The 57,410-nt window shown below is 56.8% G+C and carries 54 protein-coding genes (1 of these 54 running past the window's edge); 19 read left to right on the top strand and 35 right to left on the bottom strand.

The annotated features are described in order from the left end of the window. Nucleotides 1-1,239: the 5' portion of a SpoIIE family protein phosphatase gene (locus tag Q0859_RS15405; protein ID WP_299152697.1), read on the bottom strand. 57 nt of this gene lie to the left of the window's left edge; only the first 1,239 of its 1,296 coding nucleotides appear in the window; it begins with the start codon at nt 1,237-1,239; its stop codon lies beyond the left edge, outside the window. A gap of 152 nt (nt 1,240-1,391) precedes the next feature. On the opposite strand from Q0859_RS15405, the gene Q0859_RS15400 reads away from it, so the two are divergent. Continuing rightward, nucleotides 1,392-1,724 (top strand): Hpt domain-containing protein, encoded by a 333-nt coding sequence (locus Q0859_RS15400; protein WP_299152694.1) that lies wholly within the window; start codon nt 1,392-1,394, stop codon nt 1,722-1,724. On the opposite strand, the gene ilvA is transcribed toward Q0859_RS15400, so the two are convergent. Beyond that, nucleotides 1,721-2,947, bottom strand: coding sequence for a threonine ammonia-lyase IlvA (gene ilvA, locus Q0859_RS15395; protein WP_299152692.1), 1,227 nt, complete (start codon nt 2,945-2,947; stop codon nt 1,721-1,723). The genes Q0859_RS15400 and ilvA overlap by 4 nt on opposite strands. A gap of 117 nt (nt 2,948-3,064) precedes the next feature. Between ilvA and Q0859_RS15390 the strand changes: the two genes are divergently transcribed. After that, nucleotides 3,065-4,282, top strand: a complete 1,218-nt coding sequence (locus tag Q0859_RS15390) for an argininosuccinate synthase (protein ID WP_299152689.1) — start codon at nt 3,065-3,067, stop codon at nt 4,280-4,282. On the opposite strand, the gene Q0859_RS15385 is transcribed toward Q0859_RS15390, so the two are convergent. Further along, complete coding sequence (locus Q0859_RS15385; RefSeq protein ID WP_299152998.1) at nt 4,275-4,961, bottom strand: HAD family hydrolase; 687 nt, start codon at nt 4,959-4,961, stop codon at nt 4,275-4,277. The genes Q0859_RS15390 and Q0859_RS15385 overlap by 8 nt on opposite strands. A gap of 141 nt (nt 4,962-5,102) precedes the next feature. Between Q0859_RS15385 and msrA the strand changes: the two genes are divergently transcribed. Further along, a complete protein-coding gene (gene msrA, locus Q0859_RS15380) occupies nt 5,103-5,762 on the top strand; it encodes a peptide-methionine (S)-S-oxide reductase MsrA (protein ID WP_299152686.1) in 660 nt (219 codons plus the stop codon). On the opposite strand, the gene Q0859_RS15375 is transcribed toward msrA, so the two are convergent. Further along, nucleotides 5,759-6,637: a ribokinase gene (locus Q0859_RS15375; protein ID WP_299152683.1), complete on the bottom strand. Its 879-nt coding sequence runs from the start codon at nt 6,635-6,637 to the stop codon at nt 5,759-5,761. The two genes, msrA and Q0859_RS15375, sit on opposite strands and share 4 nt — an antisense overlap. Next, nucleotides 6,637-8,892, bottom strand: coding sequence for an NADP-dependent malic enzyme (locus Q0859_RS15370; RefSeq protein WP_299152680.1), 2,256 nt, complete (start codon nt 8,890-8,892; stop codon nt 6,637-6,639). Before Q0859_RS15370 ends, Q0859_RS15375 begins: the two co-directional genes overlap by 1 nt. A 123-nt stretch (nt 8,893-9,015) precedes the next feature. On the opposite strand from Q0859_RS15370, the gene mutS reads away from it, so the two are divergent. Then, complete coding sequence (mutS, locus tag Q0859_RS15365) at nt 9,016-11,646, top strand: DNA mismatch repair protein MutS (RefSeq protein ID WP_299152679.1); 2,631 nt, start codon at nt 9,016-9,018, stop codon at nt 11,644-11,646. Between the two features lie 36 nt (nt 11,647-11,682). Here mutS and Q0859_RS15360 read toward each other — a convergent pair whose 3' ends face one another. Beyond that, nucleotides 11,683-12,246 carry a nucleotide exchange factor GrpE gene (locus tag Q0859_RS15360; protein WP_299152676.1) on the bottom strand — a complete coding sequence of 188 codons (564 nt, stop codon included), beginning with the start codon at nt 12,244-12,246 and terminating at the stop codon, nt 11,683-11,685. 3 nt (nt 12,247-12,249) lie between these two features. Next, on the bottom strand, nt 12,250-13,320 hold the full coding sequence (gene hrcA / locus Q0859_RS15355; protein WP_299152674.1) for a heat-inducible transcriptional repressor HrcA: 1,071 nt from the start codon (nt 13,318-13,320) through the stop codon (nt 12,250-12,252). 96 nt (nt 13,321-13,416) lie between these two features. Here hrcA and rph point away from each other — a divergent pair, with 96 nt between their 5' ends. From rph to hemW, 3 genes are read left to right on the top strand one after another with little or no spacing between them, the layout of a single operon-like run. Beyond that, nucleotides 13,417-14,130: a ribonuclease PH gene (gene rph / locus Q0859_RS15350; RefSeq protein WP_299152672.1), complete on the top strand. Its 714-nt coding sequence runs from the start codon at nt 13,417-13,419 to the stop codon at nt 14,128-14,130. After that, nucleotides 14,127-14,738: an RdgB/HAM1 family non-canonical purine NTP pyrophosphatase gene (gene rdgB, locus Q0859_RS15345; protein ID WP_299152669.1), complete on the top strand. Its 612-nt coding sequence runs from the start codon at nt 14,127-14,129 to the stop codon at nt 14,736-14,738. Before rph ends, rdgB begins: the two co-directional genes overlap by 4 nt. Further along, a complete protein-coding gene (gene hemW, locus Q0859_RS15340) occupies nt 14,731-15,876 on the top strand; it encodes a radical SAM family heme chaperone HemW (RefSeq protein WP_299152664.1) in 1,146 nt (381 codons plus the stop codon). The genes rdgB and hemW overlap by 8 nt, the downstream gene beginning before the upstream one ends. Here hemW and Q0859_RS15335 read toward each other — a convergent pair. The 7 genes from Q0859_RS15335 to Q0859_RS15305 all read right to left on the bottom strand — a co-directional run bounded on the left by Q0859_RS15335 (nt 15,873) and on the right by Q0859_RS15305 (nt 23,199). Continuing rightward, nucleotides 15,873-16,763 carry a ParB/RepB/Spo0J family partition protein gene (locus tag Q0859_RS15335; RefSeq protein ID WP_299152661.1) on the bottom strand — a complete coding sequence of 297 codons (891 nt, stop codon included), beginning with the start codon at nt 16,761-16,763 and terminating at the stop codon, nt 15,873-15,875. The genes hemW and Q0859_RS15335 overlap by 4 nt on opposite strands. 2 nt (nt 16,764-16,765) lie before the next feature. Then, entirely contained in the window at nt 16,766-17,575 is an 810-nt protein-coding gene (locus Q0859_RS15330) for an AAA family ATPase (RefSeq protein ID WP_299152657.1), read from the bottom strand. Then, a complete protein-coding gene (gene rsmG, locus Q0859_RS15325) occupies nt 17,568-18,176 on the bottom strand; it encodes a 16S rRNA (guanine(527)-N(7))-methyltransferase RsmG (RefSeq protein ID WP_299152656.1) in 609 nt (202 codons plus the stop codon). The genes Q0859_RS15330 and rsmG overlap by 8 nt, the downstream gene beginning before the upstream one ends. Beyond that, nucleotides 18,173-20,044, bottom strand: a complete 1,872-nt coding sequence (gene mnmG, locus Q0859_RS15320) for a tRNA uridine-5-carboxymethylaminomethyl(34) synthesis enzyme MnmG (RefSeq protein WP_299152655.1) — start codon at nt 20,042-20,044, stop codon at nt 18,173-18,175. Before mnmG ends, rsmG begins: the two co-directional genes overlap by 4 nt. Before the next feature lie 4 nt (nt 20,045-20,048). Next, the gene (mnmE, locus tag Q0859_RS15315; protein ID WP_299152654.1) at nt 20,049-21,332 is read right to left on the bottom strand and encodes a tRNA uridine-5-carboxymethylaminomethyl(34) synthesis GTPase MnmE; all 1,284 of its coding nucleotides are present in this window, start codon (nt 21,330-21,332) and stop codon (nt 20,049-20,051) included. A 22-nt stretch (nt 21,333-21,354) separates the two neighbouring features. After that, entirely contained in the window at nt 21,355-22,626 is a 1,272-nt protein-coding gene (gene rho / locus Q0859_RS15310) for a transcription termination factor Rho (RefSeq protein ID WP_299152653.1), read from the bottom strand. 123 nt (nt 22,627-22,749) lie between these two features. Further along, nucleotides 22,750-23,199, bottom strand: coding sequence for a CopD family protein (locus tag Q0859_RS15305; protein WP_299152652.1), 450 nt, complete (start codon nt 23,197-23,199; stop codon nt 22,750-22,752). 407 nt (nt 23,200-23,606) lie between these two features. Here Q0859_RS15305 and Q0859_RS15300 point away from each other — a divergent pair, with 407 nt between their 5' ends. From Q0859_RS15300 to dnaQ, 4 genes are read left to right on the top strand one after another with little or no spacing between them, the layout of a single operon-like run. After that, nucleotides 23,607-24,206 (top strand): Maf family nucleotide pyrophosphatase, encoded by a 600-nt coding sequence (locus Q0859_RS15300; RefSeq protein WP_299152651.1) that lies wholly within the window; start codon nt 23,607-23,609, stop codon nt 24,204-24,206. Nucleotides 24,207-24,216: 10 nt separating this feature from the next. After that, the gene (locus tag Q0859_RS15295; protein ID WP_299152650.1) at nt 24,217-25,047 is read left to right on the top strand and encodes a shikimate dehydrogenase; all 831 of its coding nucleotides are present in this window, start codon (nt 24,217-24,219) and stop codon (nt 25,045-25,047) included. Beyond that, complete coding sequence (coaE, locus tag Q0859_RS15290) at nt 25,044-25,637, top strand: dephospho-CoA kinase (RefSeq protein WP_299152648.1); 594 nt, start codon at nt 25,044-25,046, stop codon at nt 25,635-25,637. Before Q0859_RS15295 ends, coaE begins: the two co-directional genes overlap by 4 nt. Continuing rightward, nucleotides 25,630-26,310 (top strand): DNA polymerase III subunit epsilon, encoded by a 681-nt coding sequence (dnaQ, locus tag Q0859_RS15285; RefSeq protein WP_299152647.1) that lies wholly within the window; start codon nt 25,630-25,632, stop codon nt 26,308-26,310. Before coaE ends, dnaQ begins: the two co-directional genes overlap by 8 nt. A gap of 58 nt (nt 26,311-26,368) precedes the next feature. Here the strand turns inward: dnaQ and secB are convergent, their stop codons facing one another. After that, nucleotides 26,369-26,845 carry a protein-export chaperone SecB gene (secB, locus tag Q0859_RS15280; RefSeq protein ID WP_299152646.1) on the bottom strand — a complete coding sequence of 159 codons (477 nt, stop codon included), beginning with the start codon at nt 26,843-26,845 and terminating at the stop codon, nt 26,369-26,371. Nucleotides 26,846-26,903: 58 nt separating this feature from the next. Then, entirely contained in the window at nt 26,904-27,371 is a 468-nt protein-coding gene (locus tag Q0859_RS15275) for an FxsA family protein (protein ID WP_299152644.1), read from the bottom strand. A gap of 115 nt (nt 27,372-27,486) precedes the next feature. Between Q0859_RS15275 and Q0859_RS15270 the strand changes: the two genes are divergently transcribed. The 3 genes from Q0859_RS15270 to Q0859_RS15260 are packed head-to-tail and all read left to right on the top strand — an operon-like array spanning nt 27,487 to nt 29,761. Continuing rightward, nucleotides 27,487-28,143 carry a Tim44/TimA family putative adaptor protein gene (locus Q0859_RS15270; protein ID WP_299152642.1) on the top strand — a complete coding sequence of 219 codons (657 nt, stop codon included), beginning with the start codon at nt 27,487-27,489 and terminating at the stop codon, nt 28,141-28,143. 41 nt (nt 28,144-28,184) lie between these two features. Continuing rightward, nucleotides 28,185-29,171 carry a murein transglycosylase A gene (locus tag Q0859_RS15265; RefSeq protein WP_299152640.1) on the top strand — a complete coding sequence of 329 codons (987 nt, stop codon included), beginning with the start codon at nt 28,185-28,187 and terminating at the stop codon, nt 29,169-29,171. Continuing rightward, nucleotides 29,168-29,761, top strand: coding sequence for a Smr/MutS family protein (locus Q0859_RS15260; protein WP_299152637.1), 594 nt, complete (start codon nt 29,168-29,170; stop codon nt 29,759-29,761). The genes Q0859_RS15265 and Q0859_RS15260 overlap by 4 nt, the downstream gene beginning before the upstream one ends. Here Q0859_RS15260 and Q0859_RS15255 read toward each other — a convergent pair. The 3 genes from Q0859_RS15255 to hslU all read right to left on the bottom strand — a co-directional run bounded on the left by Q0859_RS15255 (nt 29,744) and on the right by hslU (nt 33,438). After that, nucleotides 29,744-30,961, bottom strand: a complete 1,218-nt coding sequence (locus Q0859_RS15255; protein ID WP_299152634.1) for an MFS transporter — start codon at nt 30,959-30,961, stop codon at nt 29,744-29,746. The genes Q0859_RS15260 and Q0859_RS15255 overlap by 18 nt on opposite strands. A 20-nt stretch (nt 30,962-30,981) precedes the next feature. Continuing rightward, nucleotides 30,982-32,067, bottom strand: coding sequence for an alpha/beta fold hydrolase (locus Q0859_RS15250; RefSeq protein ID WP_299152631.1), 1,086 nt, complete (start codon nt 32,065-32,067; stop codon nt 30,982-30,984). Nucleotides 32,068-32,130: 63 nt separating this feature from the next. Beyond that, nucleotides 32,131-33,438 carry an ATP-dependent protease ATPase subunit HslU gene (gene hslU, locus Q0859_RS15245; protein ID WP_299152628.1) on the bottom strand — a complete coding sequence of 436 codons (1,308 nt, stop codon included), beginning with the start codon at nt 33,436-33,438 and terminating at the stop codon, nt 32,131-32,133. 131 nt (nt 33,439-33,569) lie between these two features. Here hslU and Q0859_RS15240 point away from each other — a divergent pair, with 131 nt between their 5' ends. Beyond that, on the top strand, nt 33,570-33,944 hold the full coding sequence (locus Q0859_RS15240) for a DM13 domain-containing protein (protein WP_299152625.1): 375 nt from the start codon (nt 33,570-33,572) through the stop codon (nt 33,942-33,944). A 55-nt stretch (nt 33,945-33,999) separates the two neighbouring features. On the opposite strand, the gene Q0859_RS15235 is transcribed toward Q0859_RS15240, so the two are convergent. Both Q0859_RS15235 and hslV read right to left on the bottom strand, forming a co-directional pair. Then, nucleotides 34,000-35,037, bottom strand: coding sequence for an aldo/keto reductase (locus tag Q0859_RS15235; protein WP_299152623.1), 1,038 nt, complete (start codon nt 35,035-35,037; stop codon nt 34,000-34,002). Continuing rightward, entirely contained in the window at nt 35,034-35,591 is a 558-nt protein-coding gene (gene hslV, locus Q0859_RS15230; RefSeq protein ID WP_299152620.1) for an ATP-dependent protease subunit HslV, read from the bottom strand. The genes Q0859_RS15235 and hslV overlap by 4 nt, the downstream gene beginning before the upstream one ends. A 115-nt stretch (nt 35,592-35,706) precedes the next feature. Here hslV and Q0859_RS15225 point away from each other — a divergent pair, with 115 nt between their 5' ends. After that, nucleotides 35,707-36,651 (top strand): aminoglycoside phosphotransferase family protein, encoded by a 945-nt coding sequence (locus Q0859_RS15225; RefSeq protein WP_299152618.1) that lies wholly within the window; start codon nt 35,707-35,709, stop codon nt 36,649-36,651. Between the two features lie 40 nt (nt 36,652-36,691). On the opposite strand, the gene trxA is transcribed toward Q0859_RS15225, so the two are convergent. The 8 genes from trxA to regB all read right to left on the bottom strand — a co-directional run bounded on the left by trxA (nt 36,692) and on the right by regB (nt 48,569). Beyond that, nucleotides 36,692-37,012: a thioredoxin gene (gene trxA, locus Q0859_RS15220; RefSeq protein ID WP_299152616.1), complete on the bottom strand. Its 321-nt coding sequence runs from the start codon at nt 37,010-37,012 to the stop codon at nt 36,692-36,694. A 39-nt stretch (nt 37,013-37,051) separates the two neighbouring features. Then, nucleotides 37,052-40,417: a double-strand break repair helicase AddA gene (gene addA, locus Q0859_RS15215; RefSeq protein WP_299152614.1), complete on the bottom strand. Its 3,366-nt coding sequence runs from the start codon at nt 40,415-40,417 to the stop codon at nt 37,052-37,054. Then, nucleotides 40,414-43,365: a double-strand break repair protein AddB gene (addB, locus tag Q0859_RS15210; RefSeq protein ID WP_299152612.1), complete on the bottom strand. Its 2,952-nt coding sequence runs from the start codon at nt 43,363-43,365 to the stop codon at nt 40,414-40,416. Before addB ends, addA begins: the two co-directional genes overlap by 4 nt. Further along, nucleotides 43,358-44,050, bottom strand: coding sequence for a nucleotidyltransferase family protein (locus Q0859_RS15205; RefSeq protein WP_299152608.1), 693 nt, complete (start codon nt 44,048-44,050; stop codon nt 43,358-43,360). The genes addB and Q0859_RS15205 overlap by 8 nt, the downstream gene beginning before the upstream one ends. Further along, nucleotides 44,026-45,048 carry a phosphotransferase gene (locus Q0859_RS15200; RefSeq protein ID WP_299152606.1) on the bottom strand — a complete coding sequence of 341 codons (1,023 nt, stop codon included), beginning with the start codon at nt 45,046-45,048 and terminating at the stop codon, nt 44,026-44,028. Before Q0859_RS15200 ends, Q0859_RS15205 begins: the two co-directional genes overlap by 25 nt. Then, nucleotides 45,041-45,514, bottom strand: coding sequence for a tRNA (adenosine(37)-N6)-threonylcarbamoyltransferase complex ATPase subunit type 1 TsaE (tsaE, locus tag Q0859_RS15195; protein WP_299152604.1), 474 nt, complete (start codon nt 45,512-45,514; stop codon nt 45,041-45,043). The genes Q0859_RS15200 and tsaE overlap by 8 nt, the downstream gene beginning before the upstream one ends. 45 nt (nt 45,515-45,559) lie before the next feature. Further along, on the bottom strand, nt 45,560-47,065 hold the full coding sequence (locus Q0859_RS15190; RefSeq protein ID WP_299152997.1) for a PAS-domain containing protein: 1,506 nt from the start codon (nt 47,063-47,065) through the stop codon (nt 45,560-45,562). 106 nt (nt 47,066-47,171) lie between these two features. Then, nucleotides 47,172-48,569 carry a sensor histidine kinase RegB gene (gene regB, locus Q0859_RS15185; RefSeq protein ID WP_299152601.1) on the bottom strand — a complete coding sequence of 466 codons (1,398 nt, stop codon included), beginning with the start codon at nt 48,567-48,569 and terminating at the stop codon, nt 47,172-47,174. A gap of 92 nt (nt 48,570-48,661) precedes the next feature. On the opposite strand from regB, the gene Q0859_RS15180 reads away from it, so the two are divergent. Together Q0859_RS15180 and Q0859_RS15175 are read left to right on the top strand one after the other, a co-directional pair. Further along, nucleotides 48,662-49,282: an SCO family protein gene (locus tag Q0859_RS15180; RefSeq protein WP_299152599.1), complete on the top strand. Its 621-nt coding sequence runs from the start codon at nt 48,662-48,664 to the stop codon at nt 49,280-49,282. 87 nt (nt 49,283-49,369) lie between these two features. Beyond that, nucleotides 49,370-49,924, top strand: coding sequence for an ActR/PrrA/RegA family redox response regulator transcription factor (locus Q0859_RS15175; protein ID WP_299152594.1), 555 nt, complete (start codon nt 49,370-49,372; stop codon nt 49,922-49,924). A 57-nt stretch (nt 49,925-49,981) separates the two neighbouring features. On the opposite strand, the gene Q0859_RS15170 is transcribed toward Q0859_RS15175, so the two are convergent. From Q0859_RS15170 to Q0859_RS15160, 3 genes are read right to left on the bottom strand one after another with little or no spacing between them, the layout of a single operon-like run. Then, complete coding sequence (locus Q0859_RS15170; protein WP_299152591.1) at nt 49,982-50,467, bottom strand: GNAT family N-acetyltransferase; 486 nt, start codon at nt 50,465-50,467, stop codon at nt 49,982-49,984. Next, complete coding sequence (locus tag Q0859_RS15165; RefSeq protein WP_299152587.1) at nt 50,464-51,060, bottom strand: HD family hydrolase; 597 nt, start codon at nt 51,058-51,060, stop codon at nt 50,464-50,466. The genes Q0859_RS15170 and Q0859_RS15165 overlap by 4 nt, the downstream gene beginning before the upstream one ends. 8 nt (nt 51,061-51,068) lie before the next feature. Then, the gene (locus Q0859_RS15160; RefSeq protein WP_299152583.1) at nt 51,069-51,770 is read right to left on the bottom strand and encodes an FkbM family methyltransferase; all 702 of its coding nucleotides are present in this window, start codon (nt 51,768-51,770) and stop codon (nt 51,069-51,071) included. A gap of 372 nt (nt 51,771-52,142) precedes the next feature. On the opposite strand from Q0859_RS15160, the gene ahcY reads away from it, so the two are divergent. Further along, nucleotides 52,143-53,534: an adenosylhomocysteinase gene (gene ahcY / locus Q0859_RS15155; protein ID WP_299152580.1), complete on the top strand. Its 1,392-nt coding sequence runs from the start codon at nt 52,143-52,145 to the stop codon at nt 53,532-53,534. A 74-nt stretch (nt 53,535-53,608) separates the two neighbouring features. On the opposite strand, the gene Q0859_RS15150 is transcribed toward ahcY, so the two are convergent. From Q0859_RS15150 to Q0859_RS15140, 3 genes are all read right to left on the bottom strand, one after another. Continuing rightward, entirely contained in the window at nt 53,609-54,721 is a 1,113-nt protein-coding gene (locus Q0859_RS15150; RefSeq protein WP_299152576.1) for a polysaccharide biosynthesis/export family protein, read from the bottom strand. A 128-nt stretch (nt 54,722-54,849) separates the two neighbouring features. Further along, nucleotides 54,850-56,325 (bottom strand): heme biosynthesis HemY N-terminal domain-containing protein, encoded by a 1,476-nt coding sequence (locus Q0859_RS15145; RefSeq protein WP_299152570.1) that lies wholly within the window; start codon nt 56,323-56,325, stop codon nt 54,850-54,852. A 12-nt stretch (nt 56,326-56,337) separates the two neighbouring features. Beyond that, a partial coding sequence (locus tag Q0859_RS15140; RefSeq protein ID WP_299152565.1) for a hypothetical protein occupies nt 56,338-57,410 on the bottom strand: 1,073 nt, incomplete at its 5' end.

Below are 57,410 nucleotides of genomic sequence, written 5' to 3'. Positions count from 1 at the left end.
AAAATCCATATCCCCCGCAAAATCTGACATCTTCCAAAGCATCGCCTCGAAAAAGGCCGGTCCCTTGACCTGTGCAAGGTCACGCAACATATCGGCCAACCCCTCTTCCTCAAGCATGTTGCCATCTGGGCCAGGACATTCGGTCACCCCATCAGACAACAACAGCATTCGGTCACCGGGGTTCAGCTGTGCTTCAAATTGCGTGAACGAAATCCCCGACATCAGGCCCACCGGAAATCCGCCCGGCCCGGTCTGTTCAATCGTGCCATCGCGCCGCTGCACGGCCGGATGCGGGTGTCCGGCTTGCGCCATGCGCACATGCCCGGTCGTCAAATCCACATCTGCCAGCAACAAGGTAAAGTAATGCTCCGTCTCCATCTCATCGAGGACGAGATCGTTGAGCGTTTCGATAACCTGTTCCGGTGGCAGGAAACTGTAGCTGCCGTCGTCCAGCCGCTGCAACGCGACGTTCTGATCGGGGGCAGCAGCAGACAGGTATCCGGCCAGTCGCGCCGTCATCAAGGCCGAACTGATCCCATGGCCAGACACATCTATCGAAAACAATCCAAGATGCCCCTCACCCGCAGGGAAAAAGCCGACCAGATCGCCGCCGACATGCCCGCTGGAGCGCAACATCAACGACACATCGCTGCAATCAAAGGATTTATGCCGCTCACGGATCAGCGATTGCTGCAACTTTTTCGCTTCAATCAAGTCGTTGTCGAGCGAATCGTAAACCCGCTGCAATTCGTCCAAGGTGTCGGTGATCAACCTGTTTTTCTCGGTCAATTCTCGCTGCATCCGCAGGATACGCTGGCCAGCCGCAATACGCGCGCGCAGTTCACTTGCGTCCACCGGTTTGGTGACAAAGTCGTCCGCGCCCGCCTCCAGACCCATGGCGACCTCGTTCTTTTCGCTCTTGGAGGTCAACAGGATGAAGTATCCATACCGATCCCCCGACATCTTGCGGAACTCATTGCAGAATTCGAGACCGTTCATCCCCGGCATCATCCAATCGCTGAGAACCAGATCAGGGTGCGCTTTGTGCGCAATCTCAAGCGCTTCCTCGGCAGAGCCCGCCTCATGCACCTCAAACCCCCAGCGCTTGATCGAGCTGCTCAGGATCTTGCGTTGCAAACGGCTGTCATCGACGATCAGGACCCGCGGAGGCACCTCCGTCACGACGGATACACTTTCAGATGCTTCGACGGCATCGATATGTTGGACGTCTGCATTCATTTGACTGCGCATTCCGAACTGCTTGACCACTCATTATCCCGGGCCACTTAACGGGCCGTAAAACAATCCCACCGAGTCCCTAAACCTTTAATGGTTACGGTTTTTTAACAGTCCGTATGTTTGATCAGGCCAGATATCGGCAGAGGCACACCATGATAGACTGGCAACGCGTCACGACATTGCGCGCAGAAATCGGGGAAGAAGATTTCGAAGAGGTCGTGCCGTTGTTCATTGAGGAGGTTTCGGAAATCACAGACGGGTTGTCCGGTGAAGTCGACCTGTCACAACTCGAAGCGAACCTGCATTGCCTGAAGGGCAGCGCAATGAACCTCGGGTTTTCCGAATTTGCATCGCTGTGCCATCGCGGCGAAGCGCTGGCAGCCGCCGGGAATGCCGAGTCCGTCGACGTTGAGGAAATCCTGACCAGCTTTGAAGCATCAAAAACCGCGTTTCTATCGGGCTTGTCGCAAGGTGCTGCGGCCTAGATCACAAACTGCGCCAGCGTTTCATCGTTTGTAATGTCGGTATAGGTGAAGCCCTGCACATCCAACGCTGATAGAAACCGATCAAAGTTTTCGGGCCGTTTGGTCTCGATCCCGATCAAGACAGACCCGAAATTTCGGGCAGACTTTTTCAAGTATTCAAAGCGGGCAATATCATCGTCCGGCCCCAGGATATTCAAAAAATCCTTTAGAGCACCAGGGCGTTGCGGCATCCGCAGGATAAAATACTTCTTCACACCAGAGTAACGCTGCGCACGCTCCTTGACCTCGGGCAAGCGTTCAAAATCGAAATTCCCCCCAGAGGCGACACACACCACCGTCTTGCCCTTGATCTGGTCAACGACGTTCGACAACGCCTCAATCGCCAAGGCACCGGCAGGCTCCAACACAACGCCTTCGACATTCAGCATATCAATGATGGTTTTGCAGATACGATCCTCTGCAATATCAACGACATCCGCCGGATCGACAGAGGACAGGCGCGCAAATGTGCGATCCCCGATCTTGGCCACTGCGGCCCCATCCACAAACGTGTTGATCGGCGAGACATCAACGGGTGCGCCCGCCTTCACGGCATCCGCAAGCGACCTCGCACCCGAGGGTTCAACAAAGGTGTAAGCGATACGGTCACCGAAGTAGCTGCGCGTGCCAGCAGACAACCCGCCCCCGCCAACAGGCAGGATAATCCGATCTGGCAGACGGCCCAATTGTGCCTCGATTTCAACCGCGACCGAGGCCTGGCCTTCGATCACGTCCTCATCATCAAACGGCGACAGGAACCGTGCGCCGACCTCCGCGCTGAACGCCTGGGCAGAGGCAAGTGTGTCATCAAAATAATCGCCGGTCAGTCGCACCTCGACATGATCACCGCCAAACATCTGCGTCTTCATAATTTTCTGCTGCGGCGTCGTAACGGGCATGAAGATCACGCCCCGTGCCCCAAAATGCTTGCACATATAGGCCACGCCCTGCGCGTGATTGCCCGCACTCGCGCAAACAAACGTCGCATCCCCCGCGTCCACCTTGCGCATGGCATTGAATGCACCGCGCAGTTTGTAGGATCGCACCGGGCTCAGATCTTCACGTTTGAGCCAGATATCCGCACCAAACCGTGCCGACAGCATGTCATTTCGCAGCAAAGGTGTCGGGGCAAACACCGCGCGCATAGCCCTTTCACCGGCCCGCGCCCCATCCTGAAAGCTCATCCTTTGCCCCTTCCCTGCAATCACATTGACCTAGCGGGCTGACCTTGGTGGGTCAATCTTGCCCCTTGCCCGCAAAAGCGGTATCGCCAGCCAAACCTGACAGGAAAGACAAGACCGATGAGCGCACCCAAGAAAGTCGTCCTAGCCTATTCCGGTGGTCTGGACACGTCCATTATCCTCAAATGGCTGCAAACCGAATATGGCTGTGAGGTCGTGACCTTTACCGCCGACCTGGGCCAGGGCGAAGAGCTGGAACCCGCCCGCGCCAAGGCGGAATTGATGGGAGTATCGTCGATCTATATCGAGGATGTGCGCGAAGAATTCGTGCGCGATTTCGTGTTTCCGATGTTCCGAGCCAACGCGCTTTATGAGGGGCTGTACCTGCTTGGCACCTCCATCGCGCGCCCGTTAATTTCCAAACGGCTGGTCGAGATTGCGGTCATTGAGGGTGCGGATGCAGTGGCACACGGCGCGACAGGTAAGGGCAACGATCAGGTGCGGTTCGAGTTGGCCGCCTACGCACTGAACCCCGACATCAAGGTTATCGCGCCATGGCGTGAGTGGGATTTGTCAAGCCGCACCAAGCTGATCGACTTTGCCGAAAAGAATCAGATTCCAATCGCCAAGGACAAGCGTGGCGAGGCCCCGTTTTCGGTGGATGCGAACCTGTTGCACACCTCATCCGAGGGCAAGGTCCTCGAAGATCCAGCCATCGACGCACCCGACTATGTCTATCAACGCACCGTCGCCCCCGAAGACGCGCCAAACGAGCCTGAATATATCGAAATCAGCTTCGAAAAGGGCGATGCCGTATCTATCAATGGCGAGGCCATGTCGCCCGCCACAATCCTTACCAAGCTGAACGAATTGGGCGGCAAACACGGGATCGGTCGCCTTGATCTGGTCGAGGGGCGCTTTGTCGGTATGAAATCGCGCGGGATCTATGAAACGCCCGGCGGCACTGTGCTGTTGGAAGCACATCGCGGAATCGAACAGATCACGCTTGATCGCGGTGCGGCCCACCTCAAGGACGAGATGATGCCGCGCTATGCCGAGTTGATCTACAACGGGTTCTGGTTCTCGCCCGAACGCGAAATGCTGCAAGCACTGATCGACAAAAGCCAGGAACATGTGACGGGTACCGTGCGCCTCAAACTCTACAAAGGGTTGGCGCGTACGGTTGGGCGTTGGTCCGATCACAGCCTCTATTCCGAAGCGCACGTGACATTCGAGGATGATGCAGGGGCCTACGATCAGAAGGACGCCGCCGGGTTCATCCAGTTGAATGCCCTTCGGCTAAAGCTGCTTGCCGCACGGGACCGTCGGCTCAAGTAAGTTTGTATGCGGCGAGCGCCTCGTAGCTGGGCATTGCCGCATCAACCATCCGTGCATACGCTCCATCCAACGTTGGCAACGCTCCCTCGATGCTGTCAAACTTGGTGGATCGATGCACGGCACCATACCAATGGTGCGCCCAGACACCATCCGCTGAATGCCCCCCCGCGGGCCAGGTCAACATGGCCGGAGTCCATGGAATGCCCAAACAGGCGCAAAGTTTCTGCAACATCGTAGTCGGATCAGCGCGGATGTCACTGGAATCGATCACGATGGGATCGGCCACACTTTTGAAAAGCTGTACCTGTTGGAGAAAACCCAGATCGCTTAGCTGAGGCGCCTCGCGCTTTTTGGCATAGCTGGCAATCACGCGCGCAGGGTGGCGGATCAGAAACACGTTTTTGACCTGCTTGATCCATTCATCTGGCCAGTCAGACAGCATGTGATGTGTCATGTGTTTTTGATAAAAAACAGGCTCTGATAAGGGGGAAATAAGCGTTTCTGCGACCGCATGAGGGTCAATCGGCTGACTTGCCATGACCTCACCCCCCAACGGGTGCACCGCGCCCGATTGCGCAAGGTAGGCTGCATAAAACGGCTCGTCTACCACGCGGCAATCCCCGCGCGCAGCAAAGCTGTACATCATGGCCGTCGATAGATTTCGTGGCCCGGACCACATGGCGATACGTGTTGTCATGTCCGCCACGCTACGCACGGCTGAAACATTGGTAAACGTCAGATCACGCCTGCGCGACCTCGCTTTGCTGTGAATTGAGCCATCGATCCGTTTCCGCCACACTTTCACGAAAGGAGAACTGCCATGACCACCATGCGTACATTCAAAACCTTTTCGCTTGGCCTTGCGATCACCCTTGGCCTGTTTGCCCAAGCCAAGAGCGGGCAAGCCCAGCAACTTGAGACATTGACCGTCGCGGGCGGCTGTTTCTGGTGCGTTGAGGCTGATTTCGAAAAGGTGAAAGGCGTCAAAGAGGCGGTGTCAGGTTTTGCGGGTGGCACGGTCAGCGACCCCACCTACAAGCAGGTCACCAAAGGCGGCACGGGCCATTTGGAGGCCGTGCAGATCACATTCGATCCCGGTGAAGTCCAAGTTGAAACACTGCTGGCGTTGTTTTTCCGCTCGGTTGATCCCACGGACGCAGGCGGTCAGTTCTGTGATCGCGGCCAAAGCTACAGCACAGCCGTTTTCGCAACACCTGCCCAAAAGGCGGCAGCCGATACCGCCAAGGCCAATGCGCAGGCTGATTTGGGTAAGTCGGTCGTGACACCGATACTGGGCGCAGCGAAATTTTACCCCGCCGACAGCTATCATCAGGATTACTACAAGCAGACGGACGTGATTTTCACGCGCTTTGGCCCCAAATCCAAAGCAAACGCATACAAAGCCTACCGCAAAGCCTGCGGTCGTGACGCGCGTGTCAAAGAGTTGTGGGGCGCAGCTGCGCCATTTGCTGGCAGCTAAGACAACCGCGCATCTTCGATATCTTTAAGGTCAGGGATGACATCTGCGGTGCCATGACGCGTCACCATGATCGCGCCTGCCTGTGTGGCAAGCTTTAACGCCTGCTGCATGGGCATACCACGGTCCAGACCAGCCACCAGATACCCTGTGAACGTATCACCTGCCCCGGTGGTATCCACCGCCTCGACCGGGATGGCCGGAACACGCAGTTCCGACCCGGCCTGAACATCCAGCCAACGGCATCCATCCGCGCCGAGCGTGACAACGATATGGGCAACACCCAACTGATCGAGGGGTTTTCCCATTGCCTCTTGCAGCTGATCCGCTTCGATCTGGTTCAGGACAAGTAGATCCGTGAGCGACAATACATCTGACACAGCGTCCGCATCAAAGGGGGCCGCGGCATACACGACCCGCAAACCCATTTGCCGGGCTGTTTGCGCAGCCAGTTTTTGGCCGTTCGTTTCATTCTGCATTACCAGAAAATCTCCGGCAGCCGCAGCTGACAATGCGCTGTTGATCGCGTCATTCGAAATCATCAGATTGGTGCCGGGATAAAGGATAATCTGGTTTTCGCCATGATCATCAACCGAAATATTGGCATGCCCGGTCGCAGCACTGGCGATGCGGTCGATGCGGCGGGTGTCGACCCCGTACTCCATCAACCGATCCACCGTCCATCCGCCATCACCACCAACGGCACCGATATGGCTGACCCGTGCGGCGGCGCGTGCGATGGCCACCGACATATTCGCCCCTTTGCCGCCCAGTCCCTGACTGTGAGCGGACGCGCTCAGCGTCTCGCCCGGCGCGGGGAAATGCGGGACATGATATATATTGTCGATATTGATTGAGCCGAGATTCCAGACCGCCATCAGCCGACCTTGCAGGCCGCAAGCACAGCCATGTTAAGGATATCGTTCGCAGTCGACCCGGTAGAACAGATCTGGATAGAGCCATCGATACCAGCGAGGATCGGCCCAATGACCGTCGCGCTTCCCATCTCTTGCATCAGCTTGACCGAAATGCTGGCCGAATGACGGGCGGGTACCACAAGGATATTGGCCGGCCCTGTCAGCCGTGAAAACGGATATGCCGCCTGCGCTTGCGCATTCAGTGCGACATCAACCGTCATCTCGCCCTCGTATTCGAAGTCCACCCCACGTTGGTCGAGGACTTTGGGCGCTTGCAGCATTTTCTCCGCCCGTTCAGACACGGGATATCCAAACGTCGAAAAGCTGACAAATGCCACACGCGGTTCAAGGCCCATATTGCGGGCGACCATGGCGGCTTGTTCAGCGATATCGGCCAAGTTCTCTTCGTCGGGCCATTCATGCACCAGCGTGTCGGCTATGAATACGATCCGCCCTTTGTGGATCAGGGCAGTGACACCCGACGCCTTGCTGTCTGCATCGGCATCATAAACGTGGTTAATACGATCAAGGATATGGGCTGATTTGCGGGTTGCACCCGTAACAAGCCCATCGCCGTGCCCATGCGCCAGCATCAAGGCCGAGAACACATGACGGTCCCGTGCGGCGAGGCGATGAATGTCCTGATGATCAAAACCACGTCGTTGCAGACGGTCGTAAAGGTGAGTCTTATAAGTCTCTAAATGGGTGGTATTGGCCGCGTTGACCACATCCAGCTCTCGTACGGCATCGGCCAATCCGGCCTCTTCCAGCTTGGTTTTGACGTCATCTGCTCGACCCACAACCAATGCTTTACCAAAGCCTGCGCGTTGGTACATCACGGCCGCACGCAACACACGCGGGTCATCCCCCTCGGCAAAGATCATACGCGCCTGTGCGGCACGGGCCCTTGCGTTTATCCCGGTCAAAATGCTCGCTGTTGGATCCATCCGTGATTTCAGGCTCAGCTCATATGCGTCCATATCGATTATGGGACGGCGGGCCGCACCCGTGTCCATACCCGCCCGCGCCACGGCAGGCGGGATGCGGTGGATCAGGCGCGGATCGAACGGAGTGGGAATGATATAGTCACGTCCGAAACTTAGCGCCTTACCATAGGCCAACGCCACTTCGTCCGGCACATCTTCGCGCGCAAGATCGGCAAGAGCGTGCGCGCATGCGATTTTCATCTCGTCATTGATGGCACGGGCATGAATATCGAGGGCACCACGAAACAGGTAGGGAAAGCCCAATACATTATTGACCTGATTTGGGTAGTCGCTGCGACCTGTGGCAACGATTGCATCCATCCGAACCTCGCGGGCCTCTTCAGGCGTGATTTCAGGGTCAGGGTTCGCCATTGCAAAGATAACCGGGTTGTCCGCCATGCTTTCGACCATCGCGGGGGTCACGGCCCCTCTGACAGACACACCCAGAAACACATCCGCACCGTTCATTGCGTCGTCCAGGCTGCGTAAGTCGGTCTTGATGGCGTGGGCTGATTTCCATTGGTTCATGCCCTCGGTACGACCTTGATAGATCACACCCTTGGTGTCGCACACGATGCAATTGTCATGTTGCGCGCCCATGGACTTCAGCAACTCGATACAGGCGATTCCAGCGGCCCCGGCACCATTCAGAACGATCTTGACGTCCTCGATCTTCTTACCTGAGATGTGGAGCGCATTGATCAGCCCCGCAGCACAAATCACGGCCGTTCCATGCTGGTCATCATGGAACACCGGGATGTCCATTTCTTCTTTGAGGCGCTGTTCGATAATAAAGCACTCAGGCGCTTTGATATCCTCAAGGTTGATCCCACCAAAGGTGGGGCCCATCAGCTTTACGGCCTGACAGAATGCATCCGGATCCTCAGTATCGAGCTCAATATCAATGGAGTTGACATCCGCAAAGCGTTTGAACAACACCGCCTTGCCTTCCATCACCGGCTTGGACCCCAGCGCACCAAGATTGCCAAGGCCCAGCACAGCCGTACCGTTTGAAATCACGGCAACCAGATTGCCTTTGTTGGTATAATCATAAGCCAGTTCAGGGTTTTCCGCGATCGCTTCGCAAGGCACCGCAACCCCGGGTGAATACGCAAGGCTCAGGTCGCGCTGCGTTGTCATCGGCACCGTCGCTGCGATTTCGAACTTGCCTGGCGTCGGTTCCATATGGAATGCCAGCGCCTCTTCGGCTGTGACCTTGTTCTTGCTCATGTGCGGATGTCCTCCCTCGTGTCTAGTTGTCTTAGACCAGCAGGCACCATGCCTCAATCGACTTTGGCTTTCGCTCCGTGTCACCTGTTTGTAAGGTCGCGCGGCAGAACCCGGGGGTGCGCCATGTCCGTTACGCCAATGATGGCGCAATATCTCGAAATCAAAGCTGATCATGCGGGAGCATTGCTGTTCTACCGAATGGGCGACTTCTACGAGATGTTCTTTGATGATGCAGTCGCCGCGTCAGAGGCGCTGGATATTGCGCTTACCAAACGGGGCAAACATGACGGCGCGGACATTCCGATGTGTGGCGTACCGGTGCATGCGGCCGAGGGGTACTTTCTGACCCTTATCAGAAAGGGTTTTCGCGTGGCCGTCTGCGAGCAATTAGAAAGCCCGGCAGAAGCGAAAAAACGTGGGTATAAGTCTGTGGTCAAGCGCGGCGTAGTGCGGTTGGTCACACCCGGCACATTGACCGAAGACAGTTTGCTAGAGGCCCGTAAACACAATTTTCTCGCCGCCTATGCAGATGTGCGTGGATCAGGTGCGTTGGCCTGGGTCGATATTTCGACCGGGGCCTTTCACGTTATGAACGTCAGTTTGGCCTTATTAGGGCCTGAACTGGCCCGCCTGTCACCGTCTGAATTGATCGTTTCCGAAAGTATGGAAAGCGAGCTGCGCGAAACCGCCGATGATTTTGGAATCGCACTGACATCGCTTGGGCGGGCGGCATTCGACAGCAGCGCAGGTAGCGCACGGGTGTGCAGCACTTTCAAGGTATCGACTTTGGATGCCTTCGGGACATTCAGCCGCGCCGAGGTTGGCGCGATGAGTGCGTTGATCGAGTATCTTGAAGTAACACAGAAAGGCAAGTTGCCCCTCCTGCGCCCGCCGCAACAGGAAATGCGGGCCAAGACGGTTCAGATTGATGCAGCCACACGGCGCAATCTGGAACTGGCATCGGCCTTTTCAGGCGGGCGGTCAGGGTCTCTGCTGGAAGTGCTTGATCACACGGTCACGTCGGCCGGTGCCCGCCTGCTCGAACGTCGCATTTCGTCACCTTCACGTGTGTTAGAAACTATTTTGGATCGAAATGTCGCTGTTGAATATGGTGTTTCTGATGGCGCATTCACCGAAAATATTCGAGGTGTCCTGCGGCAAGTCCCGGACATGGATCGCGCGATATCGCGCCTGTCTTTGGACCGTGGTGGCCCGCGCGATCTTGCTGCGCTGCGCAATGGGCTGAAATGCGCAGCACAATTGGCCAGCGCTGCACCCTCCGACCTGCCACCATCATTGAAACAGGCCTACGACAATCTGATTGGCCACGATAACCTTGTCGGGCGGCTTGATAACGATCTTATCGCGGACCCCCCCATACTTGTAAGGGACGGAGGCTTTATCGCAACCGGATGCAACCCCGATCTGGATGAGGCGCGCACGTTGCGTGACGAAGGACGATCCGTCATTGCGCAGCTTCAGCAGGGCTATGTTCAAAGCTCTGGCGTTCAGTCACTCAAGATCAAACACAACAACGTCCTGGGTTACTTCATTGAAGTGACAGCCACCCATGCCGACAAGATGTTGTCCGCACCCCTAAGCGAGACGTTCATTCATCGGCAAACCACGGCAAACCAGGTCCGATTTACAACAGTCGAGCTATCAGAGCTCGAAACCCGTATTTTAAACGCAGGGTCGCGCGCGCTTGAGATCGAAAAGCGGCTCTATGAAGGATTGAAATCACTGGTTCTGGAGAATGCCGCCCAGATCGGACAAACAGCACGAGCCTTGGCAGAGATTGATTTGGCCACCGCCCTCGCCCATCTCGCAGTCAAGGAAAACTGGTGCAAACCTGTGCTTGATACGTCACGTGCATTCGAGATTGTCGGGGGCCGGCATCCAGTCGTGGAAAGGGCGCTGCGTAATCAAAATGGAGCCCCGTTCATTGCAAATGATTGCGACCTAAGCGCTGATCAGGAAGCTGCAATCTGGTTACTGACGGGTCCGAACATGGCCGGTAAATCAACGTTCCTGCGGCAAAACGCGTTGATCGCAATTCTTGCACAAATGGGCAGCTATGTGCCCGCCACATCGGCACATATCGGCCTTGTCAGTCAGATATTCAGCCGTGTGGGCGCATCTGATGATTTGGCACGCGGGCGGTCTACCTTCATGGTCGAAATGGTCGAGACAGCGGCCATTTTGAACCAGGCCGATGACCGCGCCTTGGTGATCCTGGATGAAATCGGCCGCGGGACTGCAACCTATGACGGGCTGTCGATCGCTTGGGCGACGCTTGAACACCTGCACGAAGTTAACAAATCACGCGCGCTTTTCGCCACGCATTACCACGAGATGACCGCCCTCGCGGCCAAGCTGGACGGGGTCGAAAATGCAACTGTAGCCGTTAAGGAATGGGAAGGCGAAGTTGTGTTTCTGCACGAGGTGCGGCGCGGTGCGGCGGATCGGTCCTACGGTGTGCAGGTCGCACAGCTCGCAGGGTTGCCGCCTGCCGTGATTTCGCGGGCACGGGTTGTTCTTGACGCGCTCGAGTCCAGTGACCGTGAAGGCGGCGCAACACAAAAGACACTGATCGACGATCTACCGCTGTTTTCGGCGACCGCTGTGGCACCCATCAGCAAACCCGAACCGTCACCCTTGATCGAAATGATGGAAGACATCCACCCGGATGAGCTTAGCCCGCGAGAGGCGCTCAACCTGATCTACAAACTGAAAGACGCAGCCAAGTCCTGACTGCGTCTTCATTGTTCCAAAGATACTCAAAAACAATCAGCCCGCGGGCATCGATGACACGCCAACCTGCGCAGGTCGCAGCAAACGGTCATGCAGCATAAATCCTTCGGCGGCCACCTGAATGATATCGCCTGCCCTGGTGCCAGGCACGGGCGCTTCGAACATCGCTTGATGATTTTGAGGATCAAACCGATCACCAACCTCGGGCGCGATCACCTCAATCCCATGCTTTTTGAAGACGTTCAGCAACTCGCGCATCGTCAACTCGACACCTTCAAGTAGCGGGCCGGACACGTCGCGCTGTTCATCCGTCGCCGCTTCAAGCGCGCGCTTCATGTTGTCATAGACCGGTAGCATGTCGCGGGCGAGTTTCGAGCCGCCATAATTCTCGGCTTCGCGGCGATCCTTGTCGGACCGTTTGCGCGCATTTTCGGCATCAGCCAAGGCGCGCATAAAGCGATCCCGCAACTCATCACGCTCAGCACGCAGCTGGTCCAACTCCAGCTCTTCCTCACCGATTTCCGCCATATCGTCGGCGTACTCTTCGCCTTCGGCAATATCGATATCATCCAGAAAATCGTCGTTCTTTGGCTCAGCCATAGTTCACCTTTCACTGCGGTCCGTCAGCATCCGCCCGACCAGCTGGGCTGTGTAGTCCACGATCGGAACGATTCGGCCATAGTTCAGCCGCGTGGGCCCAATGACCCCAATCGCACCGATAATCTTTCGATCCGCGTTCATATATGGGGAAACCACCAAAGAGGAACCCGAAAGTGAGAAAAGTTTGTTCTCTGAGCCGATAAAAATGCGCACACCGTCGCCGTCCTGGGTCAGGTCCAGAAATTCTGCGATATCGCGCTTGCGTTCAAGGTCGTCAAACAGGGACCGAATGCGTTCAAGATCACCCGCTTCGGCCGACTCACTGAGCAAGTTTGAGCGGCCACGCACAATCAGTCGTTCCGGTGTTTCGCCGTCACCCTGCCAGGTGGCAAGCCCACTTTCGACCAGCCCACGGGACAGTGCATCAATCTCTTGACGGCGTGCCGCGATCTCACGCTCAACAATTTTGTGCACTTCACTAAGGGTGTGCCCTTCAATGATCGCATTCAAAAAGTTCGCTGCTTCGCGCATGGACGACGGCGTTTGTCCACGTGGCGGCTGGAACAAACGATTTTCGACATGGCCATCCGCAAATACCAGAACGACCAGCGCCTGTTCTGGCCCGACAGGGACAAAATCCAGATGCTTGATCGGGGCTTCGTGCTTGGGTGTCAAAACCAGTGAGGCGCCGTGGGTGACACCAGACAAAGCGGACCCGACGCGATCCAGAAGGCCCGCAACGTCACGTTCGTTCGATCCCAGGGTCGCGTCGATCTTTTCCCGGTCCGAATCGTCAGGCACACCCACCTCAAGCAAGCCATCCACAAACATCCGCAGGCCCAACTGCGTCGGCACGCGCCCGGCGCTGACATGTGGGCTGCCCAACAGCCCCATGAACTCAAGGTCCTGCATCACGTTGCGAATTGTTGCAGCACTCACGCTTTCGCTAAAGTCACGGGTCAGCGTGCGCGACCCAACCGGATCGCCACTTTCCAGATACCCCTCAACCACGCGCCGAAACACCTCGCGCGAGCGCGCGTTCATTTCGTCTAGAAGGTTCTGCGCATCAGTCATCCTTGGTATTAAATGCCTCAAAAAACAAAGGTCAATCGGGGTTGCCACTGGACCCGGCACAGCGTTATCCCCACAAGGTAGCAAAAAGGACATATCATGCGCCCCTCTGGACGAGAGTTAAGCGAAATGCGGTCTGTTTCAATCGAAACAGGGTTCACCAAGCACGCCGAAGGGTCCGCCCTGATAAAAATGGGGGACACCCATGTATTGTGCACCGCCACAATCGAAGATCGGGTGCCGCCCTTTATCAAAGGGTCCGGGTTGGGCTGGGTCACTGCCGAATACGGGATGCTACCCCGCGCGACGAACACACGGATGCGACGCGAGGCGGCATCGGGCAAGCAAGGCGGTCGCACGGTCGAAATTCAGCGCTTGATCGGGCGCGCACTTCGGGCGGGCGTTGACCGCGTTGCCTTGGGCGAACGTCAAATTACCGTCGACTGCGATGTTTTGCAGGCGGATGGTGGCACGCGCTGTGCCTCAATCACCGGGGGTTGGGTCGCACTGCGCTTGGCTGTTGATAAGCTGATGAAAGCGGGGGATGTGATCAGCAACCCTCTGATCTCTCCAGTCGCGGCGGTCAGCTGTGGGATATATGCCGGGCAACCCGTGCTGGATCTCGACTATCCCGAGGACAGCGAAGCGGGCGTGGATGGCAACTTCATAATGATGGGCGACGGTCAGCTGATCGAAATCCAGATGAGTGCTGAGGGGTCAACCTTTTCCCGTGAGCAGATGAACCACCTGATGGATTTGGCGGAGAAGGGCGTGGGCGAATTGGCTGCCGCACAGTTAGAAGCGGTCAAGTGACACGCCGGTTTGATAGCGACCGAATCCTTGTCGCGACCCACAATGCTGACAAGCTCGAAGAGATGGAGCAACTCTTTGCCCCACGCGGCGTGCAGGTTGTCGGGGCAAAAGAGATGCAACTGCCCGAACCGGAAGAGACAGAGCACACATTTATCGGCAACGCCCGGATCAAGGCGCATGCAGCCACAAAGGCAACCGGCCTGCCCGCATTGGCAGATGATTCCGGTATCCAGATTGATGGGCTGAATGGAGCGCCGGGCGTCTACACTGCCGATTGGGCCGAAACACCAAACGGGCGCGATTTCATGCTGGCCATGACACGCGCGCATGACGAACTTGTGGCCTGCGATGCGCCGCTGCCATGGACGGCTCGGTTCTGTTCGACATTGGTGTTGGCATGGCCTGACGGACATGACGAAGTGTTCGCCGGAACCGTTGATGGGTCACTGGTCTGGCCTGTGCGTGGCCAACTGGGCCATGGGTATGATCCGATGTTCGTCCCTGTCGGCCATGACCGTACATTCGCAGAGATGCCCGCAGACGAAAAGAATGCGATCAGCCATCGCGCCGACAGTTTCAACAAGCTGATCGCTGGCTGTTTTGGCTGAGGATTGGGAAGCAGGCGGCTTTGGGCTGTATGTCCACTGGCCCTTTTGTGCAGCCAAATGCCCCTATTGCGACTTCAACAGCCATGTCACACGTTCTGTCGATCACGACGCGTGGCGCAGCGCATTGGTTGGCGAGGTCGAAAAGGCTGGTCGAAACACTAAGGGCCGCGTTTTGCGGTCCATTTTTTTTGGCGGCGGCACGCCCAGCCTGATGGTCCCTGCGACTGTCGATGCGATTGTGCAGGCAGCCCACCGGACATGGCCCGTCGTAAACGATCTTGAAGTCACGCTTGAAGCAAATCCGACATCTGTTGAGGCGTCGAAATTCGCAGACTTTCGTGCCGCGGGCGTAAACCGGGTGTCGATGGGTATTCAGGCGCTGAACGATACGGACCTGAAAGCCCTTGGCCGAATGCACACGGCAGACGAGGCACTGAAAGCCTTTGATATTGCCCGATCGGAATTTCGGCGCGTCAGCTTTGATCTGATGTATGGACGGCAAAAGCAGTCTCTAACCGAATGGAAATCAGAGTTGCGGCGTGCTCTTGGCCTCGGGTTGGACCATGTATCACTCTATCAACTAACAGTAGAAGCCGGAACGGCTTTTGGGGATCGTTACGCCGCCGGAGCGTTACGTGGATTGCCGGATGATGACCTATCCGCTGATATGTACGCCGTAACACAGGACATTTGTGCCGAATACAACATGCCCCGCTATGAGGTCTCCAATCATGCCAAGGATGGCGCTGAATCACGACATAATCTGATCTATTGGCGATACGGCGACTATGCAGGTATCGGTCCGGGCGCGCATGGCCGACTGACCATCGACGGTCAGCGTACCGCAACCGAACAGCAGCGCATGCCAGCCAGATGGTTAACGGGCATCGACAGGCAATCAAACGAAAAACTATCGCGAAACAATCAAGCCGTCGAATTTCTGATGATGGGGTTACGATTGGCAGAAGGCGTGGACCTAGAACGCTACCAAGCCTTGGCCGGGGTACCTTTGTCCGAAACCAAGATGGGCGAGTTGGCGCAGATGGGGCTTGTACACAGTACAAAAACTAAAATATCCGTTACAGATCAGGGGTTTACATTGTTGAACGGCGTGCTTCGTACATTGTTGGTCGATTAACCTGCGCTCAAGCGGCGACAAAGATCATCAAGCTGATCCAGGGTATCGTAGTGCAATGTAAGCTGGCCGGCCTCTCCATCTGCCTTATGCGATAACGTCACTTTCACGCCGGTCGCTGCCGAAAGATCGTTCTCCAATGCACGGGTGTCCGCATCTTTCTCGAGCGTTGAAGGCCTCTTGCTGCCCATAAAAATATTCTGGCTGTCATCAGCCGCTGACTTCTTAACCAGCGCTTCGGTCGCGCGCACGGAAAGTCCACCAGAAATCACTTTCTTCGCCAGCCCCTCCGGATCATCGGATGTGATCAAGGCACGGGCGTGTCCTGCACTTAGCGATCCATCGACGACATAGGATTGAACACTGCTTGGAAGTTGCAGCAAGCGCAGCAGGTTCGCAATATGGCTACGGCTTTTGCCAAGTGCTTCCGCCATCTTCTCCTGTGTATGTCCGAAACGGTCCATCAACTGCTTGTACCCAGCCGCCTCTTCCACCGGATTCAGGTCTGCACGTTGGATATTCTCAATGATGGCGACTTCAAGCACTTCTGAATCGGTAAAGTCGCGCACAACGACAGGCAGCTGATGCAACTGCGCCTGTTGCGCCGCGCGCCAACGCCGTTCCCCCGCGACGATCTCGAACTGACCCTCAACCTTTCGAACGATAAGAGGCTGAAGAACACCTTTTTCTTTAATCGAAGCGACGAGGTCATTCAAATCTTCGGCGTTGAAGCGTTTTCTCGGCTGATCTGGGTTTGGCCGGATTTTTTCGATAGGCACGAATTGATCCATGCTCCGCACCTCGGACGGCTGTACTTCAGCCTCGTTCACATCCGCCATCAACGCCGAAAGACCACGACCAAGACCACGCTTTTTATCTTTGTTCGCCATACTCAAGCCTTTGTTTTTGTTTTGTTTTCAACCAATTCCTTGGCCAATGCACGGTAAGCAACCGCCCCTTTTGATGTGGTATCATATGTCAGAACGGGCATGGCGAAAGACGGTGCTTCGCTGACCCGCACATTCCGTGGGATACGCGTTTGAAAGACCAGATCGCCCAGATTATCGCGTGCATCCTGCTCAACCTGCTGAGACAGATTGTTGCGCGCGTCGTGCATCGTCAACACGACACCCTCGATCCTCAATGATGGGTTTCCGGTGTGACGCACCTCACGAATGGTCAGCATCAGCTGCGACAGACCTTCAAGTGCGAAAAATTCGCTTTGCAACGGCACAAGAACCGAATGCGATGCAATCATCGCATTCACCGTCAAAAGGTTCAGCGATGGCGGGCAGTCGATCAGGATATAATCAAAGCCGAACTGATCCATATCCACCTGACGCAACGCGTCGTGTAGCAAAAAGCTGCGCTTCTCGTTCGAAATAAGCTCTATATCAGCCGAACTCAGATCAACAGTCGCAGGTACAATCATCAGTCCATCAATATCAGTGGCCAAAATCACCTCTTTCAAGCTGATTTCCTCAAGCAACAGCTCATATGTCGTGAATTCGCGGTCCTCAACATCAACGCCCAGCCCCGTCGAGGCGTTGCCTTGAGGGTCAAGATCAACCACCAACACGCGTGTGCCAATTTCAGCGAGGGCTGCGGCTAGATTGATGGTTGTTGTCGTCTTTCCAACGCCACCCTTTTGATTCACAACCGAGATAATCTTGGGACCAGGCGGTCGTGTAGGATCAGACACGTTCGATATCCCTTATCGTCAAAATAGCGGCCTCTGGGTTGGTCTTACTCGCCCTGGCTTCGTATGAAAACCGCCAGTTTACCAAGGCCGCCTGAATTTCTTCGCGCCACCGCGCCCCTTTCATAAATACGCAAACGCCATCAGACGCGAGATGGGGCGTTGAGAGGGACAACAGGCTATCAAGATCAGCGAGTGCGCGCGCCGATATGATATCCGCCGTCTGTGCAGCAGTGTTTTCAACCCGATCAGCAATGACCGCAAACTCCAGGTCAAGTTCACGCGCGCAAGTTCGCAGGAAAGCTGCCTTGCGATGATCGCTTTCTACCATTGTAATGGCGGCGCTATCGCCCTGCTGTTTAGCCAGGATCGCGACAACAACACCGGGCAAACCACCACCACTGCCAATATCAAGCCATTTTCCAGTGGCAGAACGATAGGCTTGCGCTGAATCCCAGATATGCCGCTCACTAATGTCAGACTGGGTCGATTTTGCTATCAGATTGATGTGACCCGTCCACTTCAACAGCAACGCTGAGTAAGCCTCCAGGCAATCCAATGTTTCACGTGAAACATTATGGTCGAACCAATCAGGCCTTTTCATGAGGCACGGCGTTTTTCAAGATAGCGTATCCGGCTCAGGATCAGCGCCAGGCCCGCTGGTGTCATCCCATCAATGCGGGAAGCCTGACCAAGGTCTGCCGGACGGACCCGTTGTAGCTTCCCTGTTAACTCCGCCGACAGGCCAGTTACGGAATCATAGTCAAAATCCTGTGGGATCGTATGTGTTTCATCCCTGCGCAGCTTTTCAACATCTTTCTGTTGGCGGTCTATGTAGTTGGAATACAAAGCATCTTTAGACAACTGTTCTTGCGTCACCTTATCGATATCAGCAAGCGACGACGAAAGATGAACAATATCTGAAAAGACTACATCCGGAAATGCGAGCAATTGAAAAGGGGTTCGCTTCTTGCCATCTTGATTTATGCGAATTCCCGCTTTGGCGATCTCTTTCGGCGTAAAGCTCTGTCCATCAAGCACCACACGCGCGCTGTGGATGCGTTCCATTTTCCTGCTGAACGCTTGGGCGCGTTGCGGGCCCACACAGCCAATATCGATCCCGATTGGCGTCAGGCGTTGATCCGCGTTGTCGGCACGAAGAGACAGCCGAAACTCCGCGCGAGATGTAAACATGCGATACGGCTCGGTCACACCACGTGTCGTCAGATCATCAATCATCACACCGACATAACTTTGGTCTCGCCGAAATTGTATCGGCCCCAAACCAGTCGCTGATCGCGCAGCATTCACCCCTGCAACTAATCCTTGTGCCGCCGCCTCTTCATATCCTGTTGTACCGTTGATTTGCCCCGCAAGGTACAGCCCAGGAACATGACGCACAGAAAGATCAGAATTTAAGGCACGTGGATCTACATAATCGTATTCGATCGCATATCCCGGCTGAACAATCTTTGCCGTGTTCAATCCGACGATAGAGTGCACATACCGCTCTTGCACATCTACGGGCAATGATGTCGAGATCCCGTTTGGATAAACCGTATGATCGCTCAAGCTCTCGGGTTCCAAGAAAATCTGATGTGAATCCTTGTCAGAAAATCGGACGATCTTATCCTCGATCGATGGGCAATATCGAGGACCAACACCATCAATATGTCCACCATACATCGCGGATCGGCTTAGATTTTCCCGAATTATATCATGGGTTTGACTGTTGGTATGCGTAATCCCACAAGTGATCTGACGCTGTGGTGCCTTAGTGGACGAAAAAGAAAACAATGTTGGGTCATCATCACCCTCCTGTCGTTCCAGAATATCCCAGTTAATCGTCCGCCCATCGAGGCGTGGCGGTGTTCCTGTCTTTAATCGACCGAGGGGCAAGCCAAACTCATCTATGCGATCGGCCAAGCGTGTCGATGCAGTATCTCCCATACGTCCACCAGCATATGACGTGTCGCCAATGTGGATCAGGCCCCTTAGAAACGTCCCTGTCGTCAGAATAACTGCACGTGCGCTGATGCTGGACCCGTCATGGAGCATAACGCCGGACACGCGATCTGCGATCATGCTAAAGTCGATAACCTCACCCTCGATAACGGACAGGTTTTCGGTACTCTCCATGATATCGAGCATGGTTGAGCGATAAATCTGGCGATCGGACTGGGCGCGAGGTCCCTGTACCGCTGGTCCCTTTCTCCGGTTCAGCAAGCGAAACTGGATGCCTGCATTGTCGGCGACACGACCCATTACACCGTCCATCGCATCAATCTCTCGTACCAGATGACCCTTTCCAAGGCCCCCAATCGCTGGATTACATGACATAACCCCAATGCCGGAACGCTTCATGGTCACCAAGGCCGTCTTGACGCCCATGCGTGCCGCGGCATGTGCAGCTTCGCAGCCAGCATGCCCTCCACCAATGACCAAGACATCAAATTGTTTCACGTGAAACACTCCGCTATTTTCCCAGACAGAAGCTTGAGAATATCTCGTCCAGCAAGCTTTCGACGTCCACGCGCCCCACAATCGCTTCCAGCGATCGGATCGCGATTCGAATTTCTTCTGCGGCAATATCATAATGGGCCGAACCCGCACCAACAAACCGCTCCGCTTGATCAAGCAAAGTGATCGCCTCAACCATTGCGGACCGATGCCGTTCTTGCGTGGCCAAACCAGCCCCTTGAGCCATCATTGACAAACGCTCTGTCATCTTCGAAATTAATTCCGGCACACCGTACCCGGTCAAGCCAGATATCGCGTTCGTCTTGTCGGACCTCTTATCAGCCTTGGGACTGACAACAACATCCCCGTCACGGGGCTGCAACGGCAAATCGTCGATATTGTCTGTCAAGAACACCCTCAGATCTGCTACTTCCGCCCTTTGAATCGCCCGCGAAATGCCCTCTGCTTCAACCTCATCCTCCCCATCACGTAAACCCGCCGTATCCAGCAAAGTCACTGCAAGGCCACCCAAATCCATACGCACTTCGATCACGTCTCGAGTTGTACCGGCGCGCGCCGACGTGATTGCTGCATCCCGCTTGGCCAACGCGTTAAGCAAAGTTGATTTTCCGACATTCGGCGCGCCGACAATGGCGACTTCAAACCCCGAGCGAATACGCTCGGCAGCGGCAAACCCTGAAAGCTCGGCTGCGACATCGGCTTTGACCTGTCCAAGCAGCGATTGCACTTCCGGCGTGACGTCAACGGGTACATCTTCATCAGCGAAGTCGATTGTAACTTCGATAAGCGCAGCAGCGCGTATCAGATCACCTCGCCACGTTTCGATTTTCTTACCAAACGCGCCCGACACTATGCGCAAAGCCTGTTGCCGCTGCGCCTCCGTTTCGGCCTCGATCAGATCACCCAGACCTTCGACTTGTGCGAGGTCCATTTTGTCGTTTTCCAAGGCTCGTCTGGTAAACTCACCCGGTTCGGCAATCCGCGCATCACCTGATGCCAACAGGCGCAAAACAGCTGAAACCACAGCGATACTGCCATGTAAGTGTAGCTCAACCACATCTTCGCCCGTAAAACTGGCAGGGCTCTGGAACGTCAGAACGAGCGCTTGGTCAACCGGTTGTCCGTCAGAGTCCGACAGTGTCCGCACACCGGCCTGGCGCGGAGGCGGCAATGTGCCTGCAAGTTTCGATGCGCAGGCAAAGGCCGATGGACCAGATATTCGCACAACGGAAACGCCCGCCCGACCCTGTGCCGTTGCCAAGGCAAAAATCGTGTCCATCCTACATCCCTTCGCGACAGCGTCAGGTATTCATGGAATCAAAGAAATCGCTGTTTGTTTTGGTCTGTTTCAACTTCGAAATCAGGAATTCGATCGCATCCGTGGTGCCCATTGGGTTCAGGATACGACGAAGGACAAATGTTTTCGTGAGATCTACCTTGTCTACCAACAGCTCTTCTTTCCGAGTGCCAGACTTGAGAATATCCATCGCAGGGAAAACACGCTTGTCCGCAATTTTGCGATCCAGGACAATCTCGGAGTTGCCCGTTCCTTTAAATTCTTCAAAGATGACCTCGTCCATCCGGCTGCCCGTATCGATCAGGGCAGTTGCGATGATAGTGAGCGATCCGCCTTCCTCGATGTTACGCGCAGCACCAAAGAAACGCTTGGGGCGCTGCAGAGCGTTCGCATCCACACCACCGGTCAAAACCTTACCTGACGATGGCACCACAGTATTGAATGCCCTACCAAGTCTTGTTACCGAATCCAAAAGAATAACAACATCTCGTTTGTGTTCCACAAGACGCTTGGCTTTTTCGATGACCATTTCCGACACAGCTACGTGCCGTGTCGCAGGTTCGTCAAAGGTAGAACTCACAACTTCACCTTTGACAGACCGCTGCATGTCTGTGACCTCTTCTGGTCGTTCATCGATCAACAGGACGATCAGGTAGCACTCCGGGTGGTTCTTTTCGATGCTGGCCGCGATATTCTGCAACAGAACCGTTTTACCAGTCCGCGGCGGGGCCACGATGAGTGACCGCTGACCTTTCCCGATAGGGGCAACAAGGTCGATAATCCGGGCGGATCGGTCTTTGGTCGTCGGATCATCAGTTTCCATTGTCAGACGCTCGTCCGGGTACAACGGCGTCAGGTTATCGAACGCGATCTTGTGACGTGCTTTCTCAGGCTCTTCAAAGTTGATTCGGGTCGCACTGGTCAGGGCAAAATATCGCTCGGTATCTTCGGGTGCTTTGATCAGGCCATCAATCGTGTCGCCGGTGCGCAGCGCATATTGGCGGATCATCTCAGGAGAAACATAGATATCATCAGGGCCCGGCAGATAGTTCGCCTCGGGTGAGCGCAGAAAGCCGAAACCGTCTTGCAAGACTTCAAGTACACCGTCGCCATAAACTTCCCATCCCTCATCTGCGCGTTCACGCAGAATCTGGAACATCATCTCGCCTTTGCGCATCGTGGATGCGTTTTCGATTTCCAGATCTTCGGCCATGGCCAGCAGATTTTTAGGAGATTGCGCCTTGAGGTCGGCAAGCGCGAGAACATCAGTGGTCATATCAATACTCATAGGGCGCACGAAAACGAGCACCTCAGGTCCAATCAGGGAAAATAGCTGTCGCAATCCCCGGACGGGGTGCGCCTCAGCAGATAGGGGCTGTGAGGCCCCGAGTCAACGCGTTCAGAATTTCACGACCACCGACAGCACGATCAGCACCATCAACAGCGTCGGTACTTCGTTCATCATTCGGTACTGCCGCCCGGTCTTGATCGCGCCACCAGCAGCGAAAATCTTTCGCTGCCCTGCAAGCCAACCGTGAAATCCACTCATCGCCAATATCCCGACCAGCTTGGTCCAGGGCCAAATAGCGCCCCAGTCAACAACTCCCGGGATCAGCGTCAGACAAATCCCGAATATCCATGTCGCAATCATGGCAGGGTTCATAATCACCTTGAGCAGCTTATACTCCATCGTTTGAAACAGCACGTGTGTCTCGCCGGTCAGTCCAACCTGTTCAGAGTGGTAGACGTACAGGCGAGGCAGGTAGAACAACGCTGCCATCCATGCGATCACTGACATAATATGAAACGCTTTGATCCAGGGATAAAGCCCGGCCAGTATATCACTCATTGCATGGTCCTCATTCTGTCCGCCCTACCTATAAATAAATAAAAGAAAGTAAAAAGGATGATGATTTTGTAGGGCAGAGATTTTCTGTGGATTATTGAGTTACACATCAGGTTGTCCACTCTGTTGATTGTCTTGCCCTCCGTTATTCAAAAACTGGTAGAAGTATAAATATTTCAACTTAAACAATATGTTACAGTGATTTTAATCACCGAACACCTTTGATATCCTTGGGGATGAATTTGTATGGGTCAGCTTACGCACAGCGACACACTTGTCCTTCCCCCGAGCGGATAAAACTGGCAGAACCAACCTAAGCCATGCGGATCTTCCACATGCTCCGCTGCCAACCCATTTTCCCACCATACTATCCGTCACATCCTACACGGTCTGCACACAGGGTTACCCACATGCACACATCTCTCATCCTCGCATCCGGGTCTGCCATCAGGGCGGATATGTTGCGCAATGCAGGAGTGTCCGTTGAAATCCAGACCGCCCGGATTGACGAGACGATGATCAAAGACGCGCTTGTGGCCGAGGGTGCCCCACCCCGCGATGTGGCCGATAAACTGGCTGAGGCCAAAGCGCGTAAAGTTGCCGACAAGAACCCCAATGCCATGGTCATTGGCTGCGACCAAGTGCTGTCCTTTCGTGGTGCGCTGCTGTCCAAGCCCGTCTCCCCTGATGATGCCGCAGCCCAGTTGCGCATGATGCGTGGCGAGCGTCATGCTTTGTTATCCGCTGCCGTCATCTATCACGAGGGCAAGCCGATCTGGCGTCACATCGGCCAGGTTCGTTTGCGGATGCGGGATGTGTCCGATACATATCTTGACGATTATATCGCGCGGAATTGGGATGACATTCGCCACTGTGTTGGCGCATATCAACTAGAGGCCGAGGGCGTTCGTCTGTTTCACGGTATCGAAGGGGATTATTTCAATGTCCTGGGGATGCCATTGTTGGAACTTCTGGCGTTCCTGACGCTTCGCGGGGTGATTGACGGATAGTGGTGACGACATGACGGGCAAAATTCCATTGGCGGGGGTCATTGGCTCTCCGATCTCTCATTCAAAATCACCCCAGTTGCATCGTCACTGGCTTCGGACTTACGGTCTGGCGGGTGACTATATTCCAATGGATGTTGCGGCCGCGGATTTAGAGCAGGTTCTCCGTACGCTACCCAAAGCCGGGTTCGTCGGGGTGAACATCACCATCCCGCATAAAGAGGCGGTGTTGGATCTGGCGGACCTCGTCACCGATCGCGCCACTTTGATCGGTGCCGCAAACACGCTGATCTTCCGCAAAGACGGGCAGATCCACGCGGACAACACCGATGGTTATGGCTTTCTGGAAAATCTTAAATCAGGTGCCCCAAATTGGCGACCTGCTGCTGGCCCTGCGACAGTTCTCGGGGCGGGTGGTGCTGCGCGTGCGGTTGTGGCCTCCCTTCTGGATGCGGGTGTTCCTGAGATCCTGATCTCGAACCGGACCCGCGTTCGTGCCGAAAAGCTGGCGGATGATTTTGGCAACCGCGTGACGGTCATCGATTGGGTGCAGGCGGGCAATATACTGGAAGACTCTGCGTTGGTCGTGAACACCACATCCCTTGGTATGCTTGGCAAACAGGCGATGCGTGTGCCCTTGGACGGGTTGCGGCGTGATACAGTTGTAACAGACCTCGTCTATGCGCCGTTGCGGACCGATTTGTTGGTCGCGGCGGAAACCGCCGGATGCGTCACCGTGGATGGGCTGGGCATGTTGTTGCATCAGGCGGTCCCCGCATTTGAACGCTGGTTTGGTCAACGTCCCGAAGTTGACAGCGCCACACGCGCGGCCGCTCTCAGATGACATTCACATTGGGGCTTACAGGCTCGATCGGGATGGGCAAGTCCACGACCGCGGCAATGTTTGCCGAGGCAGGGTGTGCTGTATGGGATGCGGATGTGGCTGTGCATCGCCTCTATCGTCGTGGTGGCGCAGCGGTGGTGCCGATGGAAAGGCATTTCCCCGATGCGGTACAGGGTGGTGAAGTGTCGCGCGATGCGTTACGCGCGATCATTACAAATGACCCGACAGCGTTGAAACGGATAGAATCCATTGTGCATCCCCTTGTGGCTCAGGATCGTGCCGCTTTCCTGCGGGACACCACAGCGGATATTGTCGTTTTTGACATCCCGTTGCTGTTTGAAACGGGTGGTGACGCAAACGTGGATGCGACGGCTGTCGTTCATGTATCCGACGATGTGCAAGAAGCGCGCGTGATGGCACGTGGAACTATGACCCGTGATCAGTTTCTGGCGATCAAAGCCAAACAAATGCCCTCAGAGGATAAAGTGGCTCGCGCCGATTACGTCATCAAAACCGATACCGTTGAATCCGCCCGCGCGCAGGTCCATCATATCGTTGATCAGATAAGAAATAGGATGCGACATGCGTGAGATTGTCCTTGATACAGAAACCACCGGCTTTGATCCGTCCACCGGCGACCGTATCGTTGAAATCGGTGCGATTGAGTTGATCCGCCATGTGCGTACAGATCAGGAATTTCATGTCTATATCGACCCGGAACGATCGATGCCCCAAGAAGCGTTCGAGGTGCACGGTCTTGGCGACGACTTTCTGCGGGGCAAGCCAAAATTTGCGGCCGTAGGACGGGATTTCCTGAATTTCATCGGGGATTCCAAACTGGTGATCCACAACGCGGCCTTCGACATGAAATTTCTGAATGCCGAGCTGAAACGGATGGGCCTGCCCGAAATCCCATATGATCGCGCCATCGACACGCTTGAGATCGCGCGGCGTCGTTTTCCGGGCTCGCCTGCATCACTGGATGCGTTGTGTCGCCGCTTTGGCATCGACAACGGCGCGCGGACATTGCACGGGGCTTTGCTCGACAGTGAAATTCTGGCCGAAGTCTATCTGGAACTTATCGGCGGGCGTCAGCCGGATTTTGCGCTGTCAGCCGACAGCACCAAACAAACAAGCGCCGGGGATTACGGGCATTGGTCGCCACCCCCACGTCCAAACGCACTGGGTGCGCGGATCTCCGAAGAAGAGCGTGCCGCACATACAGCCTTTGTCGAAAAGCTGGGCAACGATGCGTTGTGGTAGAAACGAAAAAACGCCCGATCTGATCGGCACCGGACGTTTTTGAAAATCAAAAAACCGATCAAGTGTCAGCAGGCGGCGCCTCGTTTTGGCGGCGTGTGATTTCATTGCGATACAGCGATATGAAGTCGATATTCTCAAGGTTCAGCGGCGGGAAGCCACCGTCGCGTGTGATGTCGCTGACGACACGGCGCAGGAACGGGAAAATCATGCGTGGGCACTCAATCAACAGGAATGGATGCATCTGATCGTCCGGGACGTTTTCGATGTGGAACATGCCAACATAGTCGATTTCCAGAACGAATAGAACGGTGTCGCCCTCTTTGGCCTTGGACGTGATGTTCAGCTTGATCGCGGTTTCGTACTGATTGTCGACAGGGCGCTTCTTGGCGTCCAGATTGACCTGTACCTGCACGTCGGGCTGCACATCGGGGGCCGCACCCTTTTGTGCAACGATATTCTCAAACGACATATCGCGGACATATTGCCCCAGAACGCGCATCTGCGGCTGCGGCGGTGTTGCTTGTTCTTCGGCCATCACATCTCTCCCAGAGGCAAACGAATTTCGCCCCTCGTATCAGCTTGGGTCAGGGGCCTCAATGCTTGGTCCAGCCCGATGGTTGATCACTTTCAGTCTGATCCTTCGTTACATCCGTATAGGTGCCATCAATGGTTCCTGATTGGTGTTGTGGGGGTGGGTGTGATGCAAAGGTCGAGACCTTGATTTTGGTCCGGGCCCAGTTGAAAACGGCGACGCGAACACCGGGCACGAGCAGGGCAAAGCCAACGGCATCTGTGAAAAACCCTGGCGTTAGCAGCAATGCGCCGGAAAACAGGATCATCGCGCCATGGGCCAATGCTTCGCTTGGGTCCTGCAATTGGTTGAACGATGATTTGACCTGTCCAAGGGCGTGAATGCCCTGTGCGCGTACCAGATATGTCCCGATCACCGCCGTAATCACCACAATCAGCAGTGTCAGGCCCAGCCCGATTGCGCCCCCGATCTGGATAAAAAGCGCAATCTCGATCAGCGGTACGAGAAGAAAAGCAACAAACAGCCACATATGCGACATCCTTTCCAACGACCATTCCGGTCACCCGGTGGACTTGGTGCCACCTTGCACCTACATAAGATGCTGACGTGGCCGTTGCCACCCAGCCCCGCTTAACGAGGTATGAATGAACTCTCCGTTGATCCAGTTGCTTGTGCTTGCAGGCATCGCTGTCTTTCTTATCCTGCGCCTGAAAAACGTGTTGGGCACCCGCGAGGGGTTTGAACAGCCCCCCGTGCCCAAATCGATGGATGATCGCCGGCGCCCCGATCTTGAAGTGATCGAAGGGGGTCCGGATCTTGATATTACAGACCACGTTGACGAAGACAGTGATGCGGCCAAAGCCCTGACCGAGATGAAGCGGATGGAGCCATCGTTCAACGTCGCTGATTTCCTTCAGGGCGCGCGCGGTGCCTATGAAATGATCGTGATGGGGTACGAGCGTGGCAACCTGTCCGACATCCAGCCGTTTCTGTCCGAAGAAATCTACGAAAGTTTCGTTGACGGAGTGGCCGCCCGCGAAGATCAGGGGCTCACAATCGAGGCTGAGTTTGTCGGCGTGCGCGAATTGAAGCTGATGAACGCAACCTATGATCAGGACACTGGTGAGGGCGAGTTGACGATACGTTTTGTCGCTGAACTCACATCTGCTGTTCGCGATCAGGGCGGAGATATCATAGAAGGTAGCCTGACTGAGGTAAAACGGCAGAAAGATACATGGTCTTTTGCCCGAACCATGGGGGCTGACGACCCAAATTGGCTATTGGTGTCTACAGACGCGTAATCCGATTTTGTGCCGGTGCGATATGTGCGGTTGTGAGTGTGATGCCTGCAACCGCTGAAATCCGTTATACCGTCATGGATTTTGCCGCGTTGGATGGCTGGGCAAAGGATGATCACGCCGCAGCATTCACTGTTTTTCGAAATACTTGCCGCGATATGAAAAGCCCGGATTGGTCGTCGCTGTGTCGTTTGGCTGATGATGATCCAAACCCTCGCACGTTCTTTGAGTTGTTCTTTCGCCCCGTGATGATCGAGGACGGGCAAGACGCGCTTTTTACTGGCTATTTCGAACCGGAACTTGATGGCTCGTTGCGCCGCAGCGCCCGCTATCGCTATCCCGTCTATGCCATGCCGCCCGAGGCGCGAGTGTCCCGGCCATGGTTGACCCGTCGCGAAATCCTGACCGGGGACGCGATGGCAGGCCGCGGTCTCGAGATCGCATGGGTCGATGATCCGGTTGAGTTGTTTTTCCTTCAAATTCAGGGATCTGGCCGTATCCGGCTGCCGGGCGGGCGTATGATCCGTGTCGGTTATTCCGGGTCAAACGGGCATGAATACCGGTCGGTCGGGGCTGAATTGATCCGTCGTGGCACGTATCAGCCGCATCAGGTCAGCGCGGAAGTCATCAAGAATTGGGTGCGGCGCAATCCGACCCTGGGGCAGGAACTGCTCTATCACAGTCCATCCTACGTCTTTTTCCGCGAGGTCAGCGAAGTGCCGTCTGACCGCGGCCCGTTGGGGGCAATGAACCGGTCCATCACCACAATGCGCTCTGTCGCGGTTGATCCGACCTTCGTGCCCCTGGGTGCGCCAGTCTGGGTCGAGAAAGACGGGGAAAACCCGCTCCGCCGTTTGATGATTGCGCAAGATACCGGGTCTGCGATCAAAGGATCGCAACGGGCCGATGTGTTCTTTGGGACCGGAGATAAAGCGGGTCGCGAGGCCGGGCGCTTGCGCGATCCGGGCCGGATGATGGTGTTGATGCCGATCCAGCGCGCGTATGCCTTGCTGCCCGAAAGTGCGATATGAGCCGCCGCCGTCATCTGCGCCCCGAAGAGGAAGAGTTGTGGCGTCAAGTCGCCTCCAAAACTGAGCGGCTGCATCCGGAAAGAAAACTCAAACCGGATGATTTCGTCACGACACCCGCACCGAAACCACGGCGCAAGGCAACCTTTGAGAACGCGCAACTTATCCCCGCGCCCAAACCCTCAAAATCCACAACCTCCCTCAGCTTGTCCCCTTCAATTGCGGACCATGTGAGCGGTCAGCCTGTGCAAATGCACCGCAAATCCTTTGACCAGATGAAACGGGGCAAACTACGCCCCGAGGCCAAGATCGATCTGCACGGCATGACATTGGATCGTGCCCACCCTGTGTTGATGCGGTTTATCCTGTCTGCACGATCGCAGGGCAAACGGTTGGTTCTGGTTGTCACAGGCAAGGGCAAGGCGCGTGATGATGGCGGACCAATCCCTGTGCGCTTCGGCGTGTTGCGCCATCAGGTGCCGCAATGGCTGTCGATGCCGCCTTTGTCCTCCGCGATCCTGCAAGTCTCGCAGGCGCATCTGCGCCACGGCGGCGGTGGGGCCTATTACGTCTATCTACGTAAACTGCGTTAGGTCGGTGCGGGCGCGGCTGATCCCCACCCACATCGCCAGACTTGCCATTACAAAATAAATGGCAACCCCGATATATTGCGTATTCAGATCCACACCCAGATCAATCCACACACCAGTGATCCCCGGACCCAGCGCAGATCCAAGTACCATGACCGCAGCTGCCATGGCTTTGATCGATCCAATGAACCTTGTGCCATAAAACTCGGCCCAGAACGCATTGGGCAAGGTCGAATTTGCACCCGAAGTCAGCCCAAAGAAGATAAACCCAAGTGCGGCCGCCCCCAATGTGTTTGCACTGGCAAAGATCAAAAAGGCGATAACCATAGGCAGTTGATAGAATGGGACGAGCCGCACAGTTCCAAATCGATCCAGTGCGATCCCTGACAGCACCATCGCTGCGATCCCCGTCACAGTGTATACCGGGAACAGCCCAACCAGTGACAGATGGCTCCAGCCCTTCAGGCTGGCGAAATAGGCTTGTTGGAAAAAGAACGCGGTGCCAAAGGCAGAGAGCCCGAGCAACGCGGGCACCATGAACCAGAACAGTGAATGGCGCAGCGCCTCGGTTCGTGTCCAGTGTCGCCCCTGCATCCCGAAACTTTGGTTTTCATGGGCCATGGACTGCGGTGTACGTTCTTCGCGCAACAAGGTCAGTACCAATGGAATACCCATCAAGGTGATCAAAGCCGCAGCCACCCACAATGCGCGCCAATGAAACACCGACATCAAGGCGACAAAGGTGAGTGGCAAGACGGCCTCGCCCACCGAAAACCCCAACGTGGCCACGGACAGTGCGCGCCCACGTGTCGCAGCAAACCAACGGGCCATTGCGACCACGGCGATGTGGCTGGTCATGCCTTGGCCCGTAAGGCGCAGGGCAAAGATCACGACCGGAAGCAGAATAGTGTACGGATTAAATGCCATGGCAAGGCATGCAAGCGCCAAAAACAACAGAACCCAAACGCCTAAAGCACGTGCGCGGAACATGTCCGTCAGCCCTCCGGTCCAGATCATCACGATGGCAGAGGCTGTGGTCCCAAGGGCATATATGGTGCCCCACCCGGCATGGCTGAGCGCGAAGTCTGTTTGGATTTTTGCCGCAAAGATCGAAATGAAAAACGTCTGCCCAAACGAGGACAGGAATGTGAGCAATGCGCCTGCGGCCAACCAGCTTCGGTTTTCGCTGAGGAACGTAAACATGCCAGGCTGGGCGCGTACCACTACGGATCCGTCCCGGAACGGGGGGTTGATGGTGCGGCCCCGCTGCGCGACACAACCCGCCGTTGCCCGGACAAAACGACAGTTGACCCCGGACGACCACGCAAAAACCCACGATCAAGATCCGAAGACCTGCGCAAAAGCTGGATCAAGGCGGGGGACCCTCCGGCAATGAAATGGTTTGCAGATCGATGATCCGAAAATTCAGTCACATCTAGGATGATGATTGGTAAATCGCTTACGTCGCTTGCATTTGCGATATTGCCCAATTGCGATTCCACACCGCGCAGGCGCGATGACACCCGCAACACAGCATCCTTGCGCGATACGATAACCACAAACCGTTCTGGAACGGATTGCAGGTGGGCCATCTGACTGCGGAACACATCGACGTTGATGTCGGGTGAGATCAGAATGATGGATCCGATATTGCGTGCTGCCCACCCCGGCTCTGCAATGTCAAGCTGGCGCAACGTTTCCATCACCAGCGCACCCCCCATCGAATGGGCGACCAGGACGATATTGGGCTGACCCGCTGATCGAATTGCACGTAACAGATCAGCCAACCCGTCTCGGGCGAACAATGCACTATCCCGGTCATATTCATAGCCCAACGGATTACCTCGGCTGGGCCAGGCATAGCTGACATGCGCGCCGGGAATCTCAAGGTCATGGGCCAGTTGCACCATTCGAAACGCGGCGTCGGAAAAGCTGTTGTTGAATCCGTGCACGAACACGGTTACGTCACGTGACTTTCCGGCATTTATCTTTGTTTGCAGGCTGTTCGCAAAGCTGGGGCCGTCTGCAAATTTCGCCAATTCCGCAATGACGAAATCACGCTCGGGTTTGGGTTTGTCGAACCCGTCCGATACACTGCCGATTGCGCGCTGGGGTGGGATCGAAACAGTCGCCTGTAACAGTTGCAAGGATGTGGCCCGGTCAATGCCGTATTCGCCCGCTTCGTTCAGCTGCCGCGTGGTGCCGATGAATACGGTCTTGTTCAGCCCAAAATTCAGCGCATCGGGCACGACAGGGGCCGCGGTGCGATCATTGCAGCTTGCCAATGCAAACGCCAAGGAGATGATCATCCAGCGCATATCCATACCGTCCGGTTCGGTTAGGCCGGATGTATCGCAGACTGCGCCGTAGGACTAGAGAACATACCGGCTGACATCGGTCGAGCGCGCCAATTCGCCCAAATGCTCTTCGACAAAGGTTGCGTTCACGACGATCTGTTCGCCTCCGCGATCCGGCGCAGTAAAGGACAACTCTTCGAACACACGTTCCATCACGGTATAAAGCCGCCGCGCGCCAATATTCTCGACGCTTTCATTCACCTCGGCGGCAATACGGGCAAGGGCGCGGATACCTTCGGGCTCAAACGTGACTGTCACTTCTTCGGTTGCCATGAGGGCGGTGTATTGCAGCGTTAGTGCGTTGTCTGTCTCTTCGAGGATGCGCACGAAATCATCTTCCATCAGCGCGCGCAGTTCGACCCGGATCGGCAGACGACCTTGCAGTTCGGGCAACAGGTCCGAGGGCTTGGCGATATGAAACGCGCCGGATGCGATGAACAGGATGTGGTCGGTTTTCACGGCCCCGTGTTTGGTGCTGACGGTTGTGCCCTCGATCAAGGGTAGCAGGTCCCGTTGCACCCCTTCCCGGCTGACATCACCACCGCGTGCATCTGATCGCGCACACACCTTGTCGATCTCATCCAGAAAAACGATCCCGTTTTCCTGCACCGCCTCAAGCGCGGCTTTTGTCACGACCTCATCATCGAGCAGTTTGTCCGCCTCTTCACCGATCAGCAAATCATAGCTTTGGGACACCGTTAGCTTCTTGCGGGTCTTGCGGCCGGCCATGGCTTTGCCAAACAGATCGCCGATATTCATCATGCCCATGTTGCCGCCGGGTTGGCCGGGAATGTCGATCATTGGGAACGGGTTCGAGGTGTCAGCGACCTCAAGTTCAATCATCGTGTCGTCCAACTCTCCGGCTTTGAGTTTCTTGCGAAACATCTCTCGCGTCCCTTCGCGGGCGTCGGTGCCCGCGATCGCTTCGATCACGCGATCTTCGGCGGCTTTGTGCGCGTTGGCCTTGACGTCTTCGCGCATATGCTCGCGGGTTTCGATAATGGCAGCATCCACGAGATCGCGCACGATTTGTTCCACATCGCGACCCACATATCCAACTTCGGTGAACTTCGTCGCCTCAACCTTAAGGAATGGAGCCCGCGCCAGTTTCGCCAATCGACGGCTGATTTCCGTCTTGCCCACGCCGGTGGGGCCAATCATCAGGATATTCTTGGGATAGACCTCATCCCGCAGATCATCGTCCAACTGCTTGCGACGCCAGCGGTTGCGCAGGGCGACAGCCACCGCGCGCTTGGCATCTGCCTGTCCGATAATAAAGCGGTCAAGCTCGGAAACGATTTCGCGGGGGGTCAGGTCAGTCATGTAATTCTCCTTATCCTGCGATGTAACCTTTCATCACAGAAACGCAACCACGCTCACGTCCGCGTGCGTGGGCATGTAATCTATGACAGCATCTGTCATGCTGCGCCCATCACAACCCCACGGAGACTCAGATGAATCGTCGCGCTTTCCTTTCCTTTACCGCAGCTGGCCTTGCCACTCTGCCCGCCGCCAAATTGCTTGCAGGCGGCCACGGTCGCACTGGCACCTTTGTTGGTGCCAGTGACCATGTGACAACGGGCACAGCCGAAGTGGCTGGCAATCAGGTCAACCTATTGGCTGACTTTACCTTTGACGGCGCGCCTGACCCCAAGGTTGCATTGGGCAAAGACGGCTATGACAGCTCGACCTTAATGGGTCTGCTGACGTCGAACGAAGGTGCGTCGAGCTATGCAATTCCCGCGGGCATTGACCCAAGCGAATATAACGAAGTCTGGATCTGGTGCGAAAAGTTCAACGTGCCGCTTGGTGTTGCCAAGCTGAACTGATTCGACCGGATATTGATGAAAAGGGGGCCGCAGTCAAAAGCTGCGGCCTCTTTCTTTATGACAGCTTGGTGCTGAACATCTCGTCTTTCATCATCGTATCGAACCAATGGGGATATCGCTTGCCCGCAGGCGCAACCGTATCCAACGCCTTGACCTGTTCCACAGACAGGGTGAGTGCGGCAGCGGTCAGCGCCGCCTTCAGATGGCTCATCTTTGAGGCCCCAAAGATCGCGGTATGATCCGCGCGCTTTGCAAGAACCCAAGCCAGTGCAATCGTTGCCGGGTGCGCCTCATGCGCCTTCGCAATGTCATGGAGCGTCGAAATCGCAGATCGTGCGGTCGCCTTGTCGATGTCCAGGAAATCACCCCCTTCGGCCAACCGCCCGTCACCGTCCTCAAGGTTATCGGGATCGTATTTGCCCGACAGCAGCCCGCCCGCCAGCGGCGACCACGCCATAAGCCCGGCCCCCATTTCCGCCATCATGGGCAGCACATCCTGTTCGGTGTCCCGGGCAACTGCGTTGTACAGATATTGACCCGCCACAAAGGGGGTCATGCGATGGTCGCGTTGATACTGGATGGCACGCGCACCATGCCATGCAGGCCAGTTGGAAAAGCCGATATACCGGACCTTGCCATGATCGATCGCGATCTGGAGCGCGGCGAGGGTTTCCTCGATCGGGGTCGTAAAGTCGGTCTTATGAAGCACCAAAAGATCGATGTGATCGGTGCCCATACGGGTCAGGCTGCCCTCGATCTGTTTCATTACGTGGGTTCGGCCAAGGCCCGCATCATTGATCTGATCGGATTGGCGGAACCCCAGTTTAGTGCAAATCACTGCTTCATGGCGTCGCTTGCCAAGGGCCTTGCCCAACACCTGCTCCGACTCGCCGCTGGAGTAACCGTCGGCTGTGTCGAAAAAGTTCACGCCAGCATCTAGCGCAGCGCCTACCATTTGGGTCGCGTCATCCTGACCGACCTTGGCCACCCCCGGCAGCCATTCCGAGCCAAGGTTGAAGGTCATCGTACCAAAGCACAAACGGCTGACGATCAAACCACTATTTCCCATGCGGGTATAGGTCATGTCGCTCATTTTGAAATCCTCTCCACGGTCAGGCGGCCATTCGTGTAGACACAGATATCTGCCGCAATTGCCATTGCATCGCGCGCCACGGTTTCAGCGTCCCGGTCGCTGTCCATCATGCCCCGCGCCGCTGCGAGGGCATAATTACCGCCCGACCCGATGGCAGCCACGTCATGTTCCGGTTCCAGCACGTCACCTGCGCCAGTGATGACAAACATATCTGCCCCATCGGTAACAATCAGCATCGCCTCCAGCTTTTGCAGGTATTTGTCTGTGCGCCAATCCTTCGCCAATTCGACACTCGCGCGGGCAAGTTGGCCAGGCGTCGCCTCCAGTTTTGTCTCCAGCCGCTCAAGCAGGGTAAACGCATCGGCCGTCGATCCGGCAAATCCCGCAACCACATCAAATCCGCCGGGACTAAGTCTGCGCACTTTGCGGGCTGACCCTTTGATGACCGTCTGGCCGAGCGAGACCTGCCCATCACCCGCAATCACCACTTCACCGTCCTTTTTGACGCCGATGATCGTGGTTCCGTGCCATCCGGGAAAATCGGAATGGGGCATGCTGTGTCTCCTGTTCTTGGGGTGCTCTTTATATGCGCGGTTCGTTCGGTGGCTTCAATCCGTTCAGGCAATGTGCTTGATTAGATTCATGGTATTTGGCCAATCAGATCCGCGTGTGCCACAGGCGCTAGAGGAATGGGACCGCATCGCACCGGACCTCGGGATGGACCCACAGGCGTACCGATCCAAATTGATCTGGCAAAAAGACGACAAGGGCCGCTCGCATGTGGTGATCCGGCTGAACGGACCGCATCGGCTGATCCTCAAGCGGTTCTTCAAGGTGCCTGAAGATGCCGCCCTGATGGAAACAGTGGCGGCACAGCGCAGTGCGTTCGAGAGGTTGCGCCGTAATGATCAAGCGCATGCACCCGAGGTGATATATGCCTCGCCAGACGCGGGTTTCGTGCTGATGGCCGAAGCGACAGGCAAGACGTTGAACGATCACCTCGTTGCAGGGCGCGCCCATGCGCCGTTGTTGCGTCGCGCAGGGGCATGGCTGGCCGCCTTCCACAAAAGCGGTGATGTTGAGCGGCGGACTTATCAACCAAGGTTCATGCTGAACCATATGGCGCGACTGGCAGCCTCTGTGGCGACAGGCGATGTGCGCGTGAGTGAGCCTGATGCATTCATCAGGTGTTGTACCGTGTTGCCCGAGATGGCGGTTCAGAGTCAGGAAACCGTTTCGGCGATCAAACACGGCGACTTCAACCTGCGCAACATTCTATTGGGGCCGGACGGGGCGACGGGCCTTGATTTCAAGCCGATGACCAACGCGCCCATAGGCTTTGATATCGCGCGGTTGCTGATGGATTACGCCGAATTGTTCCAGCCTGAGGGACAGCTTCTAAACGACGAAACGCTTGATGCGTTCTTTGATGGCTACGATCTGGTGTCGCGGGATGATCCGGGGGTGCGGTTTCTGCCTTATGTCCAACTGCTCACCGATTGGCGCACGGTTCCGGCGGATGTGGACAAGCGGAGTTGGCGGCAAGATCGGCGGATGGCAGCAATTGCCCGGCTTGCTGACGTGGCCTTTGGGACAACAAAAAGCGGCCCCTGAAGATCAGAGGCCGCTTTGGATTTCAAAAATAAGCGCTGGCCTAGATCGACTCTTCGATCCAGCTTTGCAGGGCTGCTTTGGGCTTGGCACCGGCCATGTTGGACACGACCTCGCCGCCTTTGAACATGAACAGCGCCGGGATACCGCGCACACCCATTTGGGCGGGGGAGTTCGGGTTTTCGTCCACGTTCACTTTGACGATTTTCACTTTGCCTTCCATCTCGGCCGACAGCTCTTCGAGCGCTGGGCCGATCTGTTTACAGGGGCCACACCATTCGGCCCAGAAATCCACCACAACGGGGACATCGGAATTTTTGACTTCGGCGTCAAAGGTTGCGTCAGTTACGGCCACGGTCGCCATTTGGGTCTCTCCTGAAAGGATCAAGCTTAGGAGCGCAACCTAAGAACCCCCCCGTCCATCGTCAAGATATTGCGTGGCCGATAGCGCCGCTGTCACGATATCGTGCGGCAGATGCATCAGGGTGGCGGTGTTGGTCCACAGGATACTCAGGCGAATGCGACGGGTCGGATAGATTTGGGCGATAGCATGCGCATATGCCCCCATCTGGCGCAAAACACCGTCAGGGCAGGTGTCGGGCGTCGTCGGGACCACGCGGTTGGTTTTGAAATCCACGATATGCACGGTGCTGTCGCCAATAATCAGACGGTCGATATTGCCGTGCAGGCGGTGTTTACCCATGTCCGCTGTCACAGGTACCTCGGCCAGCGTATCGGGCGCAAAAACATGACTAAGATCAGGTGCTGTTAACACGTTGAATGTCTCTGCAATTGCTGTGGCCTTGAGGTCATCCGTCAGCTTTGAGGTGAGCGTTACGACCTGCGCCACCGAATCGTGATCCTGCGTGGGCAGAGGTGCCAGCGTTTCAAGCAAGCTGTGCACGAGCGTGCCATAGGCTTTGGCGGTGTCTTCATCCATGCCATCGCCGGGCATCGCCTTGGCCCCACCCAGGTCAGACGGCGAAATCGTCGCCATTTTGGCCGGCAGCGTGGGTGCCGGTTGTGCATATAGTGCGGGCAGCGCGGTAGATGCGGACAGGTCCGGTGCGGGGTTGCTTGTATCAGTGAGATCCCATGTCCCGTGTTGCATCCGCAGGCCTGAGCCTACCGGTGTCTCCACATCCACGGCATTATGGGCGGCCATCGCGGCGCCCACCCGTTGGTGCCAATCGTCACCATTGCGATCCAGCTCCCCGGACGCGCCGACGATTAACCATTTTTCGGCCCGTGTTAGAGCCACATAAAGCAAGCGCAGCGATTCCTGTCGCTGTGCGTCTTTCATCTCGTCCAGCCGGAGAACCATCGCGTCGGGTTGGGCGTCAGCCGGGGGTTTCCAAACCGGAACGCCCTGCACTTCGATCACATCATCGCGGATCTGCAGGGTGCGTTTGCCGCATTCGGGCAAGATCACAATGGGTGCTTCAAGCCCCTTTGACCCGTGTACCGTCATCACCCGGATCTGGTTCGATTTGCTGTCAATCTGGCGTTTGACCTCAAGATCGTCCGTCTCCATCCATGTCAGAAACCCGGTGAGGCTGGGGACCGAGGCACGCTCGTAGGCCAATGCCTGCGACAGCAGCGCGTTGATCCCGTCCTCAGCCTCCGCGCCCAAGCGCGCGAGCAGGCGTCGGCGACCCTGATGGCGCGTCAACATACGCTCGATCAAGTCATAGGGGCGCAGGAAGTCGATGTTTTCGCGCAGGTCAAACAGGGTTGATACCGTCTCGGGAAATGTTTCGCCCTTCGTGCGCAGCGCGGCCCACAAATGTGTCTCTTCCCGCCCGTTCGCCAAGTTGAAAAGCGCCTGTTCAGACCACCCGAACAGCGGTGATCGCAACGCTGTTGCCAGTGAAAGGCTGTCATCGGGTGTTGCCAAAAATGATAGCAGCGCACCCAGATCACGCACTGCCGTTTCGGCCCCAACCTTCAGGCGGTCGGCGCCTGCAATGGGAATATCAGCCTCTTTGCAGGCCCGGATGATATCGGAAAATATGCCCCCGCGACGCTGCACGAGGATCAGGAAATCCCGTGGTTGCACGGGCCGCCCGCCCGCCTTGTCCGGGATCAATGTCTTGGCATCGATTAACTGCTTGATTTGGCTTGCGATGGCTTGCGCCAATATGCGGTGCTGATGTTGGGGATGGCGGCGATCCACAGGATCGAACCAGTCGCGCTCTGCCTCTTTTTCCGGTTTAGGGACGAGTGGCCAAAGGTCTACGCGACCGGGTAGATTGGGATCAAAGGCGATGTGCGCGTGGGTCCCGTCAAAACCGGCAGAGGCCGCGCCCTGAAACACAGAATCCACCAGTTTCAGGATTGCGGGCGAGGATCGAAAGGAATGGTCCAGGGTTAATCCGCGCAACTCTTGATCTGATTCAGCCAGTTTAGAGCCGAATTCCGACTGCATCCGATCAAACTCACGCGGGTCAGCCCCTTGAAACGAATAGATGCTCTGTTTTTTGTCGCCAACCACAAAGATGGTGCGCACAACCTCGGCGCGGGCACCCTGCCCGGATGAAAACTCTTCGGCGAGTTTGCGAATTACGTCCCATTGGGTGGGGCTGGTATCCTGCGCTTCGTCCACCAGAATATGATCAATGCCGCCATCAAGACGGTAAAGCACCCAAGCCGCGACATCCTTGTCGTTCAACAGCGCACGTGCCTTGTGGATCAAATCGTCAAAATCTAGCCAGCCGCGTCGCTGCTTGGCGGTATCATAAAGGCGTGCGAAACGGTGGGCAAACTGGTGCAGAACAACCGTGCGCTCTGCAGCCTCCAGCGCAAGACGGCGAGGTCGCACATCAGCGACCCGTTGCATCAACCCATTCAGTGCATTCATCATGTGAGACGCAGCATCCCGCGTTGGCTTGGTTGGAAAGCTGTCGATCTTGGCCGTATGCGGCGCCTTGGTTTTCGCCCCGAATACAAACACGCTGATCAAGGTGGGCAAGGCGTCATAGTCAAGCTGCGTGATGGTCTGCAACTTGTCCGCAGCCTTGGCGTCATTGCCGCCTTTGGCTGCAAGAAGCGGGATAACATCCTGGATCATTTGCCAGTCGCCCGGTGCAAACGCATCGCGCACAATGCGGTCACGATTCAGGCCCGGTGGTTGGCCAAACAAAGCCAGCGCCTGATCCGTCGTCAGGTCCGTGAACTGATCCGTGCCGCTGACGATTTCCTTGGTCAGCTTCAGAAAATCCTCACCCGTATATTGGGCTGCGAGAGCCGTCAGGGTCTCTGCATCCACGCCTTCGGCCATTTGATCGACCAGTTCGGCGCGCAGCAGATCGGCAGCGCGATCTTCGATTTCGGTGAACTGCGGACTGACCCCTGCCTCAAGCGGAAAACGTCGTAATAGAGCCGCACAAAACGAGTGGATCGTCTGGATTTTCAGCCCACCCGGCGTCTCGATTGCGCGGGCGAACAGAGTGCGGGCATGCGCAAGATCGCGTGTGTCAGGGGTCCGCTCCAATCCCAAATCCGACAAAGCGGTACGTAAGGCGTCATCATCGAGCATCGCCCATGCGCCCAATCGCTTGAACAGTCGGTTCTGCATCTCGGAGGCGGCGGCTTTGGTGTAGGTCAAACACAAGATGTGCTGCGGTTCGACGTCCTCCAGCAGCAGACGTGCGACGCGATCCGTCAGGACACGGGTCTTGCCCGATCCCGCATTGGCTGACAACCATGTCGATGCCAAGGGCTGCGCCGCCATGTGCTGACGTTGCGTGGCGGCGTTGAGCCGCGTCATTCCAGCACCTCCGGCACCGGCAAATCCGTCACATCCCATTCACCAAAACGGGCCAGTTGGTCGTAGTCGCGGCTTTCGCGTTCCTCATACAAGGCGCGGCGCGAGGTATAGCCTTTGTCCCCTTCGAGGTAGGCACCCAGCAAACCAACCAATTCCGCCAGAACTTGGCTGGGTGGCTCATCCGTCAGTGGGGCGTTTTCGGTCCGTGGGTTTGTTCCCAACCCGATAAATTGCGCCCCGCGTACCAGACAAGGACCAAGTTCAGCAAAGCCGCCTTGTTCAACCATAGCCGCCTCGATCAGCAACTGCTTGTCAAAGTGCTTTTGCTGATCCTGAGTCGGAGGCGATCCGGTTTTGTAATCGTACAGAATGACCCGCGCGTCCGCGTCCACATCTATCCGGTCTGCCCGCCCTTCAAGCGTGGTTGCGATTGACGGGATTTGAAGAATCCCCTTGGCCTTGTTTTCGAACAGTGTCGGGGTTGCGATAGATTGCCGGACTACTTCAGTTTCGACGATCCAGGCCGCAGTCCGTTGGAACCGTGCCAACCACAGAGCGCGGGCCGCCGGCCACGGCACCTGATCCGTCAGAATCTGATGCGCATGGGCCATCAAATCATCCACCGTCAGGGCGGTCGGATCGTCCAGCGTCGTTTTGACGAACCGTTCCATTACCTCATGCGCAAGGATTCCGCGCAAAAGTGCATCGGGCGTCTGTACCAAGGGACGCAGCGCGCGCAGCTTGAGGCAATGCTTGGCATATATCGCGTAAGGGTCGCGGATCAGGGTCTGGATTTCGGTGACCGTATAGCGCCTTGGCCGGGCAGATACCGGTGGGCAGGGTGCAGGGCGATTCGCTTTGACCACGGGTTCGGAGGCATCAAGACGTTGCGCGCGGGTCAGCCACAGATCACCCCGCGCCCGCATCTGGCCCCAGACATCTGGCGCGCCTTGCCGGGTCAGGCCGGTCAAAAGGTTTTGCAAGCGGTTCACCCAACGAGATGGCACCGTTTCCGCATCGTCTGATCGGATTGATCGGGTCAGCCACACCTTGGGGGCGGCGATAGCCTGCTGAAAATCATGCGCAGACAGGCCAATCTTGCGCTCGGGCAACAGCAGCCCGGCATCCATACGCATCTTGCGATTCAACCAAGGATCGGGGGCAGGCGGCTCGGGCCATGTGCCATCGTTCAGACCGGATAGAATGACAAGGTCGGCCCCCTGCACCCGCGCTTCAAGCGTGCCCCAAACCATGATGGAAGGGTGGGGGGCGTCTGGGTCACGAACTTCGTCCTGACTGAGAACGGCATTGACCAAGGACACATAGTCCGACGCGGTCATCACACCGCCAAACGGTGCCTGTTCCACAAGATCGTCCATGATGGCACGTGCGGCTTTGCCCGCCTCATTTTTCCACAACAGACCGGGATCAGCGGCCGTCTGACCGGCGGCGATGTTATGGGCCAGCGTAATATGGCGTTTGACCCATGTTGATAAATCAGCGGTACCGTCGGTGTGCTGATCGCAAAGATGTTCAGCGATCCAATTGGCCCAGTGCTCCATCGGTTCGCGGGCTTTCTTGTCTGTCTTGATCGCGCACCGGATCAGCCCGTCACGATCAGGATAGGGCAGCCCGTCATTGCGGATTACGAGCTCAAGCTTCTGCGCACTGAGCTGGTGCAGATTCCGGTCATCACCTGAATGCGTCAGCGGATGCTTGAGGAGGGTCAACAGGGCCTCTGCATCAAGCGCTTTGTCAAACAGGCCCGCGACATGGCGCAGAAAGCGGCCCGGCGGCGAGACGTTCACGGGTGTGCCCGCACTGTCATCGGGGATGATGTTCCAGCGATCAAGTGCGGCGCTGACTTGGCGTGACAACATGCGATCGGGCGTAATCAGCGCGGCCTTTTCACCCGTTTCAGCGGCTTCGCGCAGACGCATTGCGATTGCTATGGCCTCGGCACGAGGGGTTTCGGCCTCGACCAGTGTGATGTCCTGAGTGGCGGTCTCAAGATCGCCAAGGTTTGGCCCTTCGCGGCGCCATGCATCTGTCACGGGTGCTGGGCGCAGGGCCAGCGATACGACCTTGTTTCGCGGTGCGCAGACCGGTGCGTTTGACGACCACGCTGGAATCGCGCCGGGTGACAGGTCCAAGGCACGTGCCAGTTTCAGGAACCTGAACTGCGGGTGGTCTTCGCCACCGGGGTCGGTGGCCATCGTGTCCCAAACGTCGAGGGGCATATCCGTGTCAAGGCCCGGCAGTATCGCAGCACCCTGCGGCAGACGGGCGATGGCTTGTATCAGCAATTGGGTCGTACCACGCGATCCGGTTGATCCGGCGATCAGGATTGGATCGGCGGGCGGGTGATCGCCCCAATGCGCCATCAATCGCAGCACCGTCTCACGTTGACGGGCCTCTGGATCAGGCACGCCGTCCGAGGCATCAATATATGACTGCGCAATGGCAATAAACGATTGCGCCCGCGCCCAATGCCCGGATTGGTCGGACACATCAAGGGATGCTATATTGCTGGCGGTGACACCTTCGCCCTGCATTTCGTCCATCAGGGTGGCGAGGCTATCGGCCAGATCGAAACTGGCTGTGTCGGGCGCAAGATCAGGCTGTTGTTCGATCAGCTTGCTGACCAATGTGACCAATTCAAGCCGTCGCCGCAGCGCTGATGCGGACGGCGGGAGGGCTGTGCCTGGCAGAAGGTCATCGAGGTCGGTCAGCATTCGGATGCGGGGCAGCAAACGCGGCGGACCTGCATCAAACAGGTCGCGCATCCGTCGTGCCATCCGGCGCGTGTTGACAAATAAAGTGACCCGGGCCCAAGCCTCGGGCGGTTTGCCGCTGAGCCGTTCTTCAAGCCCTCGAATGACCGCGACAGGAAAATCGACGCCCATCGCGCATCCAAACACGCGCGGCTGTGGTTGTGGGTCAAACATCCGAGTGCGCCAGCATCGCTTCGGCCTGTGTAATCCCTTCGGGATGACCAACGTCACACCACAGTCCCGGATAGCGGAGACCGAATAGCCGCTGCCGGACGTGGATCATGTCCCAAACGACATTCAGTGAGAATGCTGCATCTTCTATGTCGTGCAACAGGTCTGTTTTGATGATCTGCGCACCGCCATACACGGTGTCGCCGCCACGGCGCAAACGACCATCTGCATCCATCGCAAAATCGCCCTCCCCTTCTCGCCCATGGACCTGAGCCATGGGTATGCAGATCAACAAGGCGTCCATCTGCTGCGAATCCCAAGCATCCATCAAAAGGCGCAATGGGTTTGGGCCGGCCCAGATCGCGTCGCTGTTCAGCGTGAGAACTGGGTTGCGCCCCAGCAAGGGCAGCGCATGGCGCAAGCCCCCTCCGGTATCGAGAATGTCGGGCTCTTCGCGCAAGGTCTGGACATCCGAGCCCCGCAAGTGGGCCTCCAGCATCTCGGGCAGGTAATGCAGGTTGGCCACAATCGGCGATGCGTTGACCTCGTGCACAAGGCCCAATGCGTGATCAATCAACGGACGTCCGCCCACAGCGACCAAAGGTTTGGGTTGGTGCGCTGTCAGGTGCCGCATCCGTGTCCCGAACCCGGCCGCAAACAGCATCAGCGCAGGGGGATCGTGGCGCATTGATCTTTCAGCTTTTGTAAGATTTCCGGGGTTGGCACGGGCAAAGCCGCGTTGATCAGCGGCGCGATGTCGGACAGCACGGGATGCGCCAGATTGGTTTGGATATGCCCCCAGACCCGAGGGATCAGATCGATATAATGCGGCTTACCATACGCCATCGACAGGCGCGCAAACACACCGAGGATGCGCATATTACGCTGTACGCCCAAAAGTGCGTAAGCCGTCAGGAATGCCGCCCGGTCCGTTCCGGTCGCGGAGAGATAACGATCTTGCATGGCCTTTGCGATATCGGGGGTCACATCGCGCCGTGCGTCCTGTGCGATTGATACCAGATCATAGGCCGGATGACCCAGCATCGCGTCCTGATAATCGAGCAAACCGACCCGTTTGTAGGTCTGCCTGTCGGGGAGCCAAATCAGGTTCTCCGCGTGATAGTCGCGTTGGATCAACACAGGTGATGACGCATCAAGCGGGGCTAGGGCAGCATGAAAAACGGTGCTGAACGCAGCCTTGCCCGATGTATCAACTGATCCGTTCGTACCGCGCTGATACCAGTCAAACGCCAATGCGGCGAGTGGGGTCATGGCATCCGCGTCATATGGTGCCAGACCCCCAATCGATGCACCATGGAGGTGGACAAGAACATCCACCGAGGCGTCATAAAGTGTGGCTTCGACACTGGGGTCCGCAGCCATGACGCGCGCGAACAGGTCGTCACCCAAATCTTCGATAAGCAGGAAGCCATGTGCAGTGTCGCGGGCGTATATCTCAGGGGCGGATAGCCCTGCATTGCGCAAATGGGCGGTGATGTCGATGAAGGGTTGGACATCCTCCCCTTTTTCTGGTGGCGCATCCATCAAGATCACGGAGCGGCCGCCATCTTTGGTTAAACGCTCATACCGTCGGTTCGATGCGTCGCCTGCTACCATAATGCGGACGGCATCTGCCCATCCGGCGGCGGACAAAAAGGCATCAATCAGGTGCGTACGCTCAGGCATGTTGCATCACATTTTGCAGTCGTTCGGTCCAACGCGGGGCCGTCCACGTCAGAGTGGCAGAGCGCGCATCACCCTCTGGGACAATATCGATATTCAGCGCATTTACGGGCTGCAATGCCCCTAACCTATCGGGCCATTCCACGAGGCATATTGCATCCTCAAAAGCTTGGACAAGGCCCAGTTCATCCACTTCGATATCCGTGGTGATCCGGTACAGGTCTGCGTGCCATAACGGTCCAAGCGATGTGTCGTATTGCTGAACAAGGGTGAAGGTAGGGGAAGGCACGTCTTCGGGCACGTCGAGGATGGATTGGATCAGTGCGCGGGCAAAATGGGTTTTACCCGCCGCGACGGGGCCATTCAACAACACGACATCCCCGGCCGCCAGATGCGCACCCAAGGCGACCGCGCAAAGGGCGGTGTGGTCGGCGTTTGGCCAGTCAAGAACTACAGGGCTTTGGATCATGCCGACAACCTATCGGCATCCCCCGGCGCTGCAAGCAGAATGACCCTAGGCGCTGACGAGCGGAGGGTTGACGGGCTGCGGCGCAATTACGGCAAACCGGATCACAGTGGCACCGGATGCGATAGGATGCAGATACACCTGCAGCGGTCCTTTGGTTTGATGCGTAATCTGGGCGTCCCAAGCGGCCCGTTCACCCAGTTTCATCACATAGTCGCGCATGTCGCCCCATGCGGGGTCCGGGTCGGACACTGATTGCCATTGCTTCATGGCGTCCACGATCGTGACGTCGGCAAAGCTGTTATCTGGGTCCATTTTCCACATGTCGCGGTAGGCTGCATTGCAGAACGTCAGCACGCCCGCAGATGAAAACGCGACAAGTGCATCGTCGAACGTATCCATCAGGGACTGCCCCATCTCCAGTTCCGCCCGGAAGTTGCGGGTCAGCGAGATTTCGGCGGTGATATCCTCGATCAGGAACGCGACCGCGCCATCGGGGTGTGGCCGACCACTGACCCTGAAGGTGTGCCCTGTGTCCAGCGTCCAGGTTTCCTGATAACTGCCATGGGTCGCGGCGGCGATGACCTGTGATATCTCGTGGCGCCACGACTTGTAGTTCTTGGGCTCTGGCATGACCCGATTGTCCCGCAGCCGGTCAAAGAACGACAACAAATCCGGCCGCGCGCTCAGGAAATCAGCCGGAAGAGACGTCAGATCGACCAGCGCGGGATTAAACAGCGCCAACTGCCCATTGCGATCAAAAATGGCAAGGCCAATGGACAGTTGGGCAAAGGTCTTGGCCAGCGTCTGCACAAAATTGCGCTGCGCAACCTCGGCCTGAATGACGGCATCTATGTCCACCGCATGAAAGACGATCGCGCTGTCTGCGCGTGTGGTGGTAACGTTGTACCATTGCGTCGCATCGGTGTTCGCAATTTTGACGGGTACCCTGAGCGTTTCTTTATTCTGCAGATCATGTGGCGCAATATCAAACAGCTGCTTGTCGGCATCAATCTGCGCAATTGAGCACAGCGCAGCATGGGCCGTATTGCGCCACACAATCTTTCCCTGCGCATCCGTGAGCCAAATGGGATAGGGCGCGTCAAAGGCAGCAAGCCGGAGCGTGTCCAACTCAGCCTCCATGGATTTGAGGTGATGCAGGATACCGGGATCTGTCAACGCGTCCTGTTCAATGACAATACGTGTCATGTCATTTTCCCGGCTCAGATGCAGGACGCCGGGGTCGTCATGCGCTGTTGCGCTGAGGGTCAACCGATTCACATCCTGCAAACCCTCAGCTTGGGGCAAACCCGGAAAACGCGAGGACAACCCGGCGCGCAAGGCGTGCCAATCCGTTTCGGATGCATCTGTCTTCATCACTGATTTTGCGCCAGGTGATGCGTGTTCCAAATGAAAATCCGAGAATAGGAAATGCAGCCCCTGCGCGTCGCCATCCGTGGCTGTCTGGTGCTGGGTGGTGGCACGCGACAAAAAGATCAAACCGGCCATCACCGACACGATTGCGCACCCACCAACAAAGAACATCTCGATCATCGACACGCGGCATGACCCTTCAGATAAATCAGCCTCGGCTTATGCGTCATCGAAGTTAACGCACCGTTAATAGTGTGCCGGTCACACTAGGGGTGAAGTGGCTGGTTCAGGTCTGGATCTGCGCGTTGTGCCCAGTGCGTATGGCATAGTCCCCTGTCCGCGCATCGACCTTGTTGCGGGGCCAAGAAACCTGAACAATCGCGCCGATATGTTTGCCCGCAGGCGTCGATGCCGCATATGGATCGGATCCGTTGGCAAAGGTCAGCTCTGCACCTGAGCGTTCCAGCAATGTCTTGGCAATAAACAATCCCAGCCCCATCCCTTCATATTCGGGCCGTTCCTGTTGATCAGATCCCGACTTGCGACGGCGCACGAAGGGGTCCCCGATCCGTCCTAGCAATTGAGGTGGAAAGCCGCGCCCATCATCTATGATGCGCAAGGTGATCCGCTCGGAGGTCCAATGTGCTTCGATCCAGACAGCGGTTCTGGCGAAGTCTACGGCATTTTGGATCAGGTTGCGCAGGCCGTGGATGATTTCGGGTTGGCGCAGGATTGCGGGTTGGTCAATTTCATCGCCCGCATTGGGATCATGGGTGTATTCGACCAGTTTGCCGCGATGTGCATGGGGTTCGGCAGCTTCTTGCACGACGGTCATCAAGGGGGCCTGGCGCAGGTGCAAATCGTCTTTGCCTGCGCGCCCCATGTCCCGCAGGATATCACGACACCGATCCGCCTGCTCGCGGATCAGGGCGGCATCGTCGCGCAATTCGGGGTGATCTGCCAGCTCGTCAATCAACTCGGCGCTGGTCAGCTTGATCGTGGCCAATGGGGTGCCAAGCTCGTGTGCGGCGGCCGCAACGACCCCACCCAGATCGGTCAGCTTTTGTTCGCGGGACAGTGCCAGCTGGGTGGCCGACAGTGCGTCCGACATAGAGTGGATTTCGGATGTGACCCGGCGTGAATAAAGACCGATAAAGCAAATCGCGATGACCAACGCGATCCAGTTGCCAAAGACGAACAGGTCCGGAATGCGCAGCACAAACCCATTCTGGGTGCGCAGCGGCAAATGATAGTCCGACAGTACTGTCACTATGATGATCGCCGCAGCACCAACCAACACGGTTGAACGCGTTGTTAGCACCGCAGCCGAAATTGTCACGGGCCCCAGCATCAACAGCGCAAACGGATTGTTCAGCCCACCGGTCAGAAATAACAGGAATCCCAGTTGCAGCAAATCAAACAGAACCATCAACAGGTTCTCGGACTCGGTCAGTCGCTTGTTTTCCGGGAACACGAAGATGGCGATCAGATTGCCAATCACCGACACGCCAACCGCCAGATAGCACAAGCCCAATTCCAATTGCAGGCCATACATCCGCTCGGCCACGGTCAGCGCCACAACCTGGCCGACAATGGCCACCCATCGCAGCAGGATCATCGTGCGCAGTCTGATCCAGTTTGATCGCTGCTGGCCTGTCAGGAGGCCGAAATCAGGTTGCGCCATTGTGTCACTACTTCGTTTGTTGATCTCTCGGCCGGGGTTGATAGCTAAGGGTCAGCATTCAACCGCACGGCCCTCGGCCTGAAAGGATTGTTATGACCCGTATCATCGCACCCGTTGCCGCTCTTGTCGCGGCCCTTTTTGTCGCCGCCACTTTCTGGTTTTCGAACCGTGGCGGAGAAGACGGTGCATTCGCACAATGCAATGCGACCCAGATTGCGGGCGACGGCAACAGCATTGGCGGCCCGTTTGAGCTGGTCAATGCGGCGGGCGAAACGGTGACCGACGTGGATGTCATCACTGAACCCAGCCTGATCTATTTCGGCTATACATTCTGCCCGGATGTTTGCCCGCTTGACACCGCACGCAACGCCGAAGCCGTGGATGTACTGGCCGAGCGGGGCATGTCCGTCACGCCTGTTTTCATCACGGTTGACCCCGAACGGGACACGCCCGAAGTGGTGGGTGACTATGCCTATAACCTGCATGAGAAGATGATCGGCCTGACTGGTTCACCCGAGCAGACGGATGCGGCCAGCAAAGCCTATCGCACCTATTACAAGGCCCACGACAAGTCCGATGAATTCTACCTCGTGGATCACTCGACCTTCACCTATCTGGTTCTGCCAGAGTACGGATTTGTCGAATTTTTCCGTCGGGATATTGATGCGGATACCATGGCGGATCGTGTCAGCTGCTTTGTAGAAAACGCCTGAAAAGGCGGAATAATTTGACCACACCCACACTGCGCTCCATATTCAGTCTCAACCAAAAACAAAAAGACATGGAAACTGGAGACTGAGATGGTCGACGCAGCGCAGCCAAATCTGGGTGAGGATAAATCGCTCTTGCTGGTGGATGATGACGAACCGTTTCTGCGGCGCCTGGCCAAGGCCATGGAAAAACGCGGGTTCGAGACAGAGACCGCAGACAGCGTCGCGGCAGGCAAGGCCATTGCAACAGCACGCCCGCCTGCTTATGCCGTCGTTGATTTGCGTCTTGAGGACGGCAATGGGCTGGATGTGGTCGAGGTGTTGCGTGAAAAACGGCCCGACGCCCGTGTCGTCGTTTTGACGGGGTATGGGGCGATTGCGACCGCTGTGGCGGCTGTGAAAATCGGTGCCACCGACTATTTGTCCAAGCCTGCGGATGCGACTGATATCATCAACGCACTGCTGGCGACAGGTGACGACCTGCCCCCACCCCCAGAAAACCCGATGAGCGCGGACCGGGTGCGTTGGGAACATATTCAACGTGTCTATGAGTTGTGTGATCGAAACGTGTCCGAGACGGCCCGTCGGTTGAACATGCACCGCCGAACATTACAGCGTATTCTGGCAAAGCGATCCCCCCGCTAAGACATCAGCCCGAGGTTTTTCGGGCCAGAGAGTGATCCTCGGACCCTGACCTGGTCTTTAAAGATCGTAACGCTTGAGGATCTTGTCCACCAATTGGCCGTTCGCAAGTTTGTAATCTTCGATCCGCCCATAGTCCTGAAAACCACGGGATTGGTAGTAGATCAGCCCACCTTTGTTATCGGCACGGATATTGGCGTTGATCCATGTGTACCCCAAGGCGTTGGCAGTCTTCTTGGTCGCATCGAACAGCTTTGACCCAATGCCAAGTCCGGTCTGGCCCACCTCAACAAATGTCGCGATTTCAGCGGCTTCGGCGGGCAGATAATCAGCGGAGTCAATCCATTGAAACCCCATGACCTTTTCGTCGTCGTTCACGGCAACGTGCCAGGCGGCGCGTCCACTGTCGTTGGCCATCCGGTCCTTCAGGTCGTCAGCGGTAACCTTGGTCACCAGTGCAGTTGTACCGCCCTGCTCGATAATCTTGTTCAGTAGGGTCGCCATGGATGACGCATCAAGGTCGATTGCCGGGCGAACATGTATCATTTGCATTGATCCAAAAGCTGTGCGTGGCGGGCGGTAAAATCGCGGCGGGTTTCAACGGGGGGGCGCAGTACAAGGGTCAGGCCCTCGATGATGGCGGGGTCGGGCTTGCCGAACAGCTTGTCAGCCTCACCTTGAGTGAAGCCGGCGATTTGCGTCGCTTCCATCCATGCGCTGATTTTGTCTGCCTTCTTGATCTGGCGCTTGATCGTGGCAGGCACCTTGGTGGGTAGGCCAAACCGGATGTGCACGGCCGCTTCAAGCCGTTCATCCAGCGCCCCATATCCGGGGCCCACGGCCGCCTTGACCGGAGAGATCATGTCGCCAATCACATATTCCGGGGCATCATGCAGTAACGCGGCGAGCCGCCACTTCGCCAGGGCCTTGGGTACCACCCGCCCAAACAGGGTTTCGACCAAAAGGGAATGCTCGGCCACTGAATAGGCGTAGTCCCCCACCGTCTGCCCATTCCAGCGAGCCACAAAGGCAAGGCCATGGGCGATGTCTTCAATCTCGATATCCATCGGCGTGGGGTCAAGCAGGTCAAGCCGACGGCCTGAAAGCATGCGCTGCCAGGCGCGGGGTTGTTTGGCCATGATGTGCGTTAAATCTTTATGTCTGGGTTCGGGGCGGCATAGACCACGCTGCTGTGTACTTTCCCCAATTGGTCATAGCGAAAGCCCGGAAACGTGTTCTGCACCCATTTAAAGTCATAGAAATCATCAACAACCAGAATTGGACGACACTTGCGGATCAGGTGGAAGGCTCCGCGCAACACCTGCTTTTCGTGTCCTTCAACGTCGATCTGTAAAATGGACACATTGCGCCAGCGCGGCACTGCAAAATCCAGCATCACCGATTTGACCGCCTCAACGCCCGCCCCTTTCTGAGGGACGACCTGGGCGTTCCCGCCAAGGGATTTGCCGAGCGGATCATGCGATTTCAGCAGCACACTTGTTTCGCGATCAGACACGGCCACGTTACGCAGTTGCGCGTTTTTTATGGCGTTCAGTTCAATGGTCTTGACCGCTGCACCATGGTTTTCTGTGTGAGGCTCAAACGCCCATATCTTGGCCTTGGGGGCCATGGCGCTGCTCAGACCTGGCAGAAAGTCCCCAAAGAATGTACCGACGTGGATAATGTCGCCCGTCCTGACGTTGTCGCGCATGAACGTGATGGTATCGGGGTGATGGACACCGCCGGACAACACGGTCCGACAGGTGAGGCGATCCTCAAGCCCTTCGGGAATATGATACCGGCCGTACTCGTTTTCGGCGACGCAGGGCATGTCAAAGTCCTTGGCCATATTAGGTTCCTTGCCGTCATCGTGTGATCTGTGACCACTGCGTCGGAATCGGTTGGTTTCAAAGACTGTATATTAGATCGGAAATAGTGGCGAGGTTATGGTCAGCGTGAACAAAAATGCACTCCAAAGCCGGATTGATCGACTGATACGGCGAAGCCTCGCTGAGGGTGCCGAAAAAGCGACAGCGCAAATGTGGGTGCCGGAACAGAGTGAGATGTGAACATTGGTGCAATATCTGGCTGATGGTAATCCATGCGTGCTGGCCCCGGCCTGTATCGTTGGGCGGCTAAGTGTAGTGTGACGTTCGCGCCGCATTGAGCCGACGGGCAGAACCTGATAGCGCATCCGCAAGCAATTGTAAGGATGATGCAAATGTCGCAGGACTATAAAGTCAAAGATATTGGACTGGCCGAATTTGGCCGCAAGGAATTGAATATCGCTGAAACCGAGATGCCGGGGCTCATGGCTCTGCGCGACGAATATGGTGAAAGCAAACCACTGAGCGGCGCGCGTATTGTCGGCTCGCTCCACATGACGATCCAGACCGCTGTTCTGATCGAGACGCTGGTCGAACTTGGCGCTGATGTCCGCTGGGCGTCGTGCAATATCTTCTCGACCCAGGACCACGCCGCCGCTGCCATCGCTGCAGGTGGTACGCCTGTCTTTGCCGTCAAAGGTCAAACGCTGGAAGAGCATTGGGATTACCTCGACAAATCCTTCATGTTCGAAGACGGGCCGAACCTGATCCTTGACGATGGTGGCGACGCGACCCTTTACATCCTGCTTGGCGCGCGCGTCGAGAACGGTGAAGAAGACTTGATCGCTGTGCCCACCTCCGAGGAGGAAGTTGCCGTGTTCGCTCAGATCAAGAAGCGCATGGCGGCCAGTCCCGGTTGGTTCACTAAGATGCGCGACCAGATCAAAGGCGTGTCGGAAGAGACGACAACCGGCGTGCACCGCCTTTATGATCTGGTGAAACAGGGCCAGCTGCCCTTCCCTGCGATCAACGTGAACGACTCGGTGACCAAGTCGAAATTCGACAACAAATACGGTTGCAAGGAATCGCTGGTCGACGGCATCCGCCGTGCCACCGATACGATGATGGCTGGTAAGGTTGCGGTCGTCATGGGCTATGGTGACGTGGGCAAAGGGTCGGCGGCATCGCTCGCCGGGGCCGGCGCGCGCGTGAAGGTTACCGAAGTCGATCCGATTTGCGCGCTTCAGGCCGCCATGGACGGGTTCGAGGTTGTATTGCTCGAGGATGTGGTCGGCACGGCTGATATCTTCATCACGACCACCGGCAACAAGGACGTGATCCGCATCGAGCATATGCGCGAGATGAAGGATATGGCCATCGTCGGCAATATCGGCCACTTCGACAACGAAATTCAGGTCGCAGCCCTCAAGAACCACAAATGGACCAGCATCAAAGAGCAGGTCGACATGATCGAGATGCCCAATGGCAATCGTCTGATCCTGTTGTCCGAAGGGCGTCTGCTGAACCTTGGCAATGCGACGGGCCACCCGTCCTTCGTGATGTCCGCGTCCTTCACCAATCAGGTGCTGGCGCAGATGGAGCTTTGGCTGAAGGGCGACGAGTACAAGAACGACGTCTACATCCTGCCCAAGCATCTCGACGAAAAGGTGGCGCGCCTGCACCTCGACCGGATCGGTGTGAAGCTGAGTAAGCTGGATGCAGAGCAAGCCGCCTATATCGGTGTCGCCCCCGAGGGCCCGTTTAAGCCTGAACATTACCGCTACTGATTGATGGGGGGCGGAGGACACCTCCGCCTTACATCCAAATTCCGGGCCTTGTGCGAGAGATCGCCGGGGCCCTTTTAGTTGTTATCAAGTGCGTTCCCGACACCAACTGCCGACCCGATCAGCCCGAACACGGTGCGCACGGAATTGACCGGGCTTTCGGTGGCCAACACCAGATCCTTGGGGTTGATGTAGAATTTGCGCGCGGCAAAGATATCCTCGGCCGAGGTCAGGTCGATGCTGAACACCACCTGCTGTTTCGATGGGCCAGTCCCATCCGCGCGCACTTGTTTGGCGCTATAGTCGCGCAGGATCAGGATGCCCTTGGGATTGGCACGCGCATCGTTGATGCCGCCGAGCAAGGCAAGGGCTTCGACGGCGGTCATGTGTTCCTGACTGAATGGCACAATCGTTTCGCTGCCTGTGGCACCAAGGGCGGCAAAGTACCTGTCATCTTCTTGCGCGATCACTTTGTCACCGCCGCGCAGGATCACATTGGCAGAGGCCCGTTGAAACAAGATGTCCGCCCGGATTTCATAGGTCTTACCGGCCCGGATCACCCGGACCAGTGGGTTTTCCAGATCGCTCGAGATGCCATCCGCCGCTGCAATAAGGCTCAGCAGGGAATAATTGCGGTTGGGCAGCGGGTAAGACCCCGGTGACGCAAACCCGCGCACCGCATCAACTGAATTGTCGGGGCCGGATTGCAGCGTCAGTTGGACCTGTGCGTCGGGCACCACGCGCTCCAACTCCGTCTCAATCATCCTGCGCGCCTGGTCGGGGGATGAACCGCTGATGCGTACCTCGTCGATATAAGGAACGAAGATCGTGCCAGAGGGGGACACGACCAGATCCTTCATCGTCACGTTTTTCTGCGAAGCTGGGATAAGCAGTGAGTTTACCTGACTGTCCCAGATCACCAGGTCAACCTTGTCCCCTGTGCGGATCACATTCGATCTGGGGCCGGATGTCCCGCTGAACCAATGATAGTGGCCAGCCCATCCTGTGGCCGGCCATGTGCGCAGTTGGGCAATATTGGCGGGTTTGATCGGCACGACCGCAAAGGAGGCTGTGTCGGTGTTCTGGCTGCGCACGACCTCACTCTGGATCGCGGCCCCACGGGGCAATGTGCAGGCAGCCAAAACCAATAGGCCCATCAAGGCGATCAGAAAACGAAATGAATGCTGCACTGTGTCTACGTCCCCTTGATCGCTCGCAAGCGATCCTTTCACGCAGCATTACCCCGAAAGCAGGCCGTTGGACATAGTTTTTCAGCCTACAGTTGTGAAATTACCCGGCATGGGCGTCTCCCTATCCGTCAGGACGCCGCTTTGGACGGTGGGTTGCCCAGGTCTTCGGCCTCCAGCACGTCAGTGTCTTCAATGACAGTGACAGCGGTTTCGGATGTCTTGTCAGGCGCCGATCCCACCAATAATGGCAGCACTTGGGTGCCGCCGGGCATCGTCACCTCGCTTGCCGGGGGGCGTTTCCATGCCAGCGTGTCAAAGGCAGAACAGTTGTCGCAGGTCGGTGCCCACTCGGTGTGGATGTTCTGGCAGTTTTCACAAACCCACTGTGGGCCGCGCGGTGCCGTCAGCGCACGCGCCAGCCATCCCTGGATCACGGCATCGCTCGCGCCTTCGCCCTTTTCGATGGCGGCCATAAGGGTCACGGACCGCGTTGTTGGATCGGTTTCAACCAGATCGCCGAGGGCGCGCCGCGCACTTGGGAAATCCTCTGCCGCGAGATGCAGTTCAGTCATCAGCATTTGCGTTTCAGAGTGGTCTGGATGGGTGCGGGTCAGCTGGGCAAAGCGTTTGACCCGCGCCTCAGGTGTTTCGTTCGGTTCAATTGCGGCGAACGTGGCGGCGAGATCGGGATGGGGTTGCGCCTCCCACGCCTTTTTCAACACACGGGTCGCATATTTCTTTTGGCCCTGGTCAATGTAACTATGCGCGGCCATGACGGCGGCGGGAATCAGATCGGGGGACAGGCGGTTTGCCTCGATCGCCGCTTCGCGCGCCTCAATAGTTTCGTCTTCGGCCAACACGTCGCGGGCCTCGCTCAGGGCCAGCACGGCGTCACGGCGTTTGTGCACATCACGTGGCAAAGACCCATGTTTCAGCTTGGCCGACAGGGTTTGACGGGCACCTGCCCAATCCTTGGTCTCGGCCTGAAGCTTCAACAGCACGTCTTGGGTGTCGATATGCTTGGGTTTCAGCGCAAACGCCTTTTGGGCCAGTTTCAGGGCTGTATCCGTATCTCCATCCGCCAACTTTTGCTTCATAATCCCGCGAACACCCACAAAACGGGTCGCGTCGTTTTCGACCAGCTTGCGATAGGTCTGTTCGGCCTTTTGGCGATCTCCGGCCATTTCGGCGGCTTGCGCGGTCAGCAGGTTCGTCAATTCGGGCCGGTTGAGGTACTTGTCCGCTTTCTCGGCTTTGGCGAGTGCGAGACGGCCTTCGCCAGATGCAAGCGCCATCATGCCTTCTGCCAGCGCATCGAACCCTTTGGCGGCTTTGTTCCGTGCGAAATAGCGGGACAAGGCCGTTTCATCCCCGTTCAGGAACGTCCAGCACACCACCAACAGGCTGAGCAATTTCAGCCCCAGCCAGATCACGATCACAAGGATCAAAAAGCCAATGACCGATTGCAGGGGGCCAAGCGAGTATTCCGTGCCCGCCACGACCACACGCACACCACCTTCGGATTCCAGCAACCAGCCGGCACCCAGGGCGAGTGCGGCCACCGCAACGACGAAAACGATAATCTTAACCAATGACCAGATCATAAAAAGGCCCCTTCAGAGTGCCGACAGGCGTTCCGCCAATGCGTTCGCCGCAGAAACGGCATCGTAGCGCGATTGCGCCTGTTCTATCCAGGTCGAGAGGGCAGCCTTGGCCGGATCAGGCAGCGTCTCTGCCTCGGCCAGTGCATCGCCCAATCTGTTGCTGCGCACGGCATCTTCGATTCGTGACAGAACGGCGTCCGGGTCGGCACCTTCGCGCGGGGCGACAGACCTTGCGCCCAGTTGGCGCTGGAAAAAGGTGCCAATGCCACTTTCGGTGTCACCCTCGCGTGCTGCGGCCAGCGCACTGCGCGCCGCATCTGGGATGTCCGTTTGCAGGGTCGACAGGGGTGTCACCCCATCCTGCGCCGCGTTGCGCAGAGTGTCAGGTACATCAATGGCTCCGGCTTGTTCCAAATCGGCCAGCGCGGCGACGAAAGGTGCCCCACTGTCGATGGCGGATTGAATGCGTGTCACAGCAGCACGGGCCAGTGTAGCATTCGCCTCGCTTTGCGTGTCGCGCTTGACCAGGCGGGCATCCGCGATCAGTTGATCAATCTCGGCCTGCTGTGCCTCTGCGGCGGCGCGCAAGTCGGCAAGGGCGGCGTCAATGGCTTCGGTGGGAAGCTCAATAACCGGCGCGGGGGCGGTCGGTTCTGGATCAGGTTGGGCCACCAGGACATCAAGGCGTGTCGCCAGCGTCAGAATTTGCGCTTCGATTTCGCTCAGGTCCACAGGTTCGGCTGCGGCGACAGGCGCATCGTCCGGGTCGGGCAGTGCTGCGACGGTCGCTTCAAGGTCTGCAAGCCGTTGAGTGGCCAGTGCCAATTCGTCCACAACGGCTTCGTCCACAATCTTGGCCCGCATGCTGGGGGGCAGGATGGGATCCAGAATTTCGGCGCGGGCGGCAATGAAACCCATAAGGGCCGCAATGATGCCGCCAAAGAACATGGTCAGCGCGCTGGGGCCTGTCTGTTCGGGCTGGACAGCATGTGGCGCAGGCGCAGCATTCTCTGGCTCTGGCTCTGGCTCTGGCTCTGGCTCTGGCTCTGGCTCTGGCTCTGGCTCTGGCTCTGGCTCTGGCTCTG

This window comes from uncultured Tateyamaria sp., assembly GCF_947497045.1.
In the GTDB taxonomy this organism is placed as follows: domain Bacteria; phylum Pseudomonadota; class Alphaproteobacteria; order Rhodobacterales; family Rhodobacteraceae; genus Tateyamaria.
Note: the sequence above shows the minus strand (reverse complement) of the source record. Positions and strands in the feature narration are given on the sequence as shown.

Bases quoted from the DNA above. Each gene is read 5' to 3' on its own strand.
- Q0859_RS15400 (WP_299152694.1), top strand. From the start codon at position 1,392: ATGATAGACTGGCAACGCGTCACGACATTGCGCGCAGAAATCGGGGAA.
- ilvA (WP_299152692.1), bottom strand. From the start codon at position 2,947: ATGAGCTTTCAGGATGGGGCGCGGGCCGGTGAAAGGGCTATGCGCGCG.
- Q0859_RS15390 (WP_299152689.1), top strand. From the start codon at position 3,065: ATGAGCGCACCCAAGAAAGTCGTCCTAGCCTATTCCGGTGGTCTGGAC.
- Q0859_RS15385 (WP_299152998.1), bottom strand. From the start codon at position 4,961: ATGTGGTCCGGGCCACGAAATCTATCGACGGCCATGATGTACAGCTTT.
- msrA (WP_299152686.1), top strand. From the start codon at position 5,103: ATGACCACCATGCGTACATTCAAAACCTTTTCGCTTGGCCTTGCGATC.
- Q0859_RS15375 (WP_299152683.1), bottom strand. From the start codon at position 6,637: ATGGCGGTCTGGAATCTCGGCTCAATCAATATCGACAATATATATCAT.
- Q0859_RS15370 (WP_299152680.1), bottom strand. From the start codon at position 8,892: ATGAGCAAGAACAAGGTCACAGCCGAAGAGGCGCTGGCATTCCATATG.
- mutS (WP_299152679.1), top strand. From the start codon at position 9,016: ATGTCCGTTACGCCAATGATGGCGCAATATCTCGAAATCAAAGCTGAT.
- Q0859_RS15360 (WP_299152676.1), bottom strand. From the start codon at position 12,246: ATGGCTGAGCCAAAGAACGACGATTTTCTGGATGATATCGATATTGCC.
- hrcA (WP_299152674.1), bottom strand. From the start codon at position 13,320: ATGACTGATGCGCAGAACCTTCTAGACGAAATGAACGCGCGCTCGCGC.
- rph (WP_299152672.1), top strand. From the start codon at position 13,417: ATGCGCCCCTCTGGACGAGAGTTAAGCGAAATGCGGTCTGTTTCAATC.
- Q0859_RS15335 (WP_299152661.1), bottom strand. From the start codon at position 16,763: ATGGCGAACAAAGATAAAAAGCGTGGTCTTGGTCGTGGTCTTTCGGCG.
- rsmG (WP_299152656.1), bottom strand. From the start codon at position 18,176: ATGAAAAGGCCTGATTGGTTCGACCATAATGTTTCACGTGAAACATTG.
- mnmE (WP_299152654.1), bottom strand. From the start codon at position 21,332: ATGGACACGATTTTTGCCTTGGCAACGGCACAGGGTCGGGCGGGCGTT.
- rho (WP_299152653.1), bottom strand. From the start codon at position 22,626: ATGACCACTGATGTTCTCGCGCTTGCCGACCTCAAGGCGCAATCTCCT.
- Q0859_RS15305 (WP_299152652.1), bottom strand. From the start codon at position 23,199: ATGAGTGATATACTGGCCGGGCTTTATCCCTGGATCAAAGCGTTTCAT.
- Q0859_RS15300 (WP_299152651.1), top strand. From the start codon at position 23,607: ATGCACACATCTCTCATCCTCGCATCCGGGTCTGCCATCAGGGCGGAT.
- Q0859_RS15295 (WP_299152650.1), top strand. From the start codon at position 24,217: ATGACGGGCAAAATTCCATTGGCGGGGGTCATTGGCTCTCCGATCTCT.
- coaE (WP_299152648.1), top strand. From the start codon at position 25,044: ATGACATTCACATTGGGGCTTACAGGCTCGATCGGGATGGGCAAGTCC.
- dnaQ (WP_299152647.1), top strand. From the start codon at position 25,630: ATGCGTGAGATTGTCCTTGATACAGAAACCACCGGCTTTGATCCGTCC.
- secB (WP_299152646.1), bottom strand. From the start codon at position 26,845: ATGGCCGAAGAACAAGCAACACCGCCGCAGCCGCAGATGCGCGTTCTG.
- Q0859_RS15275 (WP_299152644.1), bottom strand. From the start codon at position 27,371: ATGTGGCTGTTTGTTGCTTTTCTTCTCGTACCGCTGATCGAGATTGCG.
- Q0859_RS15270 (WP_299152642.1), top strand. From the start codon at position 27,487: ATGAACTCTCCGTTGATCCAGTTGCTTGTGCTTGCAGGCATCGCTGTC.
- Q0859_RS15265 (WP_299152640.1), top strand. From the start codon at position 28,185: ATGCCTGCAACCGCTGAAATCCGTTATACCGTCATGGATTTTGCCGCG.
- Q0859_RS15260 (WP_299152637.1), top strand. From the start codon at position 29,168: ATGAGCCGCCGCCGTCATCTGCGCCCCGAAGAGGAAGAGTTGTGGCGT.
- Q0859_RS15255 (WP_299152634.1), bottom strand. From the start codon at position 30,961: ATGTTTACGTTCCTCAGCGAAAACCGAAGCTGGTTGGCCGCAGGCGCA.
- Q0859_RS15250 (WP_299152631.1), bottom strand. From the start codon at position 32,067: ATGATCATCTCCTTGGCGTTTGCATTGGCAAGCTGCAATGATCGCACC.
- hslU (WP_299152628.1), bottom strand. From the start codon at position 33,438: ATGACTGACCTGACCCCCCGCGAAATCGTTTCCGAGCTTGACCGCTTT.
- Q0859_RS15240 (WP_299152625.1), top strand. From the start codon at position 33,570: ATGAATCGTCGCGCTTTCCTTTCCTTTACCGCAGCTGGCCTTGCCACT.
- Q0859_RS15235 (WP_299152623.1), bottom strand. From the start codon at position 35,037: ATGAGCGACATGACCTATACCCGCATGGGAAATAGTGGTTTGATCGTC.
- hslV (WP_299152620.1), bottom strand. From the start codon at position 35,591: ATGCCCCATTCCGATTTTCCCGGATGGCACGGAACCACGATCATCGGC.
- trxA (WP_299152616.1), bottom strand. From the start codon at position 37,012: ATGGCGACCGTGGCCGTAACTGACGCAACCTTTGACGCCGAAGTCAAA.
- addA (WP_299152614.1), bottom strand. From the start codon at position 40,417: ATGACGCGGCTCAACGCCGCCACGCAACGTCAGCACATGGCGGCGCAG.
- addB (WP_299152612.1), bottom strand. From the start codon at position 43,365: ATGTTTGACCCACAACCACAGCCGCGCGTGTTTGGATGCGCGATGGGC.
- Q0859_RS15205 (WP_299152608.1), bottom strand. From the start codon at position 44,050: ATGCGCCACGATCCCCCTGCGCTGATGCTGTTTGCGGCCGGGTTCGGG.
- Q0859_RS15200 (WP_299152606.1), bottom strand. From the start codon at position 45,048: ATGCCTGAGCGTACGCACCTGATTGATGCCTTTTTGTCCGCCGCCGGA.
- tsaE (WP_299152604.1), bottom strand. From the start codon at position 45,514: ATGATCCAAAGCCCTGTAGTTCTTGACTGGCCAAACGCCGACCACACC.
- Q0859_RS15190 (WP_299152997.1), bottom strand. From the start codon at position 47,065: ATGATCGAGATGTTCTTTGTTGGTGGGTGCGCAATCGTGTCGGTGATG.
- regB (WP_299152601.1), bottom strand. From the start codon at position 48,569: ATGGCGCAACCTGATTTCGGCCTCCTGACAGGCCAGCAGCGATCAAAC.
- Q0859_RS15180 (WP_299152599.1), top strand. From the start codon at position 48,662: ATGACCCGTATCATCGCACCCGTTGCCGCTCTTGTCGCGGCCCTTTTT.
- Q0859_RS15175 (WP_299152594.1), top strand. From the start codon at position 49,370: ATGGTCGACGCAGCGCAGCCAAATCTGGGTGAGGATAAATCGCTCTTG.
- Q0859_RS15170 (WP_299152591.1), bottom strand. From the start codon at position 50,467: ATGATACATGTTCGCCCGGCAATCGACCTTGATGCGTCATCCATGGCG.
- Q0859_RS15165 (WP_299152587.1), bottom strand. From the start codon at position 51,060: ATGGCCAAACAACCCCGCGCCTGGCAGCGCATGCTTTCAGGCCGTCGG.
- Q0859_RS15160 (WP_299152583.1), bottom strand. From the start codon at position 51,770: ATGGCCAAGGACTTTGACATGCCCTGCGTCGCCGAAAACGAGTACGGC.
- ahcY (WP_299152580.1), top strand. From the start codon at position 52,143: ATGTCGCAGGACTATAAAGTCAAAGATATTGGACTGGCCGAATTTGGC.
- Q0859_RS15145 (WP_299152570.1), bottom strand. From the start codon at position 56,325: ATGATCTGGTCATTGGTTAAGATTATCGTTTTCGTCGTTGCGGTGGCC.